This is a genomic window from Aporhodopirellula sallentina SM41 (genome assembly GCF_000346505.1).
Taxonomy (GTDB): Bacteria; Planctomycetota; Planctomycetia; order Pirellulales; family Pirellulaceae; genus Rhodopirellula; species Rhodopirellula sallentina.
The window spans coordinates 1-57,671 of record NZ_ANOH01000274.1 but is presented as its reverse complement, the minus strand read 5'-3'; the positions used below and the strand labels follow the sequence as shown (position 1 = coordinate 57,671).

Annotated in this window: 41 protein-coding genes (1 of these 41 running past the window's edge); 18 read left to right on the top strand and 23 right to left on the bottom strand. The window is 56.5% G+C overall.

Annotated features, from left to right (window positions below):
- Window positions 1–657, top strand: the end of a protein-coding gene (locus tag RSSM_RS18395; protein ID WP_008682028.1) for a hypothetical protein. The gene continues 729 nt to the left of window position 1, outside the view; only the last 657 of its 1,386 coding nucleotides appear in the window; the start codon falls outside the window, past its left edge; its stop codon occupies window positions 655–657.
- Between the two features lie 84 nt (window positions 658–741).
- Here the strand turns inward: RSSM_RS18395 and RSSM_RS18390 are convergent, their stop codons facing one another.
- Window positions 742–2,163 (bottom strand): putative sugar nucleotidyl transferase, encoded by a 1,422-nt coding sequence (locus RSSM_RS18390; RefSeq protein WP_044302971.1) that lies wholly within the window; start codon window positions 2,161–2,163, stop codon window positions 742–744.
- Between the two features lie 358 nt (window positions 2,164–2,521).
- Here RSSM_RS18390 and RSSM_RS18385 point away from each other — a divergent pair, with 358 nt between their 5' ends.
- Complete coding sequence (locus RSSM_RS18385) at window positions 2,522–3,757, top strand: hypothetical protein (RefSeq protein ID WP_144059931.1); 1,236 nt, start codon at window positions 2,522–2,524, stop codon at window positions 3,755–3,757.
- A gap of 521 nt (window positions 3,758–4,278) precedes the next feature.
- Window positions 4,279–5,052 carry a gamma-glutamyl-gamma-aminobutyrate hydrolase family protein gene (locus RSSM_RS18380; RefSeq protein ID WP_008682017.1) on the top strand — a complete coding sequence of 258 codons (774 nt, stop codon included), beginning with the start codon at window positions 4,279–4,281 and terminating at the stop codon, window positions 5,050–5,052.
- 55 nt (window positions 5,053–5,107) lie between these two features.
- On the opposite strand, the gene RSSM_RS18375 is transcribed toward RSSM_RS18380, so the two are convergent.
- The 3 genes from RSSM_RS18375 to RSSM_RS18365 form a co-directional block, all read right to left on the bottom strand.
- Window positions 5,108–5,296: a hypothetical protein gene (locus tag RSSM_RS18375; RefSeq protein ID WP_008682015.1), complete on the bottom strand. Its 189-nt coding sequence runs from the start codon at window positions 5,294–5,296 to the stop codon at window positions 5,108–5,110.
- A 187-nt stretch (window positions 5,297–5,483) separates the two neighbouring features.
- Window positions 5,484–5,861 carry a hypothetical protein gene (locus RSSM_RS18370; protein WP_008682011.1) on the bottom strand — a complete coding sequence of 126 codons (378 nt, stop codon included), beginning with the start codon at window positions 5,859–5,861 and terminating at the stop codon, window positions 5,484–5,486.
- A 455-nt stretch (window positions 5,862–6,316) separates the two neighbouring features.
- Window positions 6,317–7,159, bottom strand: coding sequence for a response regulator transcription factor (locus tag RSSM_RS18365; RefSeq protein WP_008682007.1), 843 nt, complete (start codon window positions 7,157–7,159; stop codon window positions 6,317–6,319).
- A 298-nt stretch (window positions 7,160–7,457) separates the two neighbouring features.
- Between RSSM_RS18365 and rplU the strand changes: the two genes are divergently transcribed.
- Both rplU and RSSM_RS18355 read left to right on the top strand, forming a co-directional pair.
- Window positions 7,458–7,772 carry a 50S ribosomal protein L21 gene (gene rplU, locus RSSM_RS18360; protein ID WP_044302959.1) on the top strand — a complete coding sequence of 105 codons (315 nt, stop codon included), beginning with the start codon at window positions 7,458–7,460 and terminating at the stop codon, window positions 7,770–7,772.
- Window positions 7,773–7,791: 19 nt separating this feature from the next.
- Window positions 7,792–8,889 carry a serine/threonine protein kinase gene (locus tag RSSM_RS18355; protein WP_044302958.1) on the top strand — a complete coding sequence of 366 codons (1,098 nt, stop codon included), beginning with the start codon at window positions 7,792–7,794 and terminating at the stop codon, window positions 8,887–8,889.
- Between the two features lie 262 nt (window positions 8,890–9,151).
- On the opposite strand, the gene RSSM_RS33835 is transcribed toward RSSM_RS18355, so the two are convergent.
- The 9 genes from RSSM_RS33835 to RSSM_RS18315 form a co-directional block, all read right to left on the bottom strand.
- Entirely contained in the window at window positions 9,152–9,310 is a 159-nt protein-coding gene (locus RSSM_RS33835; protein WP_008682000.1) for a hypothetical protein, read from the bottom strand.
- A 583-nt stretch (window positions 9,311–9,893) separates the two neighbouring features.
- Window positions 9,894–10,244, bottom strand: a complete 351-nt coding sequence (locus tag RSSM_RS18345; protein WP_008681996.1) for a hypothetical protein — start codon at window positions 10,242–10,244, stop codon at window positions 9,894–9,896.
- A 99-nt stretch (window positions 10,245–10,343) separates the two neighbouring features.
- A complete protein-coding gene (locus RSSM_RS18340) occupies window positions 10,344–10,886 on the bottom strand; it encodes a GspH/FimT family pseudopilin (RefSeq protein WP_144059930.1) in 543 nt (180 codons plus the stop codon).
- 399 nt (window positions 10,887–11,285) lie between these two features.
- On the bottom strand, window positions 11,286–11,822 hold the full coding sequence (locus tag RSSM_RS18335) for a 3-hydroxyacyl-ACP dehydratase FabZ family protein (protein WP_008681991.1): 537 nt from the start codon (window positions 11,820–11,822) through the stop codon (window positions 11,286–11,288).
- Between the two features lie 6 nt (window positions 11,823–11,828).
- Complete coding sequence (locus tag RSSM_RS35480; RefSeq protein ID WP_372894368.1) at window positions 11,829–11,927, bottom strand: 50S ribosomal protein bL37; 99 nt, start codon at window positions 11,925–11,927, stop codon at window positions 11,829–11,831.
- A gap of 58 nt (window positions 11,928–11,985) precedes the next feature.
- Complete coding sequence (gene infA, locus RSSM_RS32580; protein ID WP_008681989.1) at window positions 11,986–12,207, bottom strand: translation initiation factor IF-1; 222 nt, start codon at window positions 12,205–12,207, stop codon at window positions 11,986–11,988.
- 13 nt (window positions 12,208–12,220) lie between these two features.
- Entirely contained in the window at window positions 12,221–12,634 is a 414-nt protein-coding gene (rpsI, locus tag RSSM_RS18325; RefSeq protein WP_008681983.1) for a 30S ribosomal protein S9, read from the bottom strand.
- Window positions 12,631–13,086: a 50S ribosomal protein L13 gene (gene rplM / locus RSSM_RS18320; RefSeq protein WP_008681982.1), complete on the bottom strand. Its 456-nt coding sequence runs from the start codon at window positions 13,084–13,086 to the stop codon at window positions 12,631–12,633. The genes rpsI and rplM overlap by 4 nt, the downstream gene beginning before the upstream one ends.
- Before the next feature lie 196 nt (window positions 13,087–13,282).
- Window positions 13,283–14,611, bottom strand: coding sequence for a Gfo/Idh/MocA family protein (locus RSSM_RS18315; RefSeq protein WP_390174061.1), 1,329 nt, complete (start codon window positions 14,609–14,611; stop codon window positions 13,283–13,285).
- A 433-nt stretch (window positions 14,612–15,044) separates the two neighbouring features.
- Between RSSM_RS18315 and RSSM_RS18310 the strand changes: the two genes are divergently transcribed.
- The 5 genes from RSSM_RS18310 to RSSM_RS18280 all read left to right on the top strand — a co-directional run bounded on the left by RSSM_RS18310 (window position 15,045) and on the right by RSSM_RS18280 (window position 21,315).
- A complete protein-coding gene (locus RSSM_RS18310) occupies window positions 15,045–16,313 on the top strand; it encodes a radical SAM protein (protein WP_044302968.1) in 1,269 nt (422 codons plus the stop codon).
- A gap of 388 nt (window positions 16,314–16,701) precedes the next feature.
- Window positions 16,702–17,715 (top strand): PP2C family protein-serine/threonine phosphatase, encoded by a 1,014-nt coding sequence (locus tag RSSM_RS18295; RefSeq protein ID WP_008681974.1) that lies wholly within the window; start codon window positions 16,702–16,704, stop codon window positions 17,713–17,715.
- Window positions 17,716–17,847: 132 nt separating this feature from the next.
- Window positions 17,848–19,149 (top strand): cytochrome c peroxidase, encoded by a 1,302-nt coding sequence (locus RSSM_RS18290; RefSeq protein WP_081613834.1) that lies wholly within the window; start codon window positions 17,848–17,850, stop codon window positions 19,147–19,149.
- Window positions 19,150–19,172: 23 nt separating this feature from the next.
- Window positions 19,173–20,195, top strand: coding sequence for a tRNA dihydrouridine synthase DusB (gene dusB, locus RSSM_RS18285; RefSeq protein ID WP_008681969.1), 1,023 nt, complete (start codon window positions 19,173–19,175; stop codon window positions 20,193–20,195).
- A 61-nt stretch (window positions 20,196–20,256) separates the two neighbouring features.
- Window positions 20,257–21,315 (top strand): fatty acid desaturase family protein, encoded by a 1,059-nt coding sequence (locus tag RSSM_RS18280; RefSeq protein ID WP_008681967.1) that lies wholly within the window; start codon window positions 20,257–20,259, stop codon window positions 21,313–21,315.
- Between the two features lie 9 nt (window positions 21,316–21,324).
- Here RSSM_RS18280 and RSSM_RS18275 read toward each other — a convergent pair whose 3' ends face one another.
- From RSSM_RS18275 to RSSM_RS18255, 5 genes are all read right to left on the bottom strand, one after another.
- Window positions 21,325–22,029, bottom strand: a complete 705-nt coding sequence (locus RSSM_RS18275; protein WP_008681965.1) for an ABC transporter ATP-binding protein — start codon at window positions 22,027–22,029, stop codon at window positions 21,325–21,327.
- 126 nt (window positions 22,030–22,155) lie between these two features.
- Window positions 22,156–24,222 (bottom strand): 3-oxoacyl-[acyl-carrier-protein] synthase III C-terminal domain-containing protein, encoded by a 2,067-nt coding sequence (locus RSSM_RS18270; RefSeq protein WP_008681963.1) that lies wholly within the window; start codon window positions 24,220–24,222, stop codon window positions 22,156–22,158.
- Entirely contained in the window at window positions 24,219–27,659 is a 3,441-nt protein-coding gene (locus RSSM_RS18265) for a non-ribosomal peptide synthetase (protein WP_144059929.1), read from the bottom strand. The genes RSSM_RS18270 and RSSM_RS18265 overlap by 4 nt, the downstream gene beginning before the upstream one ends.
- Window positions 27,656–30,991, bottom strand: coding sequence for a type I polyketide synthase (locus RSSM_RS18260; protein ID WP_008681959.1), 3,336 nt, complete (start codon window positions 30,989–30,991; stop codon window positions 27,656–27,658). The genes RSSM_RS18265 and RSSM_RS18260 overlap by 4 nt, the downstream gene beginning before the upstream one ends.
- Window positions 30,988–41,028: a type I polyketide synthase gene (locus tag RSSM_RS18255; RefSeq protein ID WP_044302956.1), complete on the bottom strand. Its 10,041-nt coding sequence runs from the start codon at window positions 41,026–41,028 to the stop codon at window positions 30,988–30,990. The genes RSSM_RS18260 and RSSM_RS18255 overlap by 4 nt, the downstream gene beginning before the upstream one ends.
- A 727-nt stretch (window positions 41,029–41,755) precedes the next feature.
- Here RSSM_RS18255 and RSSM_RS18250 point away from each other — a divergent pair.
- Window positions 41,756–42,832 (top strand): NAD-dependent epimerase/dehydratase family protein, encoded by a 1,077-nt coding sequence (locus RSSM_RS18250; protein WP_008681957.1) that lies wholly within the window; start codon window positions 41,756–41,758, stop codon window positions 42,830–42,832.
- A gap of 119 nt (window positions 42,833–42,951) precedes the next feature.
- Window positions 42,952–44,064 carry an ABC transporter permease gene (locus RSSM_RS18245; RefSeq protein ID WP_144059927.1) on the top strand — a complete coding sequence of 371 codons (1,113 nt, stop codon included), beginning with the start codon at window positions 42,952–42,954 and terminating at the stop codon, window positions 44,062–44,064.
- A 145-nt stretch (window positions 44,065–44,209) separates the two neighbouring features.
- Here the strand turns inward: RSSM_RS18245 and RSSM_RS18240 are convergent, their stop codons facing one another.
- Window positions 44,210–47,113, bottom strand: a complete 2,904-nt coding sequence (locus RSSM_RS18240; RefSeq protein WP_144059926.1) for a hypothetical protein — start codon at window positions 47,111–47,113, stop codon at window positions 44,210–44,212.
- A 190-nt stretch (window positions 47,114–47,303) separates the two neighbouring features.
- Between RSSM_RS18240 and argH the strand changes: the two genes are divergently transcribed.
- Window positions 47,304–48,680, top strand: a complete 1,377-nt coding sequence (gene argH / locus RSSM_RS18235) for an argininosuccinate lyase (RefSeq protein WP_008681951.1) — start codon at window positions 47,304–47,306, stop codon at window positions 48,678–48,680.
- A 108-nt stretch (window positions 48,681–48,788) separates the two neighbouring features.
- Here the strand turns inward: argH and RSSM_RS18230 are convergent, their stop codons facing one another.
- Window positions 48,789–50,033, bottom strand: a complete 1,245-nt coding sequence (locus RSSM_RS18230) for a S1 family peptidase (RefSeq protein ID WP_008681949.1) — start codon at window positions 50,031–50,033, stop codon at window positions 48,789–48,791.
- A gap of 102 nt (window positions 50,034–50,135) precedes the next feature.
- Entirely contained in the window at window positions 50,136–50,792 is a 657-nt protein-coding gene (locus RSSM_RS18225; RefSeq protein ID WP_144059925.1) for a hypothetical protein, read from the bottom strand.
- A gap of 281 nt (window positions 50,793–51,073) precedes the next feature.
- On the opposite strand from RSSM_RS18225, the gene RSSM_RS18220 reads away from it, so the two are divergent.
- On the top strand, window positions 51,074–51,505 hold the full coding sequence (locus tag RSSM_RS18220) for a hypothetical protein (protein WP_008681943.1): 432 nt from the start codon (window positions 51,074–51,076) through the stop codon (window positions 51,503–51,505).
- 233 nt (window positions 51,506–51,738) lie between these two features.
- Window positions 51,739–52,626 carry a hypothetical protein gene (locus tag RSSM_RS18215; RefSeq protein WP_008681942.1) on the top strand — a complete coding sequence of 296 codons (888 nt, stop codon included), beginning with the start codon at window positions 51,739–51,741 and terminating at the stop codon, window positions 52,624–52,626.
- 79 nt (window positions 52,627–52,705) lie between these two features.
- On the opposite strand, the gene RSSM_RS18210 is transcribed toward RSSM_RS18215, so the two are convergent.
- Complete coding sequence (locus RSSM_RS18210) at window positions 52,706–53,773, bottom strand: glycosyltransferase family 2 protein (protein ID WP_008681939.1); 1,068 nt, start codon at window positions 53,771–53,773, stop codon at window positions 52,706–52,708.
- Window positions 53,774–53,990: 217 nt separating this feature from the next.
- Here RSSM_RS18210 and RSSM_RS18205 point away from each other — a divergent pair, with 217 nt between their 5' ends.
- A complete protein-coding gene (locus tag RSSM_RS18205; RefSeq protein WP_008681937.1) occupies window positions 53,991–54,581 on the top strand; it encodes a hypothetical protein in 591 nt (196 codons plus the stop codon).
- Window positions 54,582–54,645: 64 nt separating this feature from the next.
- Here the strand turns inward: RSSM_RS18205 and RSSM_RS18200 are convergent, their stop codons facing one another.
- The gene (locus RSSM_RS18200; RefSeq protein WP_236621224.1) at window positions 54,646–55,638 is read right to left on the bottom strand and encodes a sensor domain-containing diguanylate cyclase; all 993 of its coding nucleotides are present in this window, start codon (window positions 55,636–55,638) and stop codon (window positions 54,646–54,648) included.
- 472 nt (window positions 55,639–56,110) lie between these two features.
- Between RSSM_RS18200 and RSSM_RS18195 the strand changes: the two genes are divergently transcribed.
- Window positions 56,111–56,512, top strand: coding sequence for a response regulator transcription factor (locus RSSM_RS18195; protein WP_008681933.1), 402 nt, complete (start codon window positions 56,111–56,113; stop codon window positions 56,510–56,512).
- Between the two features lie 67 nt (window positions 56,513–56,579).
- Window positions 56,580–57,671, top strand: a 1,092-nt coding sequence (locus tag RSSM_RS18190; RefSeq protein WP_008681931.1) for a GspE/PulE family protein, incomplete at its 3' end; no start/stop codon positions are given.

Below are 57,671 nucleotides of genomic sequence, written 5' to 3'. Positions count from 1 at the left end.
CCCAACCGAACACCGATCGGATTGAGTATCCCGATCTCCGAAGTCACAGGGAAACTGGACAACGGAGTTGATCTGAAACCGCAAACCTCGGGCGAACGAATCGACATCGCGACGTCAGGTGAGATTGCCGAGAGCCAGTTTTACTTGCCGATGCGATTGCCGGCCCGGCGGATTGATTTCGACGGCAAAGAAAATGACAAAGCGGTCCCCCGAGGCGATGCCAGCGAGATCAAAAACCTGTCAGGAAAGATCACCGCGTTGCTGCCCGGCAACCGACGACAATTCACACTGATGCTCGACGAAGTCACACCATCCCAAACTCAAGACGCAATGACGGTCACCATCGAGCGGCTCCGCGATAGCGATCCGCTGCATGAGATACGCGTCGGTGTCGAGCTGATGTTCGCCGGACGATCTCTCGAAAGTCACCGTCAATGGATTTTTGAAAACGATGTGTGGGTTCGTTTGGCGGATGGTACGAGAAAAGACCACCTCGGCTACGAAGTCTATCGGCAAACCAAAACGGGAGTCGGAATCGGATATCTGTTTGACCTCGGAGGTGAAATCCCCGCGGACGCCGAACTGATCTATGAATCGCCAACCTCCGTGCGACGCAACGAGGTACCGTTCCTCGTCAATGGAATCCCATTGCCGTGAGATACACACTGGCGGCGAACAACCCCATCCCGGTTGTGAAAGGGACGTGCTGTGAAAGTGGCCCACTCTAAAGCATGCGAGTATCTAAAAACCTAGCTGATCGGACATCTGTCGTTCTGCTTCGGTGCGATGATACATCGCGTGGATGAGGTCGATATCGGCCTGGCGTTGTTGCACTTTTCGTCGAGCGAACATTCTCGCTTGAGTGTTCACCATCACCTCCGGTGGCAGTAGCGACGTTTGACCGAATAAGCGTGCGTAGTTGACGTAACTGGGGACGTTGCTGGTTACAAAACCGTACATCATGCTGCAAACGCCGATCACTTTGCCAGTAAAGATTCCCGTGTTGATCGCGCTCTTGGAATAGTCGCCCATGATGCAACCGAGGAATTGCATTCCGGTGGGGACCTTGGTGTTGCCGTACTCGATATTGATTTTTCCGTAGGTGTTTTTTAGGTCGCTGTTACAAGTCCCTGCACCGAGGTTGATCCAACTGCCGAGGTAACTGTGGCCGAGGAATCCGTGGTGCTGTTTGTTGGTGTAAGGTTCGATGACTGAGGCCTCGACTTCGCCACCGATTTTGGTTGTGTGTCCTAATGCGACGCCGTCTTTGATCGATGAATGTTCGATGACTCGCGTGTTCGCACCCGCATAAAGAGGCCCTTCGAGAAAGCAAAACGGACCGACCTTCACGTTGTCATCGAGAACGATCGCTCCGCCGTCGGTATGGATCGATTCGTAGTCGCCGATCGAGACGTTTTCGCCGACGAAAACGCCGTCTTGCAGTTGGGAGTAGTTCCCCTGACTGATGCGGTATTCGATCGAATCGTTGATACACTTCATGTGTGCAGCAACGACGTCGTGAGGCCAATGAAACTCACTCAGTTGTGCGGAGGAGCGTGAGGCCGTGGAAGCGGCATGACGGCAGAGAACACGGTAAAACGACGACTTTTCTGACGATTCGTTTTCGCCGCCGCGAGCGCCCGCTGAACCGGTGGATGTCGACGTTTTTGTGTCCCTTTTCAGTTTCGCTGAACGTTCGATCGCCTTGGAGATTTCACCTGCAGGAACCCAAGCGGCGAGGATGGATCCCGGCATGTCTTGGGTCTTTTCCGAGTCCGGTTCGACGTCCGTTTCATGCTCGGGGTGATCGGACATGATGACACTGTAACGCTGCGAACGGACCAGGTCCCGCAGCACTCGCAGATTACTTACCGACGGGATCAACCGAGCGTTGACGAGCAGCACATCGGGGTGTTCGGACTCCGTTGTGGTCGGTGACCGCAACGATTTCGGGGGTGTTTGGATTTTGTAATCAGCCGACTGAATCTCAACGAGATAATCGCGAACCTCGCCCACCAGACACGCATCTTCGTGCTCCTTTCGCAGTGTGTGGAGCCAGTCGATCAATCGATAGCTGGCACAGCCGATCGCGTATGCGGGCCGCGCGTGGACGATTGGGGCGAGTTGTTCGACGCGGTCATCTTCAAAGCAATAAATCAACATGGTCGTCATTTGGGTACAGGATCGTCATCGGCACGGAATCGATTGTAGCGATTGGGCAGTTTAGCTCGATTGGTTCGATGCGTCTTGGCCATTGCGGCTCGACAATTCGTGGCCGCGGTAGCGGGACAACACTAGAGTTTTCAAGTGCACAACGTATCGGCGGCACTCTCGATTTCTCTTCACGACGGCTGTCTTCATGGTTGCAATGATCGACGGATGCACTCTCGAGATAAAACGCGTTTTGTCGGCAGTAGTCTGCCTCGCCATTTTGGTCCAAGGCTCGGGAAAGCTGTCTGCGGACGGTTCGGCTCCAAAAGATAGCTTACCGACGACCGACCGGCTGAGGACCGAGACATTGGTGAGTCGATATCTCGAAGAGCTGAGCGACGACTCACACAGCACTCGCGAGCGAGCGTTCACCGGACTCGAAGAGGTCGCCAGTAACCTGCCCGCGGCGGAGCGGCAGGCAATCGTGCAGATGATCCTGAATCGGAGTCTACTCGCGGACTTCGAAACGCAGCTGGCCATCGAAAGGCTCGTCGAACACATCCGATGGGCCAGCTATCAACAAATGCTGGATCGGTTGATGGACGAGCGGCCAAGCGAAAGCGAATCTGCGTTCGGTGAGGTGTCGGCGGACGAATCGCCGCTGGCAACGACCTGGAACGAATTTGCATCGCGGGCGGGCGGTGGCCGCGAAGCCAAGCGTGCGTTTCATCAGATCGCTTCTGCGGCGGGACCTGATCTGCAGTGGCCGGTGCTGAACTCTCGGGTTCGATCCAACCGCGTTGATCTCGTTTTGATGAGTCAACTCGGATGCATGGCTCCGCAAACGCCGCAGCTATTTCGTCCGCAATCGGGTCGCACTTACGAACAGATGACGCGAACCTGCCTAGCCAAAAACGTGTCGTTGGGAGCGGGTACGAGCGCGCGAGTGATCGGCCGTTTGATTGACAGAACCGTCTTGGAGAATCCTTACGGGTGGTCGCTCACCGAACGATTGCACGTGGCCCTATTGTATGACCGCTTCGAGGCGGCTGATTCGTTGCGAGAGGAAGTGATGCGATGCGAACATCCACTCGCCCGGGATTTAGCCGCAGCCATTCTGGCTTCGTGTCGGCGGCCGGGCGCTCGGACGAAAGCGACCCATTCGTTGATTCGAGATACCGATACGGCGCGTTTGTTGTCTGCGCTCGAGGATCGCCGTGTTGTATGTATGGCACCGGAGCAATTGGTGGGACGGCCTGGTCGGCAGTTGGGTAACCAGACGAATCACCGGAGAGCCAATGAGCCCAAGCTCGACGCGGCGCGAGACCGTCTCAGACAAAAGGAACACAAAAACGAAAATAGGAAGAATGAAGCGGCGCGACTCCCGATGGAAATGCCCGCCATCATTCGGACCCGGGTGCAGGATGTCGCCGCGTGGGCGTTGGTCCAAGGGACCGACTTCGACGTTCGACGCCACGGGATGGTCGGGCTGCAAGCCGACCCGGTTTGGGGCACCCGGCTCGCCTCGATCGGGTTCGCCAGTGAACCAGAAAGGGCCACCTTTTTGGAGGCAGTCAAGCGGCATCAATCGGCAGGCGAATACTGAGCGTTTTAACACCACCAAAACCGGTCTTTGCTAGCAAAAAATGCATTTGCTAGCACTACCTGTAGTGGTCTGAAATCCTATTTTATCAATATGTCGTTTGCGCTGGAAATCACGCCCCGAGACTCCTAATTTTCCTCGCATGTCGGACGCGACACCTTCGCCGCGCCGCCCAACACCCAACGCGAAAGGATGATTCGCATCGAATCACCGTGCTTTAAGACGAAGCACGAAGACGTCAGACGGTTTTGAATCATTCCTAATGTGGGTACACCTTGGGACGCGGTTTGAGAAGGTCAAACGTTGGTGGTTAGATTTCTAAATGGCACCAAGCCGGGCGCGACGGTCGACATGATCACCCCGGTTTCGGTTCTGCAACAGAGATCACGATTCGATTCATCCCATTTTGTGAATTCGGCCAAGGAGTAGAGCAACCACGGTTGTTCTTTCGGAGGGACGGATTCACAGAAAGTAAACCGCTGCGGGCTTTTCCCAGTATTTGCCGAATCGAAGAGGACCTTCAGATGCCACGCAAACCCCTGATCGGAATCAATGCTGATTTCCGAGCCGCTGCCCGGACCACCCCCGCATTCGCGTACATTGCCGAGGGGTACTACCGCTCGATCATCAACGCCGGTGGAGTGCCCGTGCTCGTGCCACCGCAGGTCGACGAAGAATCAGCTCACACGGTTCTCGACGCTGTCGAGGGGTTCATGTTCATCGGCGGAGCCGATCTAGATCCACGAAACGATGGTTTCATGCTGCACCCGAGCGTTCGGCCACTCGATGCCGGACGAGAGAAGAGCGATCGCATGCTGATGGCGGAAATCGCCGAACGACGCATGCCCGTCTTCGGAATCGGAACGGGAATGCAACTGCTCAACGTCCAACAGGGCGGAAACCTGTTCCTGCACATCAAAGAAGACCTCCCTTCGGCGGTCCCGCATCACGATGTCCAAGACACCAACCACCGTCACACCCTCGACGTCGTCAGTGATTCGCTGATCGGCCGCGTCTACGGCGACGGTGAAATTCGCGTGACCAGCCGTCACCACATGGCGATCGATGAAGTCGCACCCGGTTTCCGTGTCACCGCTCGTTGCCCCGACGGAGTCATCGAAGCGATCGAGAGCGAAATGATCGACTGGTTCGCCATCGGAACCCAATTCCACCCCGAATCCGACGCCGCCTCGGCACTGGATATTCGTATCTTTGAAGAATTTGTTGACTCGGTTCGCGAGCGAAGCGGTCAACTCGAAGGAGCTTCCGACGCCGGCGACTTGCAACTGGTTGCCTGATCTCGTCGCAACAATTTGACGAACTAAGGAGAGATCGTTCGCCAAAGAGTCCAAACTAAATCACCCAGTGATCGACCATCGTTGTTAAACATCCCTCGCGGGTGTTTGGCACGAGAATGTCTTCGCTGTCGAACCCATAGGAACGTCGACGGATCGACGTAGCCACCGCACGGATGCGAATGACCGATTGGGTTCGAAAGCTGCAGACGACACGGAATGTCACGGTGACCGAAGGATTGGTCACCCGGGAAGTGCGTTAGGAGTAACGCAGGATTGTTTGGATTGTTTCGCCAACGAAAGAAGTCACGGTCGACAGCACAAACCGGGGTACCTTCCCGCAAGGTATCCCGGTTTCTTTTTGCGCGCAGAGTCAGATTCCTGGCGAGAGTTGTTCGATATCCGGCGCTAACGCAAGCTTTTCCCTTCGGGGTTCAGTTCGCCGTTATCGTTCCGGTCACGGTCGTTTCGTACAAACCGGACGGAAAGCTGCCGTACGTGTCGGTTACGAAACTGACCTGCAAATCGAACGACGCGGTCGAGGTGCCATTGCTCATCGCGCCGACGGTCGCATAGGAATCCCCGTTGGCGTAGTCCGTTGTGTCGACCGCTTGAGTCAAGATCCAACGTCCGACGCCGGAACTCGACGCGATGCTCAGGCCCAACTGGACGTCCCGTTTCCAATTCGGGTCGATGTTGTGCACAAAAGGGCCATCGGTCGAAAAGGTTGCCGTCACGCCCCGAACGTTGTTCCCGATGACTCGCCATCTCTGCACAGGGAACGCTTGGTTGGCGTCAGATTGATTGTGCATGATGCCGACGTTTGGGGGCGCCGTGATCGACAGGTTCGTAGGCACGGTTACGGCAAAGTTCTGTCGACTTTGAAACTGTGCAGACGCCGTGGTTGCAAAAAGGCCCGTCGTTGCGAAAAGGAAAAGTAGGCAATAAAGAAACCATCGCACCATCGGGCGAACGCGAGGCGGTTGGAAAGCGTCAGTCGATACAGACACCGGTGAGACCGCCGCTCGTCTAGCGAGCCTGAAAATCCGACACCCTGCGGACCGATCGCGCAGCAACAAACCGTCTTGCCGCAAACTCGGCAACCACCAACCGGGCAGCGGCGAACAGGGCAGCGGCGAACAGGACAGCGGCGACCGGGGCAGCGAATCAGGAGTCCGCTGGCCGCGGTCGCTGTCGCGGAAGCCCGGATTCCTGGTCCGGGCATCCTGACATGCAGATCGGCAGGTTTGACGGCACACCGGTCGGATCAAACCCGCGAATGAAAGAATGCGACGATTTCTGCCCGATCTTTCAAACCGAGCTTTTGTTTCAGCCGGCTCCGATAGGTTTCGATCGTTTTGACGCTCAGATACAACTCATCTGCGATCTGTTGGTTGGTTCGGCCCGATGCGAGACCTTCGAGAACCTCGCGTTCACGCTCAGACAGCTTTTTCAGTCCGGATGAGCTTTCTTGAAACGGCGATTCTGTGTTTCGATGGATCCGCGGTCGAACGTGACTCGCGTCCACTTTCCACAACTGGTCTTCTGCGAGGGAGTCTTCCGCAGCGGTCGCATGGGTGTTTCGCAGCCCGACCGAACTCGCCACGGGGGCGTCATGCCATCCCACCTGACGTCCGATGTCGACCCAGGCAACTGCCGATTCGAGCTGCTCGATCGACAGCGGGGTATCGAAATAACCGAATGCACCTTCCTGCTTAGAGGCCGTTTGGCACTCCGGGCAGGGTTGGGGTGAGAGAATGATCCACCGAATATCGGTATGGCGCCGCAGGGTATCTCGAAGGATTGAGACGTTGACCGCAGCCGAACTGCTCGCCAGCGGCCTCAGGCCGAGAATCGCTACCCGGGCTCCCTTCTCGACCAACGCGTCGCGAGCCTCGTCGTAGTCAGCGGCAACCACCCGCACATCAACGAAGCTGGAGGTGGACCATGAGTGATGGATTCCGAGCCGTTCGATACTGCCGGGGTGAATGACCGCGACAGGAATCCGGCTGTCATCGCCGTGAGTTCTCTGTCGGGGGGAGGAGGTTGGTGTTGGAATTTTGCTGTCTTGACGGGGAGAGTACGCCGCTCTATCAGGGTGAAAGTCCATGTTTGCTAGCAATTGATAAGTGTGACGGAAAAAACGTTGCCCCGTTGTGTTCCGTGCCCCCGACGCCGAACGTGTACATCAGCATCGTGTTAGCCCAGGAATCGGCGATTTTTGGGCGTTCCCACCACTGGATTCGTCATCCGTCTGATTATGCCGGTCAATTTGGTGGATCAGATCAGTCGCAGAAGTCGCGAACTTTCAGAAAGGCCTAGTTTTTTTCGCCTAAGGTCGCTAAGATCTCGCCTCGACTTTCCAAAGAAATCCATCATCTATCACCCCCTGAACCGTATATTTCACTATGTATGCCATTTTTGTTGACGGCGGACGCCAGTACCGGGTAGAGCCGGGGATGGAAATTGACGTCGATTTCCGCGATACCGCTGAAGGTGAAAACCTGCAGTTCGGCACCGTCTTGGCCGTCGGTGGTGATGAAGGCCTGAAATTGGGCACCCCAACGCTCGAAGGCGTCACCGTAAACGCTTCGGTTCTCGGCAAGTCGATGGACAAGAAAATCTACGTGCAAAAGTTCCGTCGCCGTAAGCACAGCAAGAAACGCACGGGCCACCGTCAACCGAATACGCGCGTGCGTATCGAAGAGATCGCAGGCGTCTAGCTTCCTGCTTTCCTAGTCGATGCCGCATCTGCACCTTTCCGATTTTAAATTGGGCTCCGTTCTTGGGGTCGGTACGGTCGGTACGATTTACGACGGAAGTGTACGAGACGATATCGAGGTGTCGCCTGCAGCAAAGGCGCTCGTGGGCGAAGACCTGGCCATCAAAAAGCTGCATCCCGCCGTCTCCAGTGATGAGCTGATTCAGGCACGCTTTCGACGCGAGATGTTGATTCTCGAGCGATTGCAGCACCCCAACATCATCGGCTATTTCGGCGGTGGTAGTGAGGACGGGCAGCTGTTCTACGTGATGGAGCGTGTCGACGGAGGCACCATTAAAGACCTGATCGAGGCAACCGGTAGATTGGTTTGGCCAGTGGTGGTCGACGTCAGTCGGCAGGTCAGTTCCGCCCTGCAGTGTGCCCATAATCACGGTGTGATTCACCGCGATTTGAAGCCCGGCAACCTCTTCCTGACCCGAGACGCACAGGTCAAGCTTGGCGACTTCGGCATCGCACGTGACCAACACTCGGCGGATCTGACGAACCAGGGTCTCACTGTCGGAACGCATGCCTATATGGCGCCTGAGCAGATTGTGGGTGATACTGCGATTTCTGGGAAAGTCGATCTTTATGCGCTGGGTTGCTGCATGTTCGAGATGCTAAGCGGCCGGAAGGTGTTCTTGGGCGAGAACTTCGCTCAGTTGTTCGAACAGCATTTGCACGCACCTCCGCCTCGCATTACGACGCTCGTCGGGGACGCCCCGCCGGAGCTCGATGAGATCATCAATGCCTGTCTCGCGAAGCGTGCCGAAGACCGGCCCTTCAGCGCCCGCGCGGTCCAGGGCGTTATGCTAGAGATCGGCGAGAAGTACGGTTTGGGGACGACGCCGGAGGAAACGGGCGTTAGCCAGTTGGCTGCAGAAGTTTATCGAGGAGCAACTCCGAAGCCCTACGACGTCGGTGCCGAAAACGTCACCGAGCAAGGGCGTCGGTTGCTCGAGCAGCAGATTCAGGCTCGCATTGGAGGCACCCCGCGCAAGGCGGTAGAGGGTTGGAAGGTGGCGATCATGCTACTCGTGTTGGCCCTGGTCATTGCGGTTATCGCACTCGCCGGATGAGATGGTGAGTGCGGCCGTGGTTCGCTGGTGATCGCCGTTCATCTGCCGTGGGCGAGTATCAGTTACACCTGCTCTCACGGAGCAAATCATCCTTAGTCACTTAGCGAACGTGAGTGGCCATCCAATTTGGATGACAACTCGCACTACTGACTTCGCGTGTATCGAAATAGGTCAGAGGGCCAACGTTGTTGATCCTCGACTAGCCGCTCCCGCTACCAGCCGGCTCCGGTGCACCGTGTGGTTGTCCGCCAGTCAGGGTCCGTCATCTTTGAAATGGAATAACGCGAGTTGGGATATCGTAGTAGATCGGCGTACCGGTGAAGAAGGTGCCACGAACTCGGTCACGGCTGTTATGTGACGTGTTAAGCAGATCGGCGTGCGGAATGATAAGCAAATAAAGCAATGCGAGAATCGCAGTCATTTCGATTTCCTTCCGTGGAGGTCGAACGTAGCGTCTGGCGACGGTAACCGGAATGGCTGTAGTGCGTCAATCCGAACCGTGGCGAGGTCAAAGTTGCGACTTGTGCGTCATCCCTTCTTCAGTCGGATAGCTCGTTGTTCTACGCATCCAGCCCCATCGCAGAAACCAGGCGGCGAACTTCGCCACGTGTTCTGCAAAACCGTATATGTTCCTGGTTCCACCATACGTTACCGAATTGACTGCACACCGATAGTTCGCCGGCAATCGAACGCTTGAAGTGCGTTGACTTCCATCCTGGCCCACTTCGCTTAGTAAACCCAACGGATTCGAGCCATACTTGCGAAATGATCTGCTCGTCATCGTCTGGGTTTTCGTGACGCCAAGCTGCGACAACCGCGACAGCCGCATCCCAGTGGTCTGTTTTGTTGCCCGCATTAAGAAACCTATCTGCCAACACACGGAGCGTAGAGCAACGCGATGAAACGGAGTCTAAATCTTTCGGCTGGTCAGCGTGGTTCTGTTTCTGCATCTCTTTCTTTCCTTTCTGCGTTTTCATATGCGAACGGCCCGATTGTCGCCTGAGCTATCCCGCGTCAGGCTCGTCGGACTTTGCGGCTTCATCAGAAAGCAAGGCATTTTTTGGGAGCAGTTCCTTGCCAGTCGCAGATAGATCGATGCTGCCTTTCAGTTTTATCTGATCGCCTGTCTTCTCACCCTCCATCTCGTAAATGTATAGGCGGTCCTCTTCGCGGTCGTTCACCGCCAACATGAGCACCATGCCTCCGGCGATGGGAACGATTTGGGCATCGTGACCATCATTCGCTTCTTGAGGCGCTGCGGCGCCGAGTATCGTCATCGCAACCAAAGTGAGTGCGGCACCTAAAAAGAGTGGGGCACCGAAATTCAGGGAACTCTTCATTTGAAACTGGTCCATGCAAGCGGGGATATTTTGCTGACATGTTCACTTCGCGAATCCAGTTCGGATATTGGGAAGAATTCTGAAAAGTTTTTGGATCGGCGGGGCAGCGCCGTTTTACTCCACAAGGCTCATTCCGGGCCGGATGAGGAGTTTCGTTTGGTAGCCATCTAATTGCACCGTGATCTCGACTGCGGATGTCGGCGTGCCGTGGGTGTCTTCCGTGCGAAGCGAGCCATCTGGGTTGAAGCAGATGCCAGTTTGGTCGCAAAAATTTCCGGTGATTTGGACGTTGCCGTCAAAGCGGTTCGCTAGTTGATCCCGTTCTTGCTCGCCGCAATCTACGGGGAGCGGCGAGTCGTGGGCACCGGCATGCAGGTCCGGGCTGTGGTAGGTCCGGCCCTTCCAATCGAAATACACGGATACGTGCTTTCGGCGATTCATCGCGGTTCGACGAGCGAGTTCGAGGTCGTCTTGCAACGTTTTTGCCAGAGAACGGACTCGTTTCCGGCCGGTTGCAGCGATCACCTGAGGAGCAGCGAGCAGCACGCAAATGCCAACGATCAGCAGCTTGATCCACTTCGAGAGTCCAGCGGAGGACCGGCGCGGCGGGTCCGTCGAGGCGCGAGAGTGAACGGAGCGGGTGCAGAGACGAGGCATTTGCGGCGCGAAGCTGAAGGCAGCGAGGGAGTCTTCACAACCGTAGCTCACAACTGACGCACTGGTTTGTGGGAATTGCGAGCGAGCTGCGCCTGCGTTGGGCGAGATTTGTCGTGCTGGGGCCTCGGCCGGTGGCTAGGTGCCTGCGTGTTGCTTGCTTTCCTGCTGGTTAGAGCGGTTCTGCGGGCAATCGTGTCCGTGGTTGGCGTTGAGCAGGCCGGCACTCATCGTTTGGGTCAGCTCTGTTTTCGAGTAGTGGGTCTTGTTAAAGATCCGCGTGCCAGGATCTTTGACAAGATCCACTACTGTCTGCCCCGGGGGGCTGGCTACACCGTGAATGCGCTACGCGGGCAGGCGAGAGCGCAGGGTGGAACTCGTCTGAGGTTAAGCCGGCGGCGATTAAGAAGAAGTGGTCGGGTCGGGTTTGCCCGCCAGTTGGCCGGTCACGGCTTCGATTGGGATTGGGATCCCGCGAAGGCAGCCTTCGAGGACGAGGTTTTCGCCAACGACACCTTGGAAGCTCGCAACGATCATGCGGCCGCGTCGTGTTTTGTCGAGCCGGACCATCAGGATCAGGCGATCGCCGGGGACGACGACCCCGCGGAAGCGAACTTCATCGACGCCGCCAAATCCAACCATGGCGGCACCGAGGAGATCGTGTTTCTGGGTGTAGTAGCTCGAGAGCTGCGCGACGGCTTCGAGCATCATGACGCCTGGCATGAGAGGCATGCCGGGCATGTGTCCGCGGACCCAGAATTCGTCTTCGGTGATTTGCTTGTATGCGGCGCAGGAATGTGTCTCGAGATCCTCATGAAGGATCGCGGTCAACTGTTCCATCTCGTGCCGTTGCGGGTTGAACTTTCGAATTTCTTCGATGCCCGCAATCGGTTTGTCAAAGTCGAGAATACTCGGCTGGATGATGTATTCGCTTTTCACGGCAGATCAGGTCTTGATCTTCTTTCGTTTGGCCTTGCGGGCTTTGGCGCTGGCGGGACGACGCCCGTGGTTCGCCTTTTTCAGTTTGTGGTGTGGTTTTGCCACGAGATTTTACCTGATGGTGAGAGTGATTGAAGGCGACGAGTGGATCGTCGCGGAGCGTCTAGCGTTCTCGGTAGACGATTCGACCTTTGGTCAGGTCGTACGGGGACAGTTCGACTCGGACCTTGTCACCGGGGACGATCCGAATGAAGTGCTTCCGCATGCGACCGGCGACGTGCGCGAGCACATCGTTTCCGGTTTCGAGTTGGACTCGAAATCGCGTGTTGGCGAGCGCCTGGGTGACGGTCCCCTCGACTTCGAACGCTTCTTCTTTCTTACTCAAGAGTAGGGCCTGGTTATCGTTTGCTGAACTGGACGCCACGGCGGGCACCACGAAGACCAGGTTTCTTCCGTTCCTTCATGCGGGAGTCCCGCGTCAGGAAGCTGCCGTCTCGCATGGGTTCATGCAAGGCTTCGTCGTGCGAGCACAATGCCCGAGCCAAGCCCATGCGAACCGCACCGCTTTGCCCGGTCATTCCACCGCCGGAAACACGAACCGTCATGTCGACCTTGTCAGCCAATCCGGCTGCTTCAAGGGTTTCGACGATGGCACGTTGATCCTGGTCGTTTACGAAGTACTCGTTCAATGGCTTGCCATTGACGGTGATGTTGCCGCTACCCGAGCGAACTCGGACTCGTGCAACGCTGCTTTTCCGACGGCCCGTTCCGAGAGCATCGCCGGTGATTTTGTCTTTTTTTACTGCGATCATGCGCTGACTTTCTTGCTCGTGCGTGCCAATTCGACGGGTTGCTGCGCCGTGTGTGGGTGATCTGGGCCGGCGTAGATCTTCAGCTTGCCCAGCATATGGCGGGCCAGCTTGTTCTTAGGAAGCATGCGACGAACAGCGTGCCGCAGAAGATCTTCCGGTTTACGGCTTTGACGATCCTGGTAGCTTTCCAAACGCAATCCGGGGTGCCCGGTGTACCAGGTGTAGTGACGATCCTGCATTTTGTTGCCGGTCATCGCAATTTTTTCGACGTTGGTCACGATGACGAAGTCACCGCAATCGACGTGGGGTGTGTATTCGGGGCGGTGTTTGCCCATCAAAACGACGGCGATGTCGCTGGCCAAACGGCCCAGCACTTCGTCGCTAGCATCGACGATATGCCATTGCTTTTGAACTTCGCCGGGTTTCGCCATGTAGGTTCGCTGAACAGCCACGGTGGGAACTTTTCTCAGGGGAGGCATCAAAAATTTGAATCGCAGAGCGTACTCGACACACCCCGTCGAAGGCAAGGGCTTCCGAGTACCCGAAATCAGGTTTTTTCGGAAGCCCCGCTTGATCTTTGCCGGCAAATCAGTCATTTAGGCCGGCGTCACGCGAATCGGCCGCGGTGAGGCGACGAGGGGGGCCGAATCAGCCCATCTCGATCTCATATCCTTCGCGATAAGGACGTGCGAGCATCGAGTTGGCCTGTTCGTCGCCCACGATTTGCTCCGAGGCGTCGTCCCACGTCAGGTTGCGACCGGTGCGGGCGCAGATTCCTGCGAGGTGGCAGAGGTTGAGCATCTGCATGTGGGAATGGACATCGGAGATCGGCTCGAGCCCTTCGCGATGGCAGTGCAGGAAGTTCGCCCAGTGCTGCGAGCGGCCGTTGAGGTCCATCGGCAGTCCTTTGTACACCTTGGAAATGGCGTCTTCGGGCAGCGGGTTCTCTTTCAGGTCGTCGACGGGTTGTCCAACGAGTTTGCCGCGGTTGACGAAGATCCGACCTTTGTCGCCTTCGAGCAGCACGCCGTTGTCGGTGTCGTGTCGGATGATCATTTCGGTCCCGCCGGGATACTTCACGGTGAAGTTGAACGCGGTCGCGGTGTTGTACCGGTCGTTCTGCTGAGCGACCCCGTCCTTGAACTCAACCGGGTGAGTGGCCGTTCCGCCGAGCGACGTCGGGCCTTCGGTTTGGCCGTTGAGTTTGAGTGCCCAGTTGCATATGTCGACGTGGTGAGCACCCCAGTCGGTGAGTTTTCCGCCCGAGTACTCGTACCACCAACGGAATTCGTAGTGGCAGTTAGTGTTGGGGCGTCGGCCGGCTTTGATGTAACGGTAGTCCACCTTGGGGGCGGGTCCGAGCCAACGGTCCCAATCGAGGTTGGCGGGGACTTCGGCAACCGGGATCGAGGGGCTCGATGGGGCACCACCGATTGCCGCCTGAACACGGCGAAGTCGTCCGAGTCGGCCTTCGTTGACGATTGCCATCGCTTTGGCAAACAGGTGCAAAGTGCTGCGTTGCTGCGTGCCGACCTGAACAATTCGGCCGGTTTGCTTCTGCACCTTGCGGATCAGTTTTCCTTCGTCGACGGTCAACGTGAGCGGTTTTTCACAGTACACGTCTTTTCCGGCGAGCATCGCTTCGATCAGCGGTTTGGTGTGCCAGTGATCCGGGGTCGCGATGTGCAGGACCTCGATGTCGTCTCGATCGAGCATTGCCCGGTAATCGTTGTAGACTTTTGCTTTCCCGTCGCTGAATTTGCCGTTGAAGCTGTCGGCACGCTTGGAATCGACGTCCGCAACGGCCACCACATCGAGCCACTTTTCGGCTGATTTGATATTTCCGGTTGCCATCCCGCCCGCGCCGATCACGCCGATGTTGATCCGGTCGTTTTTGCTGGTGGGCTCATCCGCCATGGTCCGGGGTGACCACGCAAAGTACGGCGTCGCCATCGCGGCACCGGCGATTTGCAGCATTCGCCGACGGCCGACCGTTTGCGGCTGGGTGGTTTGCGAAACCGGGGTTTCAGGAGATTTCGACATGTTGGCGTCTCTGTTTGGCAGGGGCAAAAGGGGTGGGATAGAATCGCGTGCGATTATATAGACTCCGCGGGTGGCATCGTAGTCACCGCGACGGCTTGCCGCGACTTTGCGGTGGAGAACAGTCTCAATGCGACGGGCGGATGTCACCCAACGCAGATCTCACACAGCAGATGTCACACAATGCATTCGTAGATGCAGTATTCTGATTTGACCAGCAGCATAAACTACGCAGCCTGGGAATGTTGCTCTGTTACGATAGTGGCTACCCGCTACGATGTCGGAAGATTTGCGTCGCTGCCATCACCCGTTTTGAAATTTGACGCCAATATTCGCCGCCAAGGAAAACGCTGCACTCATGTATCTCCGAATGGCTCGCCGGTTTGCCTTGGAAACGGACAAACGGTTGCTCGCGAAAGCAGTTTGGATGCTCGGTGTCAAAGGACTCCGGAGCGTGCACCGTCACAAGCGACGGCTCAAGAAGGGGGAGTTCTTTCCGCCGTTTCTGTACATGTCGGTCATCAACAGTTGCAACTTGCGTTGTCAGGGCTGTTGGGTCGATGTTGCGGCCAAGCAGCATAAAATTGAGCTCGACGCGGCGACCCGCACGATCGAGCAAGCCAAAGAAATGGGCAACAGCTTCTTTGGGATCCTCGGTGGTGAACCGTTCATGCATAAGGATTTGTTGACCCTTTTTGAGCGGCATCGGGATGTTTATTTCCAGGTCTTCACCAACGGACATTTCATCACCGATGACGTCGCAAAGCGTTTGCGTGATTGTGGCAACGTCACTCCATTGATCAGTGTCGAGGGTAGCGAGATCATCAGCGATACGCGCCGCGGTCGAGATGGCGTTTACAATCAAACGATGGCTGGGATCGAAGCGGCACTGCGCAACAAATTGTTGGTCGGGGTTTGCACGAGCGTTTGCAAGTCCAACATCGATGACCTCGTCACGGATAAATGGGTCGACCGTTTGATCGAGATGGGGGTGATGTATTGCTGGTTCCATATCTACCGCCCGGTCGGCCCGGAACCGAATCCGCAGTTGGCTCTGTCGAGTGAAGAACAACGTCGGGTTCGTCAATTTGTTGTCGACACGCGTGCCACCAAACCGATTGTTGTCATTGACGCCTATCACGACGACGCAGGCAACGCACTGTGTCCGGCGGTCACCGGTTTCACTCATCACGTCGGGCCATGGGGAGATATCGAGCCCTGTCCGGTCATTCAGTTGGCGACCGAATCGATTCACGATGACCGGCCATTGAAAGACACGTTCAATGAGTCGACTTTTTTGAAAGACTTCCGAGAACTCACCGCGGGAGAAACTCGCGGTTGCGTAATCATGGAACGTCCTGATCTGCTCGTCGAACTTGCCGAAAAGCACGGCGCGCGTGATACGACCGCACGCGGCGGTGTGATCGAAGAGTTGAAAAATGTTTCGCCTCGACGAAGTCAGTATCAACCCGGTGATGAGATCCCAGAGCGAAGTCTTGTTTATCGCTGGGCGAAGAAGTACGCGTTCAACGACTTCGGAACCTACGCTCGGCATTTTGACGCGCAGCGGTATCAGGATCCTGATGACAAAGTGGATGCACCCGAACTGGTGCAGATTGGCGAACCGAGTCGTCGCTAAACCGCGGGTCCCGCGTTTGCCGATGCCCTGTCTTCATGGCAATCGTCGATCAGGATAGGTAGGCTCGTCGGGCAGATGACCGGGCTGGCGGGCGTTTTGGAAACCGGCCCTTTTTTCAACGCAATGTGTCTCGCCGTGTGATACGAGTGCGAGAGTGGTTGGAGCGGCATTTGCAGAGCACGACTCCACATTTGCGGAGAATGGTTTCACTTTTGCAAACGGCGGTATTGCTAATGAAGTCGGTGATGTCGCGTACGAAAACGGAAGAGAGCGTTGGTTTGGCAGGAACGGATTTGGCGAAAAAGCAGTTTGATTTGACCTCAACGCCTACTGCGGATGGGTTACACTTAGTCCACTTTGATGCCCCCTCCGTAGAGAGGAAAGATCGATGAGTTCAACCTCTCCCGAATCGTGTGCGAAGAACGCCTGTGGCCTGACCGACATCGGCCGACGCCGCGCGGAGAATCAGGATCAATTTCTCATTGCCGAACTGCGCAAGTCGATGTTGGTGCATTCGACGAGTCTGTTGGTCGACAAGGAAGTTCCTCTCTTTGGCAGTGCCCGCGGTCAACTGCTAATCGTCGCCGATGGGATGGGGGGACATGCCGCCGGGCGTCGCGCCAGCAGCGTGGCGATGGATCATTTGATCACGGAATTGCTTAATCGGATGCACTGGTTTTTGCATCTTGAGCACGACCACGAAGACGAGTTCATTGATTCACTGAAGGATTTGCTCCGCCAGGCTCACGCCCGGATTCTGTCCGAGGCGGCGGACGATGATTCGCAACGCGGGATGGGAACGACGTTGACGATGGCCTACATCGTTTGGCCTCGGATGTATGTCGTTCACGCCGGAGACAGTCGGTGCTATCTGATTCGAGACGGGCAGTGCGAACAGCTAACGACCGATCACACTCTCGCCCGGCAACTCGTCGAGTCCGGTGGTCTCAAACCGGAAGAGGAAGAGCAAAGCCGGTGGAGCAACGTGCTGTGGAATGTTCTCGGCGGCAGTGGTGATCAGGAGTTGATCGCCGAGGTCCGGCGGACGGATTTGGTCGAAGGAGACATGGTGTTGCTGTGCAGCGACGGGCTGAGTCGTTACCTGTCGACCGAGACGCTCGCGGGGGTGGTATCGGAAGGTTGCAGTGACCACCGTGGGATTTGTCATCGGTTGGTCGGTTTGGCAAACGCTGCCGGGGGCGAGGACAACATCACGGTTGTCGTGTGCAGCCCGGGGCCGCAGAAGATCAGCGACCACGCATTGAGTTTCCGAGGCCAGAACGGCCCTGAGTTGCAAGTCCAACGGTTCGACGATGATGATGAAACGGATCTGTCGCATTTGCTCACCGAAGACGGACTGATGCCCGAGGATTTCGCGGACGAAGATACGCTGCCTGGTTGAGTGAACACGATCGACGCTTCTGCGGTTTGAGCACGTGTCAGGTCGAGGTGGTTGGTCTAGAATGAGAAGTACCGTCACGCTTTCGAGCTTGACCCTGCCTCCATTTCCTACCCCCCTCAGATCCAATCCGTGATGAAGAATTGTCGTTTCTCCAATAGCGTCGTTGCGTCCGTGTTGCTGAATCCTCGGGCCGCACTGATTTGTTTCTTGATTCTCGCTTGCCAATCCGGTTCGTTCGCGAAAGATGCCTCCGGCACTCAGGGAGGTCCCGCGACCGAGACGGTGAGTCTCGGTGATCCATCCCTTACCGCGGGGATTCCCGGCGAGGGTCCGTTGACGGTCGAGCAAGCCAGGAAGTGGCTCGCCGAACCTAAAAACCATGCAATTCTCGACGTGAAATTACCTCACGGTCTCCATGCGGCGGCGGGCAACGTCTTCATTCCTGAAGACAACCCGATGACCCGGGCGAAGATCGAACTCGGACGCCAACTTTACTTTGACACCCGGCTGTCTTCGGACAATTCGATTTCATGTGCGTCGTGTCACGTTCCGGAAGAGGGTTGGGGAGCGAATACCCAATTCGGGATCGGAGTCGATGGTCAAACCGGCAACCGAAACTCACCCGTTTCGTTCAACCGAATTCTGAGTCGGCACCAGTTCCACGACGGTCGTGCGGGAACGCTCGAAGAGCAAGCCGTCGGGCCGATCGAGAACCCGATCGAAATGGGGAACACCCATGACGTTTGTGTGCAAACGCTCGGTTCCATTCCCGTATACAAACTCCAGTTCGATCACATCTTTGACGATGGCCTGACGATCGAAAACGTCGGCCGAGCGATCGCTACGTTCGAACGCTCAGTCGTTACCGGGCCTGCCCCGTACGACTATTACGCTCCGTTGGCGACATTTGAGAAAGCGTTTGCGGATGACCTTGAGTACCTCGACGAAGAACCCGAACTCGCCGAGCAGTACAAGCGACTCAAGGAAGAAGCCGCAAAGAATCCGATGAGCGAGTCGGCGATTCGTGGGATGGAGTTGACGTTCGGAAAGGCCAACTGCACGGTTTGTCATGCGGGTGCCAATTTCACCGATGAGCAATTCCACAACCTCGGTGTCGGGATGGACAGCGACGAGCCAGATCTCGGACGCTACGAGATCACGAAGGAGGAGAAGGATCGCGGCGCGTTCAAGACGCCCACGATGCGGAACGTCGCCGACTCGGCCCCATACATGCATGACGGCAGTCAAAAGACGCTCGAAGAGGTCGTCGAATGGTATGACAAGGGCGGACATCCAAACCCTTGGTTGAGCGATAAAATGAAGGTGCTCAACCTGACCGATGGGGAAAAGGCGGATCTCGTGGCCTTCATGGTCGAAGGTCTGACGAGTGACTTCCCGGTCATCGAAACAGGCCGATTGCCTGCCGATCAATAGTCGAAATTCCCATTAGAGAACTGATGCCTGGTACCGCTGTTGCTCCACTGAAGATTGGTGACCTGACCATCGACCCGCCGATTTTGCAGGCACCGATGGCTGGTTTCACCAACGCTGCCTTCCGCCAAATCGTGCGCGAGTTTGGAGGTGCTGGCTTGCTGGCGACCGAAATGGTCAATGCCCGCGGGTTCGTGTGGATGGATGAAAACGAGGCCGAGCATCCCGACCGCCTTTGGGGCGTCGGCGATGAGCCCCGGCCGTTGGCGGTGCAAATTTGGGACAACGATCCCGAAACCATGGCGAAGGTAGGTCGACGGCTCGTCGAAGAATATCGGGTGAGTGTCGTCGACATCAATTTCGGATGCCCTGTCCGCCAGGTAACCGAAAAGGCTCACAGCGGGAGTTACCTGCTGCGTGAGCCGCAGCGAATGAGTGCGATCATCTCGAAATTGGTTCGTGCCTGCGCCCCGACGCCGGTGACGGCCAAGATCCGCCTCGGCTGCCATCCGACCAATATTAACTGCAACGAGATTGCGAGAGTCGTCGAAGAAGCCGGTGCGGCGGCCCTGACCGTGCACGGCCGAACGGCGGCGGATATGTTCCGCGGCAACGCGGATTGGGATCGGATCAGCGAGATCAAGGCACACCTGAAGAATATCCCGTTGATCGGTAACGGTGATCTCGACAGTGCCGAGAAAGTCGTTGCGGCGTTCGAGCAATACAATGTCGACGCGGTCATGATCGCGCGGGCGTGTTTGGGGCGTCCATGGTTGTTTGCACAGGCGGCTGCCGCGTTACGTGGCGAACCGGTGCCGCCCGACCCGACTCTCGAGCAGCAGCGTGACGTGATGTTGCATCACTATCGACTCGTTGTGGATCGCTTTGGCGAGGAAAAAGCAACGGTTCTCATGCGAAAATACGCGTGCTGTTACGCACAGGGCAAACGCGGGGCTCGCCATTTTCGAACCCATGTCGCCAAAGTATCGACGGCGGAGGAGTTCCAAGCAGTTGTCGATGAGCATTTTCCGGTCAGCACGGACGGTTAATCGGAGTAAACTGTGGGCAAACGAACATTGATGACCCACCTGAAAATCCGATGCCGATCCGATGAGAACCGTCGACCAGATCTTGCGTGAGGCGACGCTGCAAAAAAGCCCAACGGATGCGGAGCCCACTCGCGCCCTGGATCGTTTCTCGCGAAAGCGACACGTCGAGCTCGTTCGTTCGCTCTCTCAAGTGAGCGCCGTTCGCTCGACGCTTTACATCGCAGTGCAGTGGATCGTCATGATTGGCGCGATCGTGGTCGCGGCCAAAGTGAATCATTGGGCGGTCTATCTGGTCAGCATGATTGTGCTGGCCAGCCGGATGCAGGCTCTCGGTGTCTTGATGCACGACGGAGCTCACTATCTTCTGTACAAGAACCGTGTGCTCAACGACGTCGTCTCGGATCTTTTTGTTGCTTTCCCGATCGGGATGAGCACGACGTTGTACCGAAAGACGCACTTTCGGCATCATCGCTATACGAACACAGAAGAAGACCAGGACCTTGCCGCGCAGCAAGAGGAACAGGAATGGTTTGAGTGGCCGAAGACACGACTCGGTTTGTTCTTGACCCTCATCCGCAGCGTGTTCGGAATCAACTTTCTGCGAGGTTGGATTCTGTACAAACACTGGGCGCCGTGGAACAACTTTCGCTCGCCTGATTTCCCACCGCGATGCAGAGTGCTCTACGTGTTATCGACGGCCTGTGTGTATTCCTTTTTTGCCATCGCACTCAAAATTGACCCGCGCACCACAATCCTCTTGGTCGTCATTTACATGTTGGCAGGAATTACGGTACTGAATCTGATCAACCGTATCCGAGCCACCGCAGAACACCTTGGCACACGGGGTGATCACGAATTGAACGACACTCGGACGGTGTTGCCGAACTTTGTTGAACGGTTGCTAATCGCGCCATACGGGGTGAACTATCACCTCGAGCATCATCTGTTTCCGTCCGTGCCGGGCTATCGGCTGAGCGAGTTGCACCGGGAATTGATGAAAGACGAGGAGTTTCGAACGAAGGCACATATCACTCAAGGATACACCGGGGTGATTCAAGAGTTGATGGACTTGCAAGAGCAAGCCAACGAAGAGAAGGCGAAAGAGATGTCCGCGGTATGAAATCGTTCGTCAGGAAGATTGCAACGTCTTGTTGATTTCGTCAGATTCGATACGTCCATCGCGTACGCGAAGGACACGTTGTGCCGCCAAAGCAACCTCTTCACTGTGCGTGACCGTGACGAGTGTCATCTTTCGGTCATCATGCAGTTCATCGAATAGTTCGAGGATTCCTGCTGCGGTTACGGTATCAAGGTTTCCCGTCGGTTCGTCCGCGAGCAACAGACGAGGATCGTTCGCCAACGAACGTGCGATGGCGATGCGTTGGCGTTGTCCTACCGAGAGTTGTTTGGGAAGGTGTTTCTCTCGCTCACTCATGCCTACCGCGTTGATGAGTTCTCTGGCCTTTTCAATCCGCTGTGCTCCCGTCATTCCTCTTCCGAACATGGGAACCTGAACGTTCTCCAATGCGGTTAACGTTGGTAGCAGATAAAACGATTGGAAGATGAAACCGATCGCTCGGGAACGGAGTTCGTCGAGGTCCGTGGAAGAGTCGACCACGTTTCCTTCGAAGATGACCTTCCCCGAGGTGGGACGGTCCAAGGTTCCCAGGATGCTCAGCAGCGTGGATTTTCCGCTGCCGCTCGGGCCCATGATGGCGACATATTCGCCTGAATGAATTTCGAAACTGACGTGGTCGAGGGCTCGCACGTTTCCGTCGGGGTAGTCCTTGCAGACATCGTCAACGGCCAGCAAAACAGATTCGTCGTGAGTCATGATTCATCCTGATGGACACGCGGGTGGGCAAATGCGCCCTTCATCGTACAGCAATCCATGACGGGCTCGATGGGGGACCCTGTTTGCAGGTGGATGTTTGCAAGTGAAAGACGGTCCCGGAATATCTCAAAAACGATACAAGGCACAACCAACCTGTAAGCCTGAACCAATGTTGATGATCAACCCTTGGTCGCCTGCCGAGGGGCGAGTGTCGTCAGGATTGCCGTTTTGATCGGACACGCCGGCGGCAAGCATCGCCAACGGGGTCGAGGACGTGAATGCATCGGGACCTCGTTGGGTCGCAACGATCATGCGATCGAAGGCGAGTTCCAATTCGTTCGCAAAACCTTGCAAGAAATCATCGCTGGTTTGCGGAGGCAACCACCAATCGATGTCCTCATTCGTCAGAGAATTCTCGTCGAGGAACCGTTCCACGCTTTGTCGGATGCACGGCAGGAGACTCTTCTTCCATCCTTCAGCGATGGTGTGTTCCAAGAACGGCTTGCCAATCTTGTTCTCGATGTTGGCGAAGACCTTGTATTCGTCTTGGAATTCAGGGTAGTGATCGAACCGAAACGCGTGAAAACCAGTTTCACCATCTTCAGATTCACTCAGGATGGCGGCGGATGCCATCTCGGTGATGCCGATGGTTGGTTTGTCGGGAACGTCAGCATTGTTTTCGATCTCGGAGGCAACCACCATCGCTCGTTCGATACGCCCGGCACGTCCCATCTCACAGATCAGGTGACACGCGTTTAAGAAGCCGATGGAACCGTTGAGCAGATCGAACGCGAACGACTTTACAGGGTCCGTTGCCGCCTGATCGGCGTTGAGTTTGAGGTCGCCGGCCAGCAACGCCGCGAGGGCGGGTTCGGTGAGGTATTCCGTCCGATAGATGCCGGTTGAGATCAACAGCTCGATGGTGGAGCGATCGATGTTCGCTTCTTTGATGCTCGTTTCAGCAGCCTGATGTAGCAACGTCAACGTGTCGGCACGTTCGCCATCGACAGGTGTCGCCATTGCAACCGATTCGAACCGGAACGGCGTCGACATCGCAACGCTCATGGAGTCTTGCGTTGGCGAGTCGATCAAGAGGTGGTTGGCGTGCCCGTTGGTGGAACTGCCGTTGTTGTTATCGTTAGCCCGTCGGATTCGGTCAGGCAGATCGTTGCAATGGTAGACCGCCGTGCCACTGGTTTGCCCAGAACCCGAGATCGCAAAGAGGACTCTGTCGCCGGTTCGAATTCTTCCGTTGTCGATGTTGTCACGGAACGCTAGGAAGTGTGTCGTGCTGGCGGTGTTCCCTCGCAGTTCCAAGTTGTCGATCATTTGATCGGTGCAATCAGTTTGAAACTGTTTCGCGATTTCCTCAATCGCACCACGGATCGTCAGTCGCGACGTTTGGTGCGGGATGATGTGTTGGATATCATTGACGTGATGTCCGCTTTCTTTGAGGACATGAACGGCGTGAGCGGCGGCGTGCGGAACGATTGCCGCGGTTACCTGAACCGCATCGGTGTGCATGACCGCACCGCCGTGTGGTTGATCGCTCGGTTTTGCGATGCACAACCGGCTGTAGTGGCCGAGCGTGTACATGTCGAACTCGGTAAAGCCTTCGCCTCGCCGCGGTGACGCGCTCATGGCAACCGCAACGCCCGCATCACCGAGTGTGAGCGAGGCGAGTTGAGGATCGAGATAACCGTCCATCTCGAGCTGCGCGGTACGTGTCAGGTGCGAGATGTATTCACCGCTGACCACCATCGCACTGCGAACGGCTCCGGATTGAATGAACGCATCGGCAACATAGACCGCCGTCCACATGCTCGCACACGCGTTGGAAATGTCGAACGCGATCGCATTGTCAAAACCCATCAAACGTTTTAGCGCGATCGCGGTGGATGGTTCGTAACCGACACGCGATGGACCGTCCCAACGCGATATGTTGGCGCTGATCAATAGGTCGAACTGATCGGCATGGATCGTCGAGTGTTTCAAGCAATCCTGGATCGCGTTGGACGCCAGGTCAATCGCGTACTCATCGTCGGCTGCGAAGTGACGCGATCGAATTCCGGTCAGACGTTCCAGAGGCACGCGAACAGGGCGTACGCAACCATCAAGAATTTCACGCGTGGTGACGACCTGTGGTGGCAGGTACGTGCCGACGCTTTCGAGAATGGAATGGTTGATGTTCATGATTGGCCACAGGGAGTCAATTCGGGAGCACCGAGATGTTCGTACAGCTCAGAAATCGTTTGGTATTCGAATAACACTTCCGGTTTCATCGGCCCATTGTTCCGCGTCAATCCGGCATCGTTGGCGCGAGTGATGATCCGCAGACTCGTCAGCGATGCACCGCCGAGATCAAAAAAGTTGTCGTTGATCCCTACCTTGGGCACACCGAGCTCTTCTTCCCAAATCGACGCCAAGGTTGTTTGCCATTCGTTTTGTGGTTCAACGTATTCGCACGTCGTCCGACGTTCGGACTTGGCAGGACGTGGCAGCATCCGATGAGCAATCTTCCCCGATGCGGTCAGAGGCAGCGATTCCATCACAACGATACGTCGAGGAACCATGTATCGCGGAAGAACCGTCCGCAGATGAGCGAGGGTCTTGTTTTGATACTCACCTATTTGAGACGCGTTATCTTCACGCAGAGTATTGTCGGTCGGTTGAATCCAGGCGACTAACTCGGATTGTGACGTTCCTTCGTCGGTATTCAGACGTACGCAGCATCGCATGACTTCCGGCATAGCGTTGATCGCTGATTCAACTTCCGAGGTATCGGCACGAATGCCATCGACCTTGATCTGTTGATCGATCCGTCCGAGGAATTCGAGTTGACCGTCAGGGTTCCAGCGAGCCCGGTCACCGGTGTCGTACATTAAGGATGGTGATTCCGCATCGACGAATGGATCGCGGCAGAACGCGTTCTCGGTGAGTTGGCTGTCTCGCCAGTAACCGTCGGCGAGCATGGGGCCGGCGAGGAAAAGGCGTCCGACCGCGCCGAGCGGACACAGTCGACCTTCATCGTCGAGAACATACGCTCTGCTGCCTGGCCGTGGGCGGCCGATTGGCGTAGCGGACCGAGCGTGTTGCCCCGGCGAAACTTCGTAGGTGGTTGCGGTGACGACGGCTTCGGTGGGGCCATAAGCGTTGAGAATACGCACGCCGCGAGACCGCCACGCGGAAACTGATTCGCTCGGGAAAACGTCACCACCGAGGATCATCAATCGTAGCGAACTGAGGTCATGATCCTGGTCGATCAACCCGCCGCAATGCTGGAAGTAGGCGGGCGGTAGGTTGATTACGGTCAAACCATGTTGACTGACGTTTTCCCAGAGAGTTTCGGGCGACCAAAGGGCGTTCCCTCTCGCAACAACCATCGCACCGGCATGCCATGCCGAAAACATTTGTTCGAGCGAAGGATCGAACGTCAGGTTGCTGAACTGCAGGACCCTGTCGTCTTCGGTCAATTTGTAGACCGAACTGATCGATACGATGTGCTGGGCCAACGCGGCGTGGGAAACGCAGACACCTTTGGCACTGCCGGTGGAACCGGAGGTATGGAGGATGTAGACGGTGTCCGATGGCGACGCCGCGACGTCAATCTCGTGACGTTGTTCGTCGGCGGAGGAAACCAGATCAACAACGTGGGGCATTGGGATACAGCAAACGTCGCTCGATTCAACGACGGAGATCAAGTCTGAGTTGTCGGTGATCAAGGTATCCGCCCCGCACGAACGAAGAATGTTCTCGTTGCGGGTGATGGGACTTTCGCAATCCAGCGGAACGTAAACCGCACCGGCTTTCATGATGCCCAAAACAACGGAGGCGGTTTCAAAGCACCGAGCAAAACAGCAGGCAACCAATGATCCCTTCGTGACGCCACGTTCACAGAGTTCATGCGCGATCACGTCGCTGGCACGATCGAGTTGGGCATAGGTCTGTTGTTCAGCGTCACACACCCAGGCGACCGCGTCTGCGCGCGATTGAGCCTGTCGTGCCACCCATTGATGAACGAGTGTGCCATCCCACGTTTCGAGCGCGGCGGATGAGGACAACGCCAAAATCTCGTCTCGTTCGGATTTTGAAACCAGATCGTACTGTGACAATCGTTTCGAAGGATCCCTGACCACTTCACCGCAGAGATGCACGAACTGGTCGGCGATGCGTCTTGCCGTTCGTTCGGAGTACAGGTCGGTGTCGTATTTCAGTGTGCCAACGAAAAGCTGCTCGGTTTCGAACAATTCCATCGTCAGGTCGCACTGACCTTCCTGTTGCCGCATGTTGTACGGGCGAACGCGCAGTCCGGCCAATTCGACCTCCGCGGATTGGTCTCCCAGCAAGGTTGCCGCTTCGCAGAAGCGGGGCTTCTGCAGGCCGAACATGACGTTGAAGATCGGGTTGCCACTGCCATTTCTTTTCCGACCGATACGATCCACGATCGACGCGAACGGATAACCTTGGTGTTTGATCGCACCGAGGACTTTTGATTTCACTCCGGTGGCGAAATCGGCGAATGTCGGATCATCGCTCGATTCCGAACGGATCGCGAGCGAGTTGACGAAATAGCCAATCACATGATTGAACTCGCTGCGTGAACGTCCCGACGTGGTTGTGCCCACGATGACATCGTTTTGGTTCGCGATGCGATGCAACAGCGTTTTGAAGATCGACAGCGTCAACGCAAAGGGGGTCAGGCGGAGTGTCTTGGCGAGTTCGCGTAGACCCGACGAGAGTTCTTCTGGAATCTGGAAATTCAGCGTCGCGCCACGAAATTCCGCTCTCGCGGGACGTCGAAAATCGCTCGCGAGATCGAGAGTCGGTAGCGGTCCACCGAGTTCATCTTCCCAGTAGAGCCAGTCTTTCTCGCCCTCGGTGCTTTCCACCCAGCTTCTTTGTTCGTTGACGAAATCAGAGAACGTTGCCGGAGGCGACTGGAGTTTCGCGATCTCACCGCCGGTTACCTGTGAGAGCAACTGGAATAACTCGTCTTGGAAGATCCAAAGTGACCAGGCATCAAAGACAATGTGATGCAGCACAATCAGAAGGATCTGTTCGTCGTCGGAGCGGCGAATCAATCGTACCCTCAAGAGTGGTCCGGCTTCGAGATCGAACGGACGTTCGTACTCGGCCTTCACGCGTGAGGATATTTCTTCTTCGGAGGCGCCGAGCATCTCGATCGATGCAAAATCGGCGGTTGAGTTCTGATGGATCTTTCGAAGCAGTTTTCCGGACTTCATTTCCATCGTCGTACGCAACGACTCATGTCGCTCGACCAGCAAATCGATGGATGTTTTGATCGATGCAGGATCGACCGGGGAGCAGATCCGGCAGGCCGAGGCGACGTTGTAGGCAGGACTGTATGGCGCCGAAAGATGTAGGAAGTACAGCGCCTGTTGGCCCACGGTCGTCGGTTCGAACCGACTCTCGTCAGCCTGCGGAGCCGTTTCGCTTTGAATGATCTTGATCAGGTCTTTCTTAAAACGACGCAGTAACGTCATCGTTTCCTGATCGAGTGCGTTGTCGGGTGCACGGAAACGAAGCATCTTTCCTTGACACCAAAGTTCGACTCGGCGGTCAAGTAGTTGTTGGTAGAGCTTCTCGGCAGTCATGTCAGGGGCATTCATAAGGCGCCCTCCACCCATCCGTCTTCGCTTGCGACAGGAGGCTCGGCAGTTGCAATCTGTTCGATCACTTGATTTAAGAATGTATCCAAGGTGCTGTCTTCGAAAAATAAATCCAGAGGTACTTCGATGCCAAATTCTTGTTGCATTTCGTCACGAAGTTCGAACGCCATGAGGCTGTCCAAGCCGAGTGCATCGAGCGATTGGGCGAGAGGGACTTCGTCAATTTCGAGCCCCATGATTTCCGCAATCCGTTCGTGCAAATCTTGACGAATTTCTTCCGGTGACTTTTGTTGCTGATTCGCAGAATCGGTGTCCGACGCCGATTCATCTGCCGTGGTTGTCGCAGGTGCGACGATCGTGATGGGCGTCAGTGTCAGTCCGGTGACGGTCATGACCGGAGAACCATCGGCATCGGTGATCGTTAAGTCGATCGATAGCGAATCATCTTCGGTTGACGCGTTGGAGGAACGGCGGAGCGTCGACGTGACTTGCAGCGTCTGGTCCGCGTTAGCGGATTGATGAGCCGCAACGTGGTCGACGCCGACCGGGATCCAAGCGTTCGTGGAGGAAGGAATGACCCCTGCGGCGACTTGGAAACACGCGTCGAGCAATGCAGGATGCAACTGATATCCATCCGAATCCAATCCGGATGGCAGTTTGGTCCGGCCAGTCGATGCGGTTTGTCCATCGACAACAGTGTTTCGACGTGACTGAAGTCCTCGAAACGCGGGGCCATAGTTCAGACCGGCATCATGCATCGCCTTGTAGTGATCGTGGGCAGATGTTTCGGTGCCGCACTGTGTGTTCAAAGCAAGAGTCTCGTCTTCCGTTGGAGCGTGCGACGGGATCTCGCTAGGACATGGTGTGTCACTTTGGGGAGACATGTTCGCAACCCGGCATTGGGCGATGGTGTGCCACTGTCCATTTTCGGAAAGTGTGTCCAACGCCGCGATCGTTAGCTCTCGAGTTTGCTCGCCGGGTGAAACGATCACCTGCACGCATGTCGGATCGCTACCTCGCAGTGGAAGCGGCCGAAGGATTTTGAACGAATCGATGGAAGTCAGGTCCGGCGAAACGGCTCGACCTGCTTCCAAAGCCAGTTCCAACAGCCCGGCGGCGGGAAACAGTTTCATGCCCCGGACGACATGATCGTGGAGGTAGGTGAACTGTTCTAAGTTCGTCTCGAAGATCGTTTCTTTGCCCGCCAAGTTCAGCTTTCGTTGCAGCAAGGCGTGACCGGTCGAAACGTTTCTAGCCGGCGCATCATGAGTCGTCGAAAGCAACGTCGTTGCCAATCGATCAACCGGAGCAACAGATTTGCTCGAAAGAGCCGACATGGGTAGGCAGACCGGTGTGTCGTCGATCCACCGTCGGCTGCGTTGGAACGGATAGGTTGGCAGAGGGACGCGTTTGGCGGTTGGTGGGAAGTGCTCTTTCCATGAGATCGTTTCACCACGCAGGAAAGCCATCGCGACGCTGCGGAGCTCGCAGACTCGATCATCGCCGAGCAATCGATTTTCCGATGTTGAAACCTCGGTGATGGTTTGGGATGAGGGATTGCCGTCGGCATAACGTTGTAGCTCGGCGACGAGTTCTTGAGTCGTTCCGGCGACAATTCCGATTCGGTGTTCGAAAACATCGCGGGTCGTTGCGGCGGAAAAACAAACGTCGACGAGCGGCAGGGAGATCGCCGAAAGCGAGGCGGCGAATCGTTCGGCATACTGACGCAACGCCTTCGGGCTTTTCGCAGACAAAACGAACAGCGACGGTTGGGGAGTGAGATTCGGCGCCGGCGAATTCTCGAGTTGGACGCCCGACGCGACAGGACGTGCGATCACCGTTCCTTCGGTCGAGGCGGCGGGCGATAGTGGGTGAACCGACGGTGCGTCAGACAGGATCACGTGTGCGTTGCTGCCGCCGAAGCCGAACGAACTGACGCCGGCGATTCTTGGTTTTGCGGATTCCCACGAACGCTTTTGACGTATTACTTCGACCGGCCATTGCCAATCGATGGCTTTGCTGAGTTCGTCGCAGTGCAAATGCGGGGGCAGGTAATTGTTTTTGAGTGAAAGAATGACCTTGATCATTCCCGCGATTCCGGCGGCGCCTTCGAGGTGTCCGACGTTGGTTTTAACCGATCCGATTTGCAAGGGGCGCGATGGTTCGCGGCTCGGTCCGAAAACCTGGCGAAGGGCGTCCACTTCGATCGGATCACCGAGTGGTGTGCCGGTGCCGTGGGTTTCCAGGTAGTCGATCTGTTCTGCGGTCAGGCGAGCGTCAGCGATCGCGGCGCGAATGACGGCTTGCTGCGCGTTGCCGTTGGGCGCGGTCAGACCCACGCTCCGGCCGTCTTGGTTGGTCGCACTGCCTCGAACGACGCAGAGAATCGGATCCTGATCTTTGATCGCGTCGCTGAGTCGTTTCAGCAGAACTGCTCCGCATCCTTCACCGCGAACGAAACCATCGGCGTCGGACGAGAACGCATGGCAACGCCCGGTCGGCGATAGCATGCCGGCTTGGCTCAAACTGATGCTCAGTTCGGGAGCCAAAATCACGTTGACGCCCATCGCGATGGCCATGTCGCAGTCACCGTATCGCAAACTGCGTGCAGCCAAATGGACCGCCGTCAGTGATGACGAGCATGCGGTGTCGACCGCCACGCTCGGACCGCGCCAATCCATCACGTAGCTCAATCGGCCCGCCGCTGCACCATGAGCGTTTCCGGTGCTCATGTACGTATCAATGGATTCCGAGTCGCGGCGAGTCAAACGATACAGATAGTCGTTGCTGCACATGCCGACGAACGCACCGACGCGTCGTCCGCGACAGGATTGAGGTGCGATGCCCGCGTTTTCAAATGTTTCCCACGCGACTTCTAGCAGCAAACGTTGTTGTGGATCGAGAGAGGCGGCTTCCCGGCCCGAGATTCCAAAAAACGCAGCATCAAATTGATCGATCTGGTCGAGCCAGCCGACTCGATTAGCTGTAATGCGGCCCGGTTGCTTTTCACGATCCGACTTCAGTTCGTTCGTCCATCGGTCACCGGCGTGAGTATCGACGGCACGGCCTTGATGCAGCAGTTCCCAGAAATCATCGGGTGACGTGGCGCCGGGAAACCGGCAACCGATTCCGACGATTGCGAGCGGTTCGCTCAAACGATCGCCCAATCGCTGCATACCCGCTTTCGTTTTTCGAAGAGCCTCGAGAACGCTCGCCATGTTCAGGCTGCCGTCGGCGGGCACGTTTTCGTTGACAGCGGAATTTCGCGTACCGCGACCAGGACGTGCAGGATCTTGATCGGATGCGTCGTCGGAGTTCGGTAGTTGAATCATTGGTCAGCTCCCCACTGTTCGAATTGTTCGGACAAATCGCCAATTTCACGAAGTAGATCCGTTACCTCAGCAACCGGCATTTCGCTCCCCGAGGTGTCCTCGGTGTCGGATACGCGTTCCGATGCGACAGGCGCGTTTGCCTGTAAATTCGACAGACTCACCCCTGATTCTAGTTCACGATCGGAATTCACGTTCTCGCGGGCGTGCTTTTCTACCGTTGGCTGTTTGACGTCCCGCTCTTCTGTATATGACGATTCTGCATCGGTAAGAGACAACAGTTCGAGCATCCGTCCGGCGAGCGCCTGCACGTCGGGGAAGTTGAATAGATCGATCGTGCTAATGCGTACGCCGAGCGTTGCTTGCAGAGCGTTGACCAGTTCCAACGAAGTCAGCGAGTCCATCCCCAGATCGAATAATGGTTGATCGAGCGGAACCGCATCGGCACTGCCCAAAGCGAGTGCGGTGGCGATCGACTCGCGAATGTGTTGGGTGACCATTTTTAGGCGTTCGTCTGCGGTAAGTTCACCCAATTGCTCCACCCAGTCAGGTTTCGTTGCCGCATTGTCGGAACTGTTGCGATCGCGAAGCAGGCCTTCAAACAAACGGTGAGACTGAAGGTGATCGGGCAACCGATCCAAATGCAGCCGAGCAACCGCGACCGAAGCGGGAGTTTTTGAACCCGGCGAACTTTCCTGTGCGGACGCTCTCAATAGGTGCTCGAGAACGTGAATTCCCTCGTCAGGCATCAACATGCCGATTCCAGCGAGGTCGCCTTTGCCGAGACGATCGCGTTTCGCCGCTGCCCCGATTCGCCCCCACGGTCCCCACCCGATTGAGATTGCCGGTTGCCCGAGTTCTCTGCGGAGCATTGCCAAAGAATCCAAAAACGCGTTGGCGACTGCATGGTTAGCTTGTCCGGGCGATCCCAGCCAAGCCGAGAAGGACGAGAAGAGCACGAAGTCATCGATCGCATCGTGTTGAGTCGCCTCATGAAGGTTCCATGCACCGGAGACCTTCGCATCGAGAACGCGATGCATTTTCGCAGGCGATTGTTGCTCCATGGTGGCATCGTCGAGCACGCCGGCGAGATGATAGACACCTGTGATTGGCCCCAAGTTATCGCGAAGACGTGATAACGTCTGGTCAACATTAGCGATCTGGCTCAGTTGCACATTCTCGACCTGGATACTCACGCCGCGTGAACGCCATTGGTTCAGCACCGCGTTCTCGTCGTTCGTCGCGGCGCGTCGGGTGAGCAAGGCAATCTTGGTCGCTCCGCTGTCGATCAAATGCTCTGCGGTCAGGAGGCCCAATCCGCCAAGACCACCGGTAATGATCTGCAGTCCGTCGACTGATTTTCGTGTTGTGGATTCGGGGAGAGATGCGGGTTGCCGTTTCGAACCGCAGTGGATCACCGCCTTCCCAATATTTGTACCGCTTTGAAGCCATGCCATCGCATCGGCTACTTCGTCAAACTCGAAAGCACGCAGAGGCAAGGGGCGGTAAACGTTCTTTCGAACTTTTTGAATTAAGCGATCGAGCCGACCTTGGATACCGTCGGGGCTATCTGCCAAACGCTTAGACAGGTCCAACGGTGTGTATTCAATGCGAGGCTTCTGTGCTTTGATGCGATCGTTGATCCCGGAGTTCGCCAACGCGATGTCGACGTAGCGGCAGGTGTCATCGGCGGTTCGCAGGTTTTCGTCGATGAATGCTTCGCCGAGCGAATTGACAATCACATCGACTCCACGTCCATCAGTCGCTTTCGAGATCGCCGCTGCATAACCCGTTTGTCTCGAATCAAATACGTGAGTGACACCCATTTGTTTGAGAAAATCATGTTTGTCGAGGCTGGCTGTTGCGAACACCTGTGCCCCGAGGTGTTGGGCGATTTGGACAGAGGCGATGCCGACACCGCCTGCCGCTGAATGAATCAAAACGGATTCGCCCGCTTTCAAATTGGCGATATCTTCGATTGCTGTTGAGGCGGTTAAGAAGGCGACCGGAAGAGTCGACGCGTCGTCGAATGAAATTGATTCCGGCAAATGACAAACCGATGAAGCGGGTACTGTGACGTAGTCGGCGATCGACTCCGCCGCGACGACAACCACGCGGTCTCCTACGGTTACATCGTCAACATCCGCGCCGACTCGTACGACTTTCCCGGCGCACTCGGCACCGAGCGGTGGGTTACCGGGATACGCGCCTAGCACGTTGAGAACATCACGGAAATTCAGGCCGGCAGAAACAATCCCGACCTCGACCTCGTCTGCTTTGGGAAGGCGTCGGTTTCGAGATTCGGCGGAGAGGCCTTGTAAACTGCCGCGTTCGTTGATGCAGAGGATTCGGCATTGCTCATCATCAGAAAGATTGTGATGTTCCCACTGCCGAACCATCCGCCGACCATCGCGAACCGTGACCTCTTCATTTCTCGGATCGGTCGAGCTGAATTCGTCGAACAGAATATTTGCGTTCGTCTCAGTCGACGCCGCGCGGTCGAGATCGATTCCGGAACATGACCACTGCGGTTGTTCGAGGGTCAGGGTCCGCCACATGCCCCACAACGAACCGCCGACGATATCAACCGGCGTCTTTGAATTGGCGTTGCAGGTGGACTCGCAAAAAGCTCCGGGAGCGATTGAATCCGTTGCCACGGCTCCGCAGGTGACCCATCGCACGCGTAGATTCGGTTCAGTTGATATGCGAGACGATTGGGCTCTCAGTAATGTTTGAAAGACCGACAGCATCCGAACGCTTGCTTTTGCCAGGGAGTCTGCGGGGGTGTCACAGCGGTCACTACTTTGGTCACTACAGCGAGCATTACAGCGGCTTTGGATATCGCTGCTGATGTCGTCATCGGACGAAAGCGATTCGTTGCAAGAGAGCACGACGATGTCGGTCGGTTGGAGATCGTCTAGATACTTCGAGATTCCTTCCTGTGGATGATCAAGTTCGCTGAGCGTGGCGACTTCCGAGGTGTCTCCCCGATCACGAAGTATGTTTGCGTAGCAGGTCGCGACATCAGTTGAGTCATTGTCGATCAATAGCCAACGTCGATGATGCGAAGGAGTCGCGGTTGGTGTGGGCTGAGCAACAATGACCTTGCTCGGCGTGGCCAGTTCGGCGGGTGTTTGCGATTCTGGCTGCCCGGTGGCAGGGTCGAAGAATGTCGGCGAGTCAAATCCCTCGGCCCCGAGCAGTCGGGACCAGCCCTGCGATGAGATCAATGGGTATTCGGGACGAAGATCGGTTTCGGTAAATCGCCACCATCCTGGCGTCAATCCGAAGGTCAGGTCGAGCCAACGTGAAGGTTCGGTGCCTTCCAAAACCACGAGGTGGCCTTGCGGGTGAATCAACGACCGGATGTGTCGCATTGCTGTGGCAAGGTCGGCGGTCGCGTGCAGCACGTTCGCTGCGATGACGATATCAAACTTGTTGAGCGAGTCCGTAAAGCCCTGCGACGTCGGGTCTTGTTCGATGTCCAGTACGCGATAATCAAGGAAGTGATGTTCCGCGAAACTGCGTCGTGCTGCTGCAAGAAAACCGGGAGCAACGTCGGTGTAAACGTACTCGCACCGGTCATGGGGAAGTTCGTTCAGAACCGCTCGAGTCGTGGCACCGGTGCCGGCACCAATCTCTAAAACTCGCAGTCCACGACCGGGCGGCAGTTCGCTCGTGATCTCCGCGACAACTCCCGCGGCGAGTCGATTCAGCCGGATACCGCCAACGGAGTCGCGATAAACATCGGCCGCAGAAACTTCACCGTCCGATGGGAACAATAAAGGTAGAGGGTCGTCGCCACTGCGCATGAGGTCAGCCGTCGCGGCGGCACACCGATCGAGCAACGCGAATTCGTTTGTTGCACTGGGGTGTTTTGCGAGCGTGGTTGGGAGCGAAGGAGCGGTTGCAACGGTCCAGGTTTCCGTGTCTCCGTTGAGACCACTCTGTAGTAGACCTTGTTCCTCCGCAATCCTCAACATCCGTTGCAGTAGACGGGAATGCTTAGGGTGGATACTGGCGGCGTCCAAGATCGAATTCAGAGAGTGGGTGTCCCCAATGTCCCAGCGGAGGCCGAGTTGCGAGAGGATTTTGATCGTCCATTCTCCCGCGACCGATTCCAGTGATTCGCTGATCTCGCGAAGGATCGTTGACGGTAGACCGTCGTTGGCTACCCCGTTGATCGTCGTGGGGATCTCGACCGTGTTGAGTGAATTGGCTTCTTTTTGGCGTATCGACTCAACCCAGCGATTTTGCAGGGTGAGTTCCGTCGAGTCGATCGGCGCGGTCGCTTTGAGTTGTAGGCCTCTGATGATGATGCCCGTCGACGACTCGGTTTGGACAGATTCCGTCTGTGTCGATGTCGATATCGGTGCGATGACGAGATCGGCCGTTGCGGTTTCTTCTTGATGATTCAACAGGCGGGCCGACACGCGAAATTGAGTATCAGGTCCTCCGGCAAAGAAATCGCCGATCAGGTCGATGGAATCGATACCGACGGGGACCCATGCACGCTGTCCCCACCGGACTCCGCATGCGGCTACCGTTTGTAAACAGGCGTCGAGACTCCCGATGCGGTAGGTATCATCGCCAGACATCGTTTCGCGAGACGTGACAATTGCTTCGGCGTCGTTTCCGAGCGAGCCCAAATTGCGGATCAATCGGAACGCGGGACCGTATTGCATGTCCGCGTCTTGGAGACGTTGATAGTGTTCATCAACATCACTCGGGATCAGATCGGTACGCGGCGTGAAGTTTGCGATCGGATTGGGGGACTCGGCAGGATTGTCTTTCAGCGACAGCGTGAAGGTCGCGTGCAAACGCCAGTTCTTTGCTTTTCTTCCGAGGATTCGCCCATGCCATGTTGAGTCGGCTTCGCTCGTCGGCGACAGAACGAGTTGGCATCGTTGGGGTTGGCCATCGTGAAGGACGAGTGGACGCAGGATCTCCAAATCCCGTAATTGAATGGAACCGCGGTCGTTGGAGTCTTCGTTTTCGCGAGTCAACGTTTCACCCGCGGCGAGTGCCCACCGCACAAAACCGGCGGCGGGAAAGAGCACCGACTCATCGACCCGATGGTCGGTCAAGAAAGAGTCTGCTCCGAAGTGAGTTTCAAAGACAATGTCTTCGCTCGCCAGGTCAAGTCGTGACGCAAGGTCGCCGGCAGATGTCTCCGGTGTAGATGATGGTAATGTTGCCGATGTTGCGGAGTTCGCTCCCGCAGAGGAAAGCCAATGTCGTTCTCGATCGAACGGGTAGGTGGGCAGCGAAACCAACGGCGCGGTTCCTCCCAACGCGGCTGCCCAATCGAAATCGACACCATGGACGTATAAATTTGCGAGCGTGTCCCAGTAGGAGCCTGGCTTTTTGACCGGTGCGTTGGCGTCGGCTGGGAAACCGGCGAGCACCGACAATCCGGTTTTGGCTGAACGGGCCAGTGCGGACAATGTACTTCCTGCCCCGATTTCCATCCCAAGCGATCGGCTTTGTTTCGTCGGAACGTCGTTCGACGAAGTCGCGCCCGACATTTCGTTCAAGACGAGATCGAATCGAACCGCGTTGCGAAGGTTGGATCGCCAATACTCAGGCGTTGCCGCCGCTTCGCCGGCTAGTTTGCCCGTTTGCGATGACACGAATGCCGGTGTCGGCGGCATCATCGCGGTCATGGATGCCGTTTGTTCGAATTCATCGAGAATCGGTTCAATCAGCCAACTATGAAAGCCGTGCGTTGTCGACATCGGACGCGAAACGATGCCGTGCGTTTTGAGGAAGTCTGCAAGCTCTGTGAGGGTTTCAGGGAGCGAGGCGACAACGGTTTGTTTCGGTCCGTTGACGGCTGCGATCTCGCATCGTCCGTTGAAATTGGCGAGTGTTTGACGAAGACTCTTTTCATCGGAAAACACCGCGAGCATCCCACCGCGTTGTTCGATCCGCCCGGTGAGTTCGGCACGCCGCGTCACGAGCGTGAGGCCGTCTTCAAACGTGAAGACACCCGCCATGCAAGCAGCCGCGAATTCGCCGAGGCTGTGCCCCACGAGCCGGTTCGGCTGGACGCCCAGTGCCATCCAAAAACGGGCCGTAGCGACTTGCAAACAGTACAACGCCGGTTGTATCCAAACCTCGAGCCACTGATCTTTGGTGCTCCACAAACGTTGTTTCAGATCGTGTCCTGTTTGGGCAGAAAAGGCCTCGGCAACAGTATCGAATTCTTGCCGGAAGGTCGGATTGCTTTGGTACAGTTGGTGACCTGCACCGGCGTGGCAACCACCCTGGCCACTAAAGTACCAGTCGACCGACGCATCGCGTTGGCTTACTCCCTGGATCCATTTGGACGCATTACCGGGCGGGGCACTCGATGCATCTCCAACCCAAGCGGCACGGTGTCGGTAGTGGCTTCTGCCGGTCGCCAGTGTGTACGCCTGCGAGGCGTGATCGGTTGCGTCACTGATCGCATGAACGGAGTCCACCACTCGGGACAGGGTCTCCGGTGATTTTGCCGAGCAAACCAGCACGCCTGGGGCAAAGACATTTTCCTCCGGTGCAGTCGTTGGTGCCTCCGGCGGTTCTTCCAAGACGACGTGTGCGTTGGTTCCGCCAAAGCCGAACGAGCTGACACCGGCTCGGCGTGGTCGCTCCTCGTGACGTGGCCACGGGGTCGATTCGGCGACGACCTGCAGTCCGCCGCTCCAGTCGATGTGTGGAGTGGGTGTTTCGAAGTTGACTTGTTGCGGCAGCATCTGATTTTGGACGGACAACGCGACTTTGATCAGCCCCGCGATGCCCGCGGCCGCTTCGAGATGGCCGATGTTCGCTTTGACGGACCCGATCTTGAGAGACGCATCAGGCTTTGCTGAGTATTCGGGAGTCTCGATTAACGATTCTCTGATCGCTCGCACCTCGATCGGATCGCCCAGAGACGTTCCCGTGCCGTGTGCTTCGACATAGTCAATCGCCTCGCCGGGAACACCCGCGTCGCGAAGTGCTTCGCGGATCAGTTCAGCCTGCGCGGCACGGCTCGGCGCGGTCAAACCGTTGCTGCGTCCGTCTTGATTGACTGCGGAACCTTGGATGACGGCGTAGATTCGGTTGCCGTCGGCCAACGCATCGCTGAGGGGTCGCAGCAATACCGCTCCACCGCCTTCTCCTCGGACGAACCCGTCGGCGGCTTCGTCAAAGGTTCGGCAAATACCTGACGGCGAGAGCATGCCCGCTTTGGTGAACGACTCGGTTGCGTCGGTCGAGAGAATGAGATTGACGCCGGCCGCGATTGCATAGTCGCAGTCGCCTGAGCCGAGGGCTCGAAAGGCTTGGTGGGTTGCGACCAGTGACGATGAGCATGCCGTGTCGATCGTCAGGCTCGGTCCACGAAAGTCGAATGTGTACGAAACACGGTTGGCCGCCATGGCCATCGAGTTGCCTGTCGCGGTATACGCGGTCACTCGATCGTTGTCGTTGGAGTGGAACCGGGAGTAATCGTTGTTTCCGATGCCAACGAAAACTCCAACGCGTTGGTTGTGATCTTCGGTTTGGTCTCGCGTCGATAAGTTGGCAATCGGAATGCCCGCGTCCTCAAAGGCTTCCTGGGTCAGTTCAAGCAGTAGTCGATGTTGAGGGTCGATTGCATCGGCCTCGCGCGGACTGATGCCGAAGAAACCGGCGTCAAAGCCCGCGACGTCTGCCAAATATCCGCCACGCGTGGGAACGGAAGGGTCCAGGTTGCCCGCGCTGGGCCAGTCGGAACGGTGCGGGCACTCGCCGGTCGCATCGATCCCATCTCGCAACACGTTCCAAAATTCATGCGGGTTGGACGCCGAGGGAAAGCGACATCCGATTCCGACGATGGCGACCGGTCCACTCGATCCGGCATGGTGTTCATTGTGACGATGACTGGATTGAGTTGTCTTTTCATGTGCCTTTTGAAGAGCAGGCGATGAGTCCACACCGGAGAGGTGATTGGCCAAACCCGTGATGGTCGGATACTCATATGCGAGCGTCGCGGGAATGTCTCGATCCAGCCATTCGGAAAGCTCACCGGCGAGACGAACCGCACCGACACTATCGAGCCCGTATCGAGCAACGGGTTCGTCGACATCAATGCTTTCGATCGGGAGCTTCACACGAGCGGCGATCTTTTCAATTAGCCACGCGGTAATCGTTGACAGTTGAGGCGAATCCGCCTGCGTCGATCGAGGCGAGTCGGACGTTTTGCTCGCGGTCGGACGGTCCCATCGGTGCAGGATTCGGAACTCATCGTTTTCGAATCGCCGTCGGGCTTCGGACCGCTGCACCTTGCCGCTGGTTGTCTTTGGAATCCCACCGGGGCGAACCAGTACGATGGACGATGGAACGATTTGATGTTCTTGCGTGACGGCGGCGCGGATCGCGTCAATTACCTCATCCAAGTCGGCGCTGCGTCTTTGCGAACGCCGGATCTCTTGAGTGATCACCACGTTTTCACCGTCATCGGCGGTCACCGAGAAGGTGGCGCCTCCTCCGATCGCGTTTGCCGGATGAGCCGATTCGGCCGTTCGTTCGATATCTTGCGGATAATGGTTGGCCCCGTGAACGATGATCAGATCTTTACATCGCCCGGTGACAAACAATTCGCCGGGAAAGGTATCGGCGTCAATTAACCCGAGGTCGCCCGTTCGCAAGTATTGCTTCGACTGGCCGGCGATCGTTGCCTGAAATGTCTCGCGAGTCTTCTCCGGGTTCTTCCAATAACCTGCTGCCACCGATGGGCCCGCGACCCAGATTTCTCCGATCTCGCCCGCCGGCATTTCGGTTCTGGTTTCGGGGTCGACGATGCGAACATCCATACTTTCGTCGGGAACGCCGCAACCGATCCAGTTGGATCGTGATTGGTCGCTGTCTTCAGTCGCGTCACGAGGAGGAAGTTCTCTGACCGGTTGTCCGCGCACGCTGCTACTGACCAACAGCGTTGTCTCTGCCATGCCGTAACACGGACAAAACAGTTTGTGTTCGAATCCATAGTCCGCGAAACGCTCGGCGAATCGATGGAGCACACGAGAGTCGATCGGTTCGGCGCCGTTGAATGCGACTCGCCATGTCGACAAATCCACACCAACCAACTCTTCGTCGGTGATCTCGTCAACACACAACCGATAGGCAAAGTTTGGCCCACCTGCGACGGCACCACCAAACTGCGTAATGGCGTGCAGCCATCGAGACGGTTTCTGTAGGAAATCGATCGGCGACATGAAAATCAACTCGCCGCCGAGGTAGAGCGGATTGAGCGAGTTGCCGATCAGGCCCATGTCATGATGCAGCGGCAACCAACCGACGACCGTGTCATCGCCTGTCGATAGAAAGCTCGACTGAATCAGGTGTTGGTTGTGTAGCAAGTTGCCATGCGTGACGATCACTCCTTTCGGCGAACCGGTGGAACCGGAGGTGTACTGCAGGAACGCGGTGGTGTCTCGATCGAGATCCGGACGTACCCAGTCGTCAGCCGCATTGGGATCCATCGCATCGATCGAACACCAGGTAACGACGGACCATGGGTCGTCGGCGTCTGCTGATTCTGCGTTTGCTTGCAGAGAGGCCGCGAGCGATGTGGATGTCAAACCGACCTTGATTTCCGCGTCGGCGATGATCGCGCACAGTCGTGCGTCGCGTTGGTTGCGTCGTGGAGGATAGGCCGGTACCGCGATCACACCGGCGTAAAGACATCCGAAATAGGCGGCCAGGTATTCCGGTCCAGGCGGGAATGCGAGCACGACGCACTCACCAGGCCGGACCCGTTGGCTGAGCCAAACGGCGATTCGACGCGCCTGTCGATCTAATCCGCGGTAGGTGTACCCTTCGGACTCCGGCAGACAACTCGCGTCTGAAATCGGAGCGAACAGTGTTTTGTTGTCGTGGGATTGTTCTCGGTTGGATCCTTTCGCGTTGGATCCGTCGTGGTTGCCAGCTCTCAAGAAGCGATACAGCACCTTGTCCGGCTGGACGTCTGCCCACTCGCAAAGCAGATCGACGACCGATGGCGTGTCGGTCGATGGCTGGGACACTTTTGTCATAACACTATTACAGGTGCGGAAAACCCGACACGGCGGTAGCGGTCGGGGACAGCGTTTTTCTTGTGATATGCCAATTCCGAGTGGGGACGGTCAGGCATTCATAGGAAATTCGTTCAATTGATGGGATTGCCTCAGTGGGACTGGCGGTTGACGCGGCATGGCCGGGGATGTGACGGGTGAATAGGACGACACGTCGCGGATGGAGACGTCCAGAACTGTCGCTCTGGGGCGTTTCTCGTCCGGCCGTGACAGTTCGATTACAACGCGTTTCATACCCGAATCGAGTTCGCAGGCTTCCTACGCTAGCTTCACCTGGGAGTCAATTTAGGATGAAAGGGGAAAATAATACACCCTGCGTGGGGTATTCGTGTTGGTTGAATTGGTGTGCATAAATATGCTGCATGTGAGGGCTGGTCACTCACTCGTTGGTGGTAGATATTTTCGCAATCGTAAGCGTATCCTATCATATTTTTCACCGAGTGGTGGGTGTGATTTGCCTTTTTGGAGGGGGGTGCGAAAGTGTGGTCGTTCGCGGGATTTCGAAGCCGCGTGAAACGTTCGGTTAGGCGGACGCGGGGCTGCCCTTCGACGTGAGGCGTGTCGTTTTTTTGCGACTCGGATCGTTTTCCGTTTGGTGGAGTGCCGGGCAGCGATCTCCCAAGCGGTAGGGCAGCGTTTCTGTTACAAATCGCACCGACTACTGCGCAGACACCGATGGGATAATTTTGTGGCTCGATATCTGGTAACCGGAGCAAGCGGCTTCATTGGCAGGCATCTCGTCGACTTTTTGCTAGCGGCGGGAAATGAAGTCGTCGCGTTGAGCCGGTCGCAAGAGGAAGGCACCGAACGAGGTGGTCAGTTGCAACGGATCGCGGGAGACATCCGAAATCCGGTGCGAGTCGATGAGGCAATGCGTTCGGTCGACCACGTGATCCATCTCGCCGCGTCCGTTGCCACGCGTTCGACAGCTTTGTCGGAGAGCATCAATGTGGAAGGCACCCGTGTCGTTGCCGCGTCAGCGGCACAGCAGCCCAACCCGCCTACTCTGGTCGCCGTCTCGTCGCTCGCGGTCGCGGGACCGGTTTTGGAACGAGCCGACGCATCGAAATCGAAACGGAGAAAACATTCTGACGACGAGCAGTCAGCCGCGGTTTCCGAGGGCGATCCGTGTCGTCCGGTGTCTCACTATGGACGAACCAAGCTCCGGGCCGAACAGGTTTTGCAGGGGATGGCTGATCAAATCCCGATCACGATCGTGCGTCCGCCGTGTGTGATTGGTCCCGGCGATCGCAATCTCTTTGCGCTGTACAAGACCGTGCGCTCGGGATGGAATTTTGTTTTGTCGAAATCTTTTCGATATTCCTATATCAGTGTTACGGACTTGGTGCCTGGAATCTTGTCGGCGGTCGAGCGGGGCACGCGGTTGCCTTCGCCCGAACAGACCGATCAGGCGCGAGGCGTTTACTACCTGACTGATCCGAATCCTGTGACCTTTGTCGAGTTAGCGGAGATGATTGCGGCATCTTTTGATGAGTTTGCGATATCGCGTCGGCGACCCTTGCGTCACATTCGCATTCCTCGCGCCGCCGGATGGATTGCCGGCGGGTGTGGTGAGATCGTGATGAGAGGTTTCGGCGGACGAGTGTTTCTGAATCTCGACAAAGTCCGTGAGGGTGTGGGAGGAAGTTGGGTGTGTGATGGTTCGCTCGCCGAGCAAGAGTTATCGTTTCGTCCTGCTGCCGATCTTGCCACTCGCATCATCGAAACCACCATCGATTATCATCAGTCGCAATGGCTGACCTGATTGACGCGCGTCTTGCAAACGTGAGATTTGAAACTTGCGTTTGATAGGTATCCTTCGTTTCCAATGTTCTCTTCCTACGTTTCTTCCTTCGCTCGGCCGTTGACATGAAATTCGTGACCATGACGTATCGCAATGTGATGCGACGTCCACTGCGCAGTGGGTTGACTCTGATCGCGGTGGCGTTGGCGGTGTGTGCGGTCGTCTCATTGGTAGGCATCGCAAACGGGTTCAAAGCGACGTTCATGAACTTTTATCAGGGCGCGGGTGTCGACCTACTCGTCGTTCGCTCGGGAAGTGCGCGTCGCCTGACCAGCACGCTCGACGAATCGCTCGGTGATCGAATCGTCGCGCTCGATGGGGTCGTCGAGGTCATTCCCGGTCTCGCCGATGTGGTCTCTTTCCCCGAGGCCGGTCTGTATGTTGTCCCGGTTAGCGGCTTGATTCCTGAAACGCAGGTGTTTGATGCGATGGAACCGGTCGATGGTCGACGCTTGCTCAAGACCGATGAGCGCGGCGTGATGGTTGGAATCACATTGGCGGACAGTCTCGGCAAAAAAGTAGGCGAAACGATCGATGTCGTCGAGGATGAGCCTTATAAGATCGTAGGCATCTTCGAGAGCTTCAATGTGTTGCAGAACGGATCGCTCGTTGTGTCTGTTGCCGAACTGCAGCGTTTGATGGGCCGGGAGGGAGAGGTTTCCGGGTTCAGCATCATCACGTCGGATGCTACCGACGAAGCGATGCTCGATCGTATTTCAAAACAGGTCGAAGCGATGGAACCGGAGGTCAAGGTGCGACCCACACGCGAACACGTCGAGTCTTTGTCTGAGATCCAAGTTGCCGTGGCGATGGCGTGGCTAACATCGGCAGTGGCGATCGTCATTGGGTCAATCGGCGTGCTCAACACGATGTTCATGTCGATCCAAGAGCGAACCCTCGAAATCGGATTGTTGCGGGCGATTGGATGGACGCGGGTTCGAATCATCTCAATGATCCTGATCGAATCCGTCCTGCTCAGTGCGATTGGTGCGGCGATTGGGATCGGGGTCTCGTTCCTGCTCGTGTCCGTTTTGACGCATATGCCTGCGGTTAACGGATTGATCGAAGGACGCATCCAACCGACCGTGATCATGCAAGGTGTGTTGATCGCGTTGGTGGTCGGTTTTCTCGGCGGCCTTCTGCCCGCGTATGCGGCCTCGAAGTTATCGCCGAGCGAAGCACTCAGACACTAGGCGGTACGAACGACCGCTTGAAACACACTCTCGTGTTTCGCGCAGTTCGGTTTTCGGGTAGCCCGTAGTGGATCTTGTTAAAGACCTGCTGCATTAAGGATTTTCAACAAGATCCACTACCCGAAATTGGAGCTGACATAGGTCACTAGAGTCCATCGGATGGGTTGGGACGAACGCGTGCGATTTCGATGACCGCGTCGGCGACGAGACGATTTTCGTACTGAGTCACCGTCGCATCGGCACCGCGGAACCACTGCATGATCGGTGCTTGGTATTCGGCCGGAGGCAAGGTCGGTGGTGCCAGATTGCCGTCGCCCCATGCGGTGCTGACCCAGTGTGTTTTACCGGTGGAACCCGCGAGAGCAGGCAACGGTCGGTAGGTGCCTCCCAACGCACACTGAACGTCTCCTCCGAGAATCAGCTTCGCTTGTTCGAGCACATCTTCCGGCGTTCTTTTCTCCGGTGCATTGCCGAGTTGACTGCTCAGCGTCGCGAGGAATTCTGCACCGGCGGCGCTCGTGGCGGATGCTCGTTGGTAGAGAAACTCGTTAACCCATCCTTCGAGCTGGCTGCCTTTGAGGTTGCCGATATGGGCACGCAACTGTGCCGAGTCACTGACTTCTTCCGCGGCGAGTAGGGGAACGGTTTGGGCGAGCAAATCGGGTTGGAATGAAAGGATGCTGAATTCACCGCCGGTGTAGCGATAGATGCCTCCGAGCAGACGGCTCATGTTCGGACCGACCGGTTGTCCTCGGCCGAGACCGAGCGGAAGCCGATCGAGCGTGCCGGGGAACGGCCATGCACCGAGGTAACCGGGAAGAGTTTTGAGGGCTTGGTAACTGCCGAGAATCCCGTCGAACGCTTCAGGTTGTGGCGGGTGGGAATCTTTGATCCCGGCGAACAAATGGGTGGGTGGTCCGAGTGTGTCGTTCGTCACGTGAGCCTGCAGGGCGACGATGTCGTCCGGGGCGAAGCGGATCGAAACGGGTGTCGGTGGACCGAGTTGTTCCGCCCACCATCCGTAACTCTCCGGTTGCCACGGTGCGACTTCTGCGTGGACGATGAGGCGTTCGCGAAGTTCGGTGCCGGACTCACCGGGTGATCCGTCGGGGTTGGCGAGCGGTTCGATCAGCTCGCGTTTGACTCCCACGAAGATCGGATCAAAGCTGCGGAATTGTTGCGAGTAGGCGTCGGCAATTTCTGCGAACCACTGAGCCTCGGTCGCGGTGACCGATTCCACAGGACTGTCGGGGATTGGCAGAAAGGTTCCGCGTGCTCCGCGTCGGGTGTCCAACACACGGTCACCAATCGTGAACACTCCGGTGCCGTCGGGACGTTCGCCAAACCCGACAGGAAGATAGCCGGCGGCGACGAGAGGTTCGATGTCACGAAGGGGAGGATTGTTGTCGGAGACCGCTGACGAATGTGAGGCGGCCGCGGCGCGTGCGAGGTGCACCAACGCAATGTCAGCTTCGGACTGCATGCGTCGGCGGAGTTCGATCAGGTACTGAGGCGACAAAAGTCCCTGCAGCATTTCAGGCGAGAAGTACGCAAAGATCGTGTCGTCGAGGCTGAGCGGATGCAACGTCCGAGCGAAACGGAACGCGTCCGTCTTGCCGAGTGACTCGCCGGTGCGTCCGACTTCGAGAAAACGTTCCGCGATCATTTTGCAGTTGGTGATGCAAATGTACCCGTCATGTTCCACCATGTACGATCGAACCGAATTGTCGGTCGACCGCATCAACGTTCCCTCGCCATTTTCGAGTTGCACGTTTTTCAAGGTGATCTGATCGGAGGAGTTCGCGAGCGTTGTTCGGTCGTTATTCAAACTCGATCGCAACAGGAACGCGTTGGTGGGTTCAAAAACCACGCCCATCGCGGCACCGTCTTGCATGTATAAATCGCGGCCGATGATCGCTTGATCGGTGATAATGCTTGGCCCGAGCATTCGTCCCATCGCGGTCATTTGAATGCCGAGCTGTTTCGTCAGTCTCTCCGAACCGTCGTTGGACAATCCGCTGAGGGTGACCATCCGCGAAATGTCGCCACCGTATTCGTCAGTAAGATCTTGGAACCAAAGGTAGTTCTCGAATTTCCCATAGCGAATGTAGAAACACTCCGGTGGGACATGTTCGGCGAGTGGTTCGATCTCCGGTTCAGGAGCCGATGGGTCGAGCGGTTGAATCGTCGGTTGCCACGCAATCGGTGCGGGCAGTGGAATCGCTGCGACATCGGTGGTGGTACTGGCTTGGACGGCATCGAGGTCACGTCCGGCGGCCGCGGATGCGAAAACACGGTCGGAGACTTTGGCGGCTCCGCCGATCCAACTCAACGTCATCAGCAGTGGGTCGTCGTTCTCTTCCTCGTCGTCGGACCGGCCGTACCAATCAGGCAGCGGCAACCCGAAGCGGCCTGACAACATTCCGACGAGATAGGTTTGAACCCATGGCGGGGTATCGGTCGCATCGATTTGGGATTTGGCGTTGGCCGTGAAATCGGCCCACCATGCCGAGACGAGCGTGCGTTGCAGGTTGGTGTCGTTGGACGGACGAATTTGAAAGGTGCCAACGGCTCCGTTTCGATCCACGAGTTGGACCGAGAACGGTTGGTCTCCTTCAAAGAGAAATGTGATCCGGCGGGCGACGGTTTGTACGCGGCTCTCCTCACCGCCGGCGATCTCGCGAATCAGATTGCCCACTCGGTTGAGTAAACGTCCGCGTCCAAGGCGCGGTAGCGGCGTCTCCGACGGGAGCCGAGCGGCGCGGGATTGAATGTTTTTGCTAACGGGAAAAAACGTCGGCGCGGGGGATTCCACGAGACTCAATGGTGGTGGACCGTCGCCCAGGACGGGGTTCCGCAGAGGAATTTCGATCGTCGCGATCCCATACGGTTGGCCGGACGCAGCATTGACTGATGCGGTCGCGAGTGCGGGTGGGCCGAAACCGACGTTTTGACCTGCCACCGGGACGCAAAGCAAAGCAGCCAACGCGCCCCACAGGCTGGCGAACGTCCATGCGGACAATCGAGTCGATTGCGAGGACGGATGCATGTTCGAAGAAAATCGAAACGCCGTTTTGCAGCGGTGCAATACCATGGGAACAGTAATTCGATAGAGAAAATGGGTGAAGGTAGGCCCCGCCGAGCAAATGTCCGGTTTTCAGCGAAAGCGGATTGAGCCATCTTAACCCGATAGCAGGCAATCGCCTCCATTTCGACCCACTCCCGTTTGAAAGTCAACCGTGGCCAGTCCTTCCCGCAGCGGCGTGTTCGCCGCCGAAACCGATCAACGACTCGAAGCCTACGCCGAAAGCATTACTTTTGATTCGCGTTTGTACCAACAGGACATTCGTGGATCGATCGCCCATGCCGACATGCTCCGCAGTGTGGGTTTGATCACCGAGGAAGAATTCACTCAGATTCGCAAAGAGTTGGAGGTGATCCGCGGACAGCTCGATCGGGGCGAGTTGCCGATGCGTTTCGAACTCGAAGACATTCACATGCACGTCGAGCAAGCGTTGATCGACGCGACCGGTGACGTCGGACGCAAACTCCACACCGCGCGGAGCCGCAATGACCAGGTCAGCACCGACGTGCGAATGTGGATTCGCGAGGCACTCGATAAGATCGACGAACTGTTGCTCGGTCTGCAACGTGCGTTTCTCGGTCGATGCGAGGATGACTTTGACGTCATCATTCCGGCCTACACCCACCTGCAGCGGGCACAGCCGGTGCTCGCGCCGCACTACTGGTTGGCGTACATCGAAAAGTTGCAGCGGGACCGCGGACGGGTTGCCGATTGCCGTGCCCGCGTTAATCAATCACCGCTCGGGATCGCCGCCGTGGCTGGTACAACCTTGCCGATCGATCGCCAGCAAACCGCAGCCGCGTTGGGATTCGATGGGATCACCGCCAACAGTTTGGACACCAGCAGTGATCGTGACTTCGTGCTCGAGTCGTCGTTTGTTTTGTCGATGATCGCCTCGCACCTGAGCGGTTGGGCTGAAGAGTGGATCTTATGGAGCACGGTGGAGTTTGACTTCATCGCCATCCCGCAGCAATTCTGCACCGGCAGCAGCATCATGCCTCAAAAGGTTAACCCGGACACACTCGAGCTGACCCGAGGAAAATCTGCCCGCGTGATGGGCAGTTTGCAAACGTTGATGTTGCTCGTCAAAAACCTTCCGCTGGCCTACAACCGCGACCTCCAAGAAGACAAGCCACCACTGTTCGATGCATTCGACACGACCCAAGCGATGCTGGAATTGGCCACGCCGATCGTGGCCGGTGCAGAGCTGAAACGCGAGTCCATCGCCGCTCGGATCGAGAAGGGTTACCTCGATGCAACGACTTTGATGGAATGGATGATTCGCAAAGGCATGCCGCAGCGAACCGCTCACCATCTCGTCGGTGCGATTGTTGGCGCGGCCATGGAGAAAGGCGTCCCTCTGGCGGAACTGCCCATCGAGACGCTGAAAGAACTCAGCAGCGAGATCGACGAGAGCGTGTACGAAGTACTGGGGACTCAAAACGCCGTCGCGGCATTTTGCAGCGAAGGTTCAACCGCTCCGCAGCGTGTCCGCGAGCAGATCGCGGTTTGGAAAGAGCGACTCGCCTAGACGTTTCGCTCGGAGCACTTCGGACGATTACCCGTTCACCGAGCCGATGCGGCCCTACTGACAACTCGGCGAACGTTTTGGGCCCGGAAACTCCGGTGCGAAGCATGGTTACTTCGACAACCACGCCGCAAGAGTTTCTGACGATGAAGTTTTAGTTTCCTTCGGTTTGAGTTGGCCGTTCATCGCACCCGCGATTCGAGCGACGTATTCAATCGTTCCCGAGAGAGCTTCGTCTGATGCGGTCGCGTCGAGTTTCGCCACGTAGAGGATCAGGTATTCGTCGGAGCCGTTCTTTTCGACCGCCCAACCGCCGATTTTGGTCGCGGAGCTTTGACGCATCAGTCGCATCATCAATTCACTCGTCGGTTCGTCTTTCGAAACCGAGACCAGCGACCACACCTTGCGAATGTCTGCACGTTCGAAGTACTCGGTGTCTTTGGCGACGAAGACGGTTTGTGTCTTGCCTGACTTCAGTTTTCGCTCGACTTGATAATGTCCTGTCGAATGAACGGTATGTTCGATGTCGGCGTCTTTGAGTAGTGTTGCAGTCGCCAAAGGAGCGGGCTTCCACGAGCTGTTCATGAAGGATCGGATCTCTGTAATGTCGACACAGAAACTGACCAAGTTGAAGTTTGGCGAGAACGATTGTGCGATCGCCACCAACTTGCCATCGGCGTCCACAACCGGACCACCGCTGTCACCCGGTTTGATTGGGGTTTGGGTCTCGACGACTTTGAATTCATGTTTGCCATGATTCGAACTGAACTTCTTTTCGTAAACCGAACGCACCGTTCCGCTGGTATAGACCCAGAGCACATCGGAGCCGCCAGGGTTGCCGATCAAGTCGACTTTGTCACCCGGCAGAATTGATCGGTCGGCCAACGTGATCGCCTTGGCTCGTTTCGGAACGTCGCTGAGTTCAATCAACGCGAGGTCACGTTTGCGATCGACCGCGACAACCTTGCCCGGCTTGGCGAGCTTGAGAACTTGGTCGAGGTATCCTTTGCGTTTGACGGCAGGTTGCCCGTTCTTGATATCAGGGAAAAACACAACCGCCGATCGGCTGTCGCCAACGACATGCGCGTTGGTCAACACGAGGCGACGTTCGGCATCGACAAACACGCCCGTTCCGGTGCTGGTTTCGTTTTCGCTGTTTGCGGTGATGATCCATGTGGTCGACGGCAAAACTTTCATGTAATTGTTCGTCGACGTGTCGGCGGAATCCTCCGCAAATAGGCTCGGTGGCGTGATCAGGAGACAGGCTGCGGTGACGGCCATCGCGGGAAACAATCGTGAGAACAGGCGATGGATGCCATAGCGAAACGCACGAATTGGGTTCTTTTTGGAAAACATGTTTTCACCTGAGGCAATGGAAAGGGAGACTTCAGTACGGTGCGGGGTAGCGACTTGCTGTGTCTCCAAGCGGGCTCGGTTTCCTTTCGTTACAGCAAAAATTCACTTTTTACGCTGGAAATTCAGTTTCGAGGTTCCGAGCTTCATCACCATTTGACCCACGCTTTTCCACTGGATCTCGGCTTTGAGCGGCTGCGCTTTTTCCGTGGCCAAACTAAGCCGGTCGTCTGTGACGGTGAAGTTTCCCTTTGAGATCGACGTTTTTCCGCTCTTCATGTGAACGAGAAAGAAGCGTTGCTCGGGTGTGAAAGCGATCGCAAAAACTTCTCCCGCCGCGGTCGTCGCGGCCCATTGTCCGGCGAGTGAGAAAGAAGATTTAGTTGGTTTGTCTTTGGTGCCGCGGACATTTTGAGCGGCGGCGTCAGCGTTCGAACTGATTGTGGAGCCTCCCGATGGCTCGGCCGTGGCAGACGCTTCGTTGATCGAGCTGCCGACGTTGCCCGCCGGCGGTTTTGACTTGGGCGGGGTCTGCGGCGGGGTGTCTGCTTGGAACAAAGCAGCAATCCGTGCCGCACGCTTTCGCTCGGCTTCGCTCAGGCGAGTCGTGGATTCGTCGTCGTTGGTTTCCTTTGAGTCGTCGAAAACCGATTCCATCGCGACTTTCGAAAACAGCCCCTCGTCGGCGTGGGAGCGAACGGTGGGCGTCAACAGAGCGGAGCACAACGGTGCAAGGATCAGGAGCTTGGTGCGAGTTTTCATCGGAGTTCTCGTTGAGGTTCGTTGGGCAGGTGCGGGCATCGGTATGCGCGTGCATTGAGGCGCGTGCGCGATGTGGATGTCATTCAAAGCGACGAGAAACGGGATGTGTTACGGAATTTTGAGACGGCGGAAAAACTTTTGAGGTTTCTCGGTAACACTCCGGAAACACCTCCGCTTGGCCAGTTAGTCACACGACACCCGACAACGAACACCATCGCGGCAAACGCCCGTTGTCGAACTCACTGACCGCCGCACAACTTTCCTTTCACGGAGAAAGAACCATGTCGAAACGAAACCTTCTCGCTGTTGTTCCAATGTTTTTGCTCGCCGGACTGATGATGAGCCTGACTGCTCGGGCGGACGACGATTTGTTGTCACGTCTCGCATCGGCGGAACTCGATACTTCGGCAGCAGTCGAATCTAACGAGGGCAGCAGCGACATCGACGACACCGAATTCGGCCAAGCCGACGTTGATGCATTGCTCGGCGACGGCGAAGACGCTGCCGACGGAGAAGAGGCGGTTGCAGCGTGCTATCGCCGATTCGGACGCAGTTACGGATACCGTCACTACGGTTACTCGACTGTTCGGTACTCGAGCTACTACACACCAACTTATCGTTCGTACCACCGCTACACACCGAGCTACTACTACACGCCGGTAACCTACAGCTACTACACCCCTGTCTACACCAGCTACTGGGGATGCTGGTAAGCCAGCCCGCCGCGTTGGGTGTGAGATAACCAAACGTTACTTCGCCCGATGATGAACCTCTCTCCCGATTCCGTGGAGAGAATTTCGGGCGGACGGAAATTTGTTCCGCCTGATTCACAACAGAGCCCGGACCAACCGAGTGATCGGGGAGTCCGGGCTTTTTTTAAAGCCTCACCGCTTCGCAAGCCTCCATGATCTTACCATTCGAACCAACCCAATCTGAGTACCGTCCGATGCGCCAATCAACGTCTACTGTCAAATTTCTCAACGTCACGATTCTGTTTATCGCTTCTCTCGCTATCGGCATGGTCGTTTGCAACGGCCAAGATCTCTCTCATAGAGAGTTGCTGAGTGGCTCGCCCGATTGTTCGCACGTGATCGACATGATCCATCGTTACGGAGTGAACCAATCCTGCGATACATCGACCGATGGAAACTTCGTCGCTCCGTCCGCTTACGGACCTGTGTTTATTCCAGCATGTGAAACAGGTGATCTCTCGATCGTCAGCGTCCACCAAGTCGCGCAGGCCGACGCGGCGTGTGGCCCGAAGTTCGCAGTGGTGATCTCTAACTGTAGCACCCGATGCGTGGAAAATTTCTCGCTAACCGCCGTGGGTACCCTCGGTAGAATCCGGTGCTTTGATCCTTGCACCACCGTGAACGTCGAGAAAATCCATCCGAAAGAGTCGCTGCAGGTCGAAGTGACGCTTCCTATCGAAGCGTTCTCTATGGGAAACCGAAACGGCCAAATCATCGGGTTCCAACGACTCGTCATCGTCATTGATAGTTTTGATGAGTTCGTCGAGACCGATGAAGCCAACAACATCAAAGCGTACCGCGTTGCGACGTTGCCATTTCTCGAAGTGACCTCGTCGGTAACATCGGAAGTCACTGAAACCCAAGTATCCGAAAACGTCACTACGAACGAGACCACGCAGACGATCGAGCAAACACAGCAGCTCGAAACGACGCAGCCGCTTACCGCTCAGCCTGACGCGTCGGTGAGCGACCAGGGGGCAACCTCGTCGACGACGGTCGAAGATTCAAGCGATGCGTTGCAGGATGCGTGGAAACAACTGAACGTCGAATCGACCGATGCTGACGCTTCCACCGCGAGCTAACCACTCGGTTCGTCCGGCCAGGACGACCGTGCGGTTCGGTGCGAAATTTGTAAGCGGCGCCTGTGTTGCAAGAAAAGGGTCAACCAGGTGTGTTGGGCTTGGGCATGCGACGCACATACCGCGATAACAGGCGAGCGATCGAACCGAGTGTTCGTAGCGAGATGCGAGCCCTCGGGTCTTTCGCCGCCTCTACCATCAGGTGCCATGCCGACTTCATCGGTGATGTATCAAAATCGTCGAGAACCTCGATCATGTGTTGATTCCATGGTTCTCGCTTTCTGCCCAAACGTGATGCTTGGGCGAGGTTCCGCGAAAGTTGACGTTCGAGTTTGTCGCGGATCCGGAGGTTCTCGAGTTTGAACCTGTTCTCCGATTCAACGTCTTTGCTGGTTTCCACAACCGTTTTGGATTGATCATGCAGACGAAACATCGCACCGAGTGACGACGAGTAGGTCACCTTCGGATGATCGGCGAGATAACGTACGATCAAATCCCAATCGAAACCGTAATTGAGATTGCGATCGATCCCGCCGCAGGAGTTCAGTGCGGACATTCGAAACCATAGTCCCGGTTGACTGAACGAGTAGCGGTCGCATCGCAACATCGCTTTGGCAGAAAGGTTGCGATTGACCATCCGAACGGCCGAATCCGTCGGCGGTTTTCCGTTCGCGTCTTCAACACAAACGTCGAACGCGTAGAGGTCGGCGGACGGTCGGAACTTCGCCGCGATCTCGTGAAGGGCCCCCGGTTCCAAGCGATCATCGGAATTGATCCAGTTGAAAATTTCACCCGTCGCCAGACGCAATCCTTTGCAAATCGCGTCAGATTGCCCGTCGTCTTTCTCACAAATGACGTGGGTGATGTGAGAGGCGTAGTAATTCAGGATGCTGCAACTTTTGTCCGTACTGCCTCCGTCGACAACGATGTATTCCAGGTTGGGGTATCCCTGCATCAGCACCGATCGGATGGTCTCTTCCAGGAAATCGCCTTGGTTGTAGCTCGGGGTAATGACCGTGATTGGAGGAAATTCTGCGGGATCCGATAGCGAGCGTGTGTTGGATGTGCTGTTTCTGTTGGGTTGGTTCGGTGTACCTTCCCAGGGCCATCCGCTTTTGGTCTGCAGCGGAGCGGGGATCGCGGATTGCATGTGGCGTCTTCAAACACGGTGGGAACAACAGGAAGCGGCAGCCGGCACGGTGGTGCGAAAGAGTTGACTCGGCTGTTGAGAGCGACCAAGATCAACGCTGTACATTTGGTGGCATTCGCGATGATACCGGTTCTTTTTAATACGTGTTGTTATGACTTCTGCATCCACACAATTTTGTTCCGGGCGAACCACGCGTTCGATCCACCGCACGGTCTCGATGATTGTTTTGACAATCCTGATGATGCCGGTGATTTGCGGCGGTTGTTCGAAAGACGAATTAAAGAAAGCCTACGATGATGCCAAGTCGAAGACTGAAGATTTGGCTGCATCGACTAAGCAGTCGGTAGACTCGGCGGTCTCATCAACCGTGACCGCGATCGAAGAGACTCTGCCTGAAACAGGTAACATCACGGTGCGGGGAAGTATGCCGATCGAGAAAACGGGGCAGGCGAGTCTCGAGGTGATTTCGATCGGTGACGGTCGCCCGAACGTGGTGCAGATTCTGAGTTACGATCCTGATCAGCAATCGATGAGTTATCCAGCGATCCTGATCCAAGGCAAGACCGATCAGGAATCGGCGCAGTCGCTTTCGGGTAAGAGCATCGAGTGTGATGTCTATCTTCAGTCAACCGCGAACGGGCCGATTGTGATGAGCAAACCGGGAACCCATGTCGCCGTCACCTTTGACCAATTCAGCAGTGAAGAGGGAACGATCTCGGCGAGTATCGCCGGCGGAGAGGTTGTCAGTTCTGACATGCAGACGGCAACGTTTCTCGGTGGCGAGATGATCGCGTTGGTTCGACCGTAGTTTCCTCGTGACGTCGAGGTCGACGTCGCCGGATCGTTCTTCCATCCGAGGCTTTCTGCCCTTGCTATCGGTCGCTGCTGCGAAACCTCGCCGAGGCGACTTCGGGACCGTAGGTGACCACGCAGTTTCGTCCGTTGCGTTTGGCCATGTACAAGCACTTGTCGGCTTGATGAATCAGTTCGCCGATGTTCTTTGCACCGGAATCGCGATCCACCACACCGATGCTGACGGTGACCTGAATGACTTCGTTTGTCGTGGCGGAATGCACGGAAAGGTGGGAAACGGTGCTGCGAACTTTCTCGGCGATGCTGCGTGCCGCGTTGAGATCATATGCGGGCAACATGACACAGAACTCTTCGCCGCCGTAGCGGTAGATCTCGCCGACGTTTTCGAAGGTGTGCCGCAATGACGTCCCCACGCACCGCAGAACTTCATCGCCCGTCGCATGCCCGTATTCGTCGTTGACACTTTTGAAGTGATCGATGTCGAACATCATGCAAGACAGCGGCGCTGCATCAGTCGTGCTGTTTTGCCACAGTATGTCACCTCGCTCGTCGAGCGAACGCCGATTGCAACATCCCGTCAACGCGTCTTGAGTGACGAGTTGTCGGAGTTCTTCATTGGACTGATGAGCTTCCTCACGGCTGCGACGAACCCTTGCGAGCAGGTCTTCCATCTCGGCCCGATAGGTTTCGACGACCGTTGCGTCGCGGACCGAGATGACCATCACATCAGGAATCGACAGCCCGGTGATTTCTCGAACGGTGATGGCGAGAAGACGTCGCGATTGGTCGCTGCGTTCATAGAGCATCAATTGCTCGTCACCGACCGCGATGGGGACACCCTCGGGATTGTGTCGTTGTGATCGAGCGGTTCGCAGTGCTTCGTGCCACGGTCGATTCCGTGGCATTGAGCTGCACCATTTCAGCGAGTCGAGGCTTTGTCCCTCAAGGTGACCGTGCGGGATTCCCAGGATGTTACAGATCGCCTCGTTGGCGAAAAGAATGTTGAACCTGCCATCGACGATGAAGAAACCCTCGGGGAATCGATCCAGCACTTCCCCCAATTCGACAGGGACAGCAACAAACCGCTTTGGTAGTGCCCAACCGAAAAGTTTCGAAAGCCAGTTCGGCTTTGCAGAAGGATCAACCGTGGATCGAATCATGAAAAGTGATGAGAGTTCATTGGAGAGTAGGCAGCGAAGATCGTCTCGTGCCTGCGAACATTTCTCCCCCCGAAAGAAACATGGGGAACGACGCTCGAGTAGGTCGAGAAACACAGTCCCAGTGGTCATCTTTGCAATCAGATAGATACCAGCATGTTTCGGTTTTTCCGGTCGTAGTGATTGTTCCGGTGTGATGGGTATACGACGTACAGATGTACGAAATGTGACCACACCGTTGGCGTCCGGGCATCAATCGGTGACCTAGCCTTCAACGCATGCCCGAATCCGATACCCGAGTTGGACGTTGGTCGGTGTGCGCGTCACACGACGATGTCCTCCCGATGGTTTCCGAACGATCCCGATCATGCTTGACTTCACCATTCCGCAACTGCTCCTCGTCGAGCCCGAAACGATTTTGGCTGACCTGACGGCGTTCCGTCTGGAGCTGCTCGGATACGGGATCGAAACGGTTTCCGAGGGCGGGGAGGCGCAAGATCTTCTGCGCCGCAAGCAGTTTGATTTGATGATCGTTGACACCAAATTACCTGAAGGTGACGGCATTGAGTGGCTCACCGAACTGCGATTGGAAACGAAGCCGGAAACTCTGCCTGTGTTGATGTTTTCACTCGACCCGAGCTTGGAAACGGTTCGACGTGCTTTTCTAGCTGGTGCACAAGATTATTTGGTGACACCTTTCGATCCGACCGTTCTGGAGTCCAAAGTTCAGGTTCTCCTCAACGGTTCGGAAACCCCGGTTGGTGCCTAACTCCCGGTTCTAAAACGATTTTTCCAAGACCAATAATCCCTCGTTCCCTGTTCACAAAGCCACTGCCATGCGACGTCTCGGCGACATTCTCATCGATCAAAAGGTGCTCACCCCCGAGCAGATTGATGCTGCGTTTTCGTCAAAACCGCGGGGCGTGATGCTCGGTGATTGGTTGGTCAAGCAATCCCTGATCAGCAACACTCAACTCGGCGGTGCGCTCGCCGAGCAGTTCGGGGTCGAATACGTCGACATCGATTTTTCGAGTGTGAACCCACAGGTTGCTCGTTTGATGCCGGAGGATTTCGCACGCGCTCGCGAATCGGCGGCGATCGAGGTGGGCGACCGCGTTTTGACGATGGCGATGGTTGCCCCGGACGACATCGAAACGATTGCGGAAGCTGAGCTGATGACCGGGTATCAGATTCGGCCCGTTGTTGCGTTAGCTGATGACGTTACCAATCTGCTCAACCGAGTATATGACGATCGTGCTTTTGCCCGTCAGACAATTGTCGACATGAAGTTTGCCGAACTCCGTGAGGTCGGCGAAACGAGCGAGGAAGACGAATTCGCGATTACCGCCGTTGGGCAAGAAGACGCGCCGGTGGTGAAGCTCGTGCAGGCGATTCTCTCGGGGGCCGTGACGGCGGGCGCGAGCGATATCCATCTCGAGCCGTACAAACCGGAAATGCGAGTGCGATATCGCGTCGACGGTGAATTGCAGGTCGCCATGACGATCCCAAACCACATTGAAGACCCCGTCATCAGCCGCATCAAGGTGATGGGCGATATGGACACCACCGAAAACCGACGCCCCCAAGATGGTCACCTGACGGTTTATGAAAACGGGAAACGAGTGGGCTTTCGTGTCAGCGGGATTCCGACCGTCGACGGTCAGAAACTCGTGCTGCGGTTGCTCGATGAAGGGGGACAGACATTTGATCTCGCAGGGATCGGGATGCCTCCACGGGACTACGATTCGATTCGTGGCATCCTCGACAAACCGCACGGTATGTTCGTTGTCACGGGGCCGACCGGTAGCGGAAAGAGTACGACGTTGTATGCCGCGCTCGAGCACCTGAACGATGACGACCGAAACATCGTGACGGTGGAAGACCCGGTCGAATACCGATTGCCGGGTATTAACCAGGTGCAGAGCGAC

What these genes read in the sequence shown, in the direction of transcription:
- RSSM_RS18280 (WP_008681967.1), top strand. Translation starts at nt 20,257, where the DNA reads ATGAGAACCGTCGACCAGATCTTGCGTGAGGCGACGCTGCAAAAAAGC.
- RSSM_RS18290 (WP_081613834.1), top strand. Translation starts at nt 17,848, where the DNA reads ATGAAGAATTGTCGTTTCTCCAATAGCGTCGTTGCGTCCGTGTTGCTG.
- RSSM_RS18345 (WP_008681996.1), bottom strand. Translation starts at nt 10,244, where the DNA reads ATGGACCAGTTTCAAATGAAGAGTTCCCTGAATTTCGGTGCCCCACTC.
- RSSM_RS18390 (WP_044302971.1), bottom strand. Translation starts at nt 2,163, where the DNA reads ATGTTGATTTATTGCTTTGAAGATGACCGCGTCGAACAACTCGCCCCA.
- RSSM_RS18310 (WP_044302968.1), top strand. Translation starts at nt 15,045, where the DNA reads ATGGCTCGCCGGTTTGCCTTGGAAACGGACAAACGGTTGCTCGCGAAA.
- RSSM_RS18220 (WP_008681943.1), top strand. Translation starts at nt 51,074, where the DNA reads ATGTCGAAACGAAACCTTCTCGCTGTTGTTCCAATGTTTTTGCTCGCC.
- dusB (WP_008681969.1), top strand. Translation starts at nt 19,173, where the DNA reads ATGCCTGGTACCGCTGTTGCTCCACTGAAGATTGGTGACCTGACCATC.
- RSSM_RS18275 (WP_008681965.1), bottom strand. Translation starts at nt 22,029, where the DNA reads ATGACTCACGACGAATCTGTTTTGCTGGCCGTTGACGATGTCTGCAAG.
- RSSM_RS18340 (WP_144059930.1), bottom strand. Translation starts at nt 10,886, where the DNA reads ATGCCTCGTCTCTGCACCCGCTCCGTTCACTCTCGCGCCTCGACGGAC.
- RSSM_RS18265 (WP_144059929.1), bottom strand. Translation starts at nt 27,659, where the DNA reads ATGAATGCCCCTGACATGACTGCCGAGAAGCTCTACCAACAACTACTT.
- RSSM_RS18195 (WP_008681933.1), top strand. Translation starts at nt 56,111, where the DNA reads ATGCTTGACTTCACCATTCCGCAACTGCTCCTCGTCGAGCCCGAAACG.
- RSSM_RS18230 (WP_008681949.1), bottom strand. Translation starts at nt 50,033, where the DNA reads ATGTTTTCCAAAAAGAACCCAATTCGTGCGTTTCGCTATGGCATCCAT.
- RSSM_RS18215 (WP_008681942.1), top strand. Translation starts at nt 51,739, where the DNA reads ATGCGCCAATCAACGTCTACTGTCAAATTTCTCAACGTCACGATTCTG.
- RSSM_RS18270 (WP_008681963.1), bottom strand. Translation starts at nt 24,222, where the DNA reads ATGAACATCAACCATTCCATTCTCGAAAGCGTCGGCACGTACCTGCCA.
- RSSM_RS18205 (WP_008681937.1), top strand. Translation starts at nt 53,991, where the DNA reads ATGATTGTTTTGACAATCCTGATGATGCCGGTGATTTGCGGCGGTTGT.
- RSSM_RS18210 (WP_008681939.1), bottom strand. Translation starts at nt 53,773, where the DNA reads ATGCAATCCGCGATCCCCGCTCCGCTGCAGACCAAAAGCGGATGGCCC.
- RSSM_RS18370 (WP_008682011.1), bottom strand. Translation starts at nt 5,861, where the DNA reads ATGCACAATCAATCTGACGCCAACCAAGCGTTCCCTGTGCAGAGATGG.
- RSSM_RS18295 (WP_008681974.1), top strand. Translation starts at nt 16,702, where the DNA reads ATGAGTTCAACCTCTCCCGAATCGTGTGCGAAGAACGCCTGTGGCCTG.
- RSSM_RS18365 (WP_008682007.1), bottom strand. Translation starts at nt 7,159, where the DNA reads ATGGACTTTCACCCTGATAGAGCGGCGTACTCTCCCCGTCAAGACAGC.
- RSSM_RS18315 (WP_390174061.1), bottom strand. Translation starts at nt 14,611, where the DNA reads ATGCTGCAAATCGCCGGTGCCGCGATGGCGACGCCGTACTTTGCGTGG.
- RSSM_RS33835 (WP_008682000.1), bottom strand. Translation starts at nt 9,310, where the DNA reads ATGACTGCGATTCTCGCATTGCTTTATTTGCTTATCATTCCGCACGCC.
- RSSM_RS18240 (WP_144059926.1), bottom strand. Translation starts at nt 47,113, where the DNA reads ATGCATCCGTCCTCGCAATCGACTCGATTGTCCGCATGGACGTTCGCC.
- RSSM_RS18245 (WP_144059927.1), top strand. Translation starts at nt 42,952, where the DNA reads ATGACGTATCGCAATGTGATGCGACGTCCACTGCGCAGTGGGTTGACT.
- RSSM_RS18260 (WP_008681959.1), bottom strand. Translation starts at nt 30,991, where the DNA reads ATGATTCAACTACCGAACTCCGACGACGCATCCGATCAAGATCCTGCA.
- RSSM_RS18225 (WP_144059925.1), bottom strand. Translation starts at nt 50,792, where the DNA reads ATGAAAACTCGCACCAAGCTCCTGATCCTTGCACCGTTGTGCTCCGCT.
- RSSM_RS18255 (WP_044302956.1), bottom strand. Translation starts at nt 41,028, where the DNA reads ATGACAAAAGTGTCCCAGCCATCGACCGACACGCCATCGGTCGTCGAT.
- RSSM_RS18380 (WP_008682017.1), top strand. Translation starts at nt 4,279, where the DNA reads ATGCCACGCAAACCCCTGATCGGAATCAATGCTGATTTCCGAGCCGCT.
- RSSM_RS18355 (WP_044302958.1), top strand. Translation starts at nt 7,792, where the DNA reads ATGCCGCATCTGCACCTTTCCGATTTTAAATTGGGCTCCGTTCTTGGG.
- rpsI (WP_008681983.1), bottom strand. Translation starts at nt 12,634, where the DNA reads ATGATCGCAGTAAAAAAAGACAAAATCACCGGCGATGCTCTCGGAACG.
- rplU (WP_044302959.1), top strand. Translation starts at nt 7,458, where the DNA reads ATGTATGCCATTTTTGTTGACGGCGGACGCCAGTACCGGGTAGAGCCG.